The 57,671-nt window shown below is 65.5% G+C and carries 49 protein-coding genes and 1 other RNA gene (2 of these 50 running past the window's edge); 40 read left to right on the forward strand and 10 right to left on the reverse strand.

The annotated features are described in order from the left end of the window. From H0S73_RS09165 to H0S73_RS09175, 3 genes are all read right to left on the reverse strand, one after another. A protein-coding gene (locus tag H0S73_RS09165) for an extracellular catalytic domain type 1 short-chain-length polyhydroxyalkanoate depolymerase (protein WP_181051867.1) crosses the window boundary here: on the reverse strand, window positions 1-1,148 show its 5' portion. 58 nt of this gene lie to the left of the window's left edge; only the first 1,148 of its 1,206 coding nucleotides appear in the window; its start codon is at window positions 1,146-1,148; its stop codon lies beyond the left edge, outside the window. A gap of 225 nt (window positions 1,149-1,373) precedes the next feature. After that, on the reverse strand, window positions 1,374-3,209 hold the full coding sequence (locus tag H0S73_RS09170; protein WP_181051868.1) for a DEAD/DEAH box helicase: 1,836 nt from the start codon (window positions 3,207-3,209) through the stop codon (window positions 1,374-1,376). 54 nt (window positions 3,210-3,263) lie between these two features. Further along, a complete protein-coding gene (locus H0S73_RS09175; RefSeq protein WP_181051869.1) occupies window positions 3,264-3,581 on the reverse strand; it encodes a hypothetical protein in 318 nt (105 codons plus the stop codon). A 158-nt stretch (window positions 3,582-3,739) separates the two neighbouring features. Between H0S73_RS09175 and H0S73_RS09180 the strand changes: the two genes are divergently transcribed. The 23 genes from H0S73_RS09180 (at window position 3,740) to metH (ending at window position 33,563) form a co-directional block, all read left to right on the forward strand. Further along, window positions 3,740-4,615, forward strand: a complete 876-nt coding sequence (locus tag H0S73_RS09180; RefSeq protein ID WP_181051870.1) for a hypothetical protein — start codon at window positions 3,740-3,742, stop codon at window positions 4,613-4,615. 78 nt (window positions 4,616-4,693) lie between these two features. Continuing rightward, entirely contained in the window at window positions 4,694-5,941 is a 1,248-nt protein-coding gene (locus tag H0S73_RS09185; protein WP_181051871.1) for an extracellular solute-binding protein, read from the forward strand. Window positions 5,942-6,208: 267 nt separating this feature from the next. Beyond that, window positions 6,209-7,093, forward strand: coding sequence for a carbohydrate ABC transporter permease (locus tag H0S73_RS09190; protein ID WP_343058288.1), 885 nt, complete (start codon window positions 6,209-6,211; stop codon window positions 7,091-7,093). Continuing rightward, window positions 7,090-7,944, forward strand: a complete 855-nt coding sequence (locus H0S73_RS09195; protein ID WP_181051873.1) for a carbohydrate ABC transporter permease — start codon at window positions 7,090-7,092, stop codon at window positions 7,942-7,944. Before H0S73_RS09190 ends, H0S73_RS09195 begins: the two co-directional genes overlap by 4 nt. Before the next feature lie 10 nt (window positions 7,945-7,954). Beyond that, on the forward strand, window positions 7,955-8,626 hold the full coding sequence (locus tag H0S73_RS09200; protein WP_181051874.1) for an N-acetylmannosamine-6-phosphate 2-epimerase: 672 nt from the start codon (window positions 7,955-7,957) through the stop codon (window positions 8,624-8,626). Window positions 8,627-8,687: 61 nt separating this feature from the next. Continuing rightward, the gene (gene msrP, locus H0S73_RS09205; RefSeq protein ID WP_181051875.1) at window positions 8,688-9,656 is read left to right on the forward strand and encodes a protein-methionine-sulfoxide reductase catalytic subunit MsrP; all 969 of its coding nucleotides are present in this window, start codon (window positions 8,688-8,690) and stop codon (window positions 9,654-9,656) included. Continuing rightward, window positions 9,656-10,300: a protein-methionine-sulfoxide reductase heme-binding subunit MsrQ gene (gene msrQ, locus H0S73_RS09210; RefSeq protein WP_181051876.1), complete on the forward strand. Its 645-nt coding sequence runs from the start codon at window positions 9,656-9,658 to the stop codon at window positions 10,298-10,300. Before msrP ends, msrQ begins: the two co-directional genes overlap by 1 nt. Window positions 10,301-10,361: 61 nt before the next feature. Next, window positions 10,362-11,177 (forward strand): molybdate ABC transporter substrate-binding protein, encoded by an 816-nt coding sequence (modA, locus tag H0S73_RS09215; RefSeq protein ID WP_181051877.1) that lies wholly within the window; start codon window positions 10,362-10,364, stop codon window positions 11,175-11,177. Next, the gene (modB, locus tag H0S73_RS09220) at window positions 11,174-11,872 is read left to right on the forward strand and encodes a molybdate ABC transporter permease subunit (protein ID WP_181051878.1); all 699 of its coding nucleotides are present in this window, start codon (window positions 11,174-11,176) and stop codon (window positions 11,870-11,872) included. Before modA ends, modB begins: the two co-directional genes overlap by 4 nt. Beyond that, the gene (gene modC, locus H0S73_RS09225) at window positions 11,869-12,975 is read left to right on the forward strand and encodes a molybdenum ABC transporter ATP-binding protein (RefSeq protein ID WP_181054290.1); all 1,107 of its coding nucleotides are present in this window, start codon (window positions 11,869-11,871) and stop codon (window positions 12,973-12,975) included. The genes modB and modC overlap by 4 nt, the downstream gene beginning before the upstream one ends. Before the next feature lie 83 nt (window positions 12,976-13,058). After that, the gene (locus H0S73_RS09230; RefSeq protein ID WP_181051879.1) at window positions 13,059-14,324 is read left to right on the forward strand and encodes an aminopeptidase; all 1,266 of its coding nucleotides are present in this window, start codon (window positions 13,059-13,061) and stop codon (window positions 14,322-14,324) included. Between the two features lie 171 nt (window positions 14,325-14,495). Beyond that, window positions 14,496-16,376, forward strand: coding sequence for an ABC transporter ATP-binding protein (locus tag H0S73_RS09235; RefSeq protein ID WP_181051880.1), 1,881 nt, complete (start codon window positions 14,496-14,498; stop codon window positions 16,374-16,376). Window positions 16,377-16,403: 27 nt separating this feature from the next. Then, the gene (locus H0S73_RS09240) at window positions 16,404-17,930 is read left to right on the forward strand and encodes an ABC transporter substrate-binding protein (RefSeq protein ID WP_181051882.1); all 1,527 of its coding nucleotides are present in this window, start codon (window positions 16,404-16,406) and stop codon (window positions 17,928-17,930) included. Window positions 17,931-18,038: 108 nt separating this feature from the next. Beyond that, window positions 18,039-18,959 carry an ABC transporter permease gene (locus H0S73_RS09245; protein ID WP_181051883.1) on the forward strand — a complete coding sequence of 307 codons (921 nt, stop codon included), beginning with the start codon at window positions 18,039-18,041 and terminating at the stop codon, window positions 18,957-18,959. A 5-nt stretch (window positions 18,960-18,964) separates the two neighbouring features. Next, a complete protein-coding gene (locus H0S73_RS09250; protein ID WP_181051885.1) occupies window positions 18,965-19,822 on the forward strand; it encodes an ABC transporter permease in 858 nt (285 codons plus the stop codon). Next, the gene (locus tag H0S73_RS09255) at window positions 19,819-21,567 is read left to right on the forward strand and encodes a M14 family zinc carboxypeptidase (RefSeq protein ID WP_181051886.1); all 1,749 of its coding nucleotides are present in this window, start codon (window positions 19,819-19,821) and stop codon (window positions 21,565-21,567) included. The genes H0S73_RS09250 and H0S73_RS09255 overlap by 4 nt, the downstream gene beginning before the upstream one ends. A gap of 141 nt (window positions 21,568-21,708) precedes the next feature. Beyond that, the gene (locus tag H0S73_RS09260; RefSeq protein WP_181051888.1) at window positions 21,709-23,052 is read left to right on the forward strand and encodes an erythromycin esterase family protein; all 1,344 of its coding nucleotides are present in this window, start codon (window positions 21,709-21,711) and stop codon (window positions 23,050-23,052) included. A gap of 583 nt (window positions 23,053-23,635) precedes the next feature. After that, a complete protein-coding gene (gene ettA, locus H0S73_RS09265; RefSeq protein ID WP_181051890.1) occupies window positions 23,636-25,288 on the forward strand; it encodes an energy-dependent translational throttle protein EttA in 1,653 nt (550 codons plus the stop codon). A gap of 217 nt (window positions 25,289-25,505) precedes the next feature. After that, a complete protein-coding gene (locus tag H0S73_RS09270) occupies window positions 25,506-25,916 on the forward strand; it encodes a hypothetical protein (protein WP_181051891.1) in 411 nt (136 codons plus the stop codon). Between the two features lie 198 nt (window positions 25,917-26,114). Then, on the forward strand, window positions 26,115-27,593 hold the full coding sequence (locus H0S73_RS09275) for an AMP nucleosidase (RefSeq protein ID WP_181051892.1): 1,479 nt from the start codon (window positions 26,115-26,117) through the stop codon (window positions 27,591-27,593). A 194-nt stretch (window positions 27,594-27,787) separates the two neighbouring features. After that, on the forward strand, window positions 27,788-28,801 hold the full coding sequence (locus tag H0S73_RS09280; protein WP_181051893.1) for a metalloregulator ArsR/SmtB family transcription factor: 1,014 nt from the start codon (window positions 27,788-27,790) through the stop codon (window positions 28,799-28,801). Continuing rightward, window positions 28,801-29,706 carry a methylenetetrahydrofolate reductase [NAD(P)H] gene (gene metF, locus H0S73_RS09285; RefSeq protein WP_181051894.1) on the forward strand — a complete coding sequence of 302 codons (906 nt, stop codon included), beginning with the start codon at window positions 28,801-28,803 and terminating at the stop codon, window positions 29,704-29,706. The genes H0S73_RS09280 and metF overlap by 1 nt, the downstream gene beginning before the upstream one ends. Window positions 29,707-29,807: 101 nt before the next feature. Beyond that, window positions 29,808-33,563, forward strand: a complete 3,756-nt coding sequence (metH, locus tag H0S73_RS09290) for a methionine synthase (RefSeq protein ID WP_181051895.1) — start codon at window positions 29,808-29,810, stop codon at window positions 33,561-33,563. 157 nt (window positions 33,564-33,720) lie between these two features. Here metH and H0S73_RS09295 read toward each other — a convergent pair whose 3' ends face one another. From H0S73_RS09295 to H0S73_RS25720, 7 genes are all read right to left on the reverse strand, one after another. Beyond that, the gene (locus H0S73_RS09295; protein WP_181051897.1) at window positions 33,721-34,953 is read right to left on the reverse strand and encodes an ABC transporter permease; all 1,233 of its coding nucleotides are present in this window, start codon (window positions 34,951-34,953) and stop codon (window positions 33,721-33,723) included. Then, window positions 34,950-35,672: an ABC transporter ATP-binding protein gene (locus H0S73_RS09300; RefSeq protein WP_343058291.1), complete on the reverse strand. Its 723-nt coding sequence runs from the start codon at window positions 35,670-35,672 to the stop codon at window positions 34,950-34,952. The genes H0S73_RS09295 and H0S73_RS09300 overlap by 4 nt, the downstream gene beginning before the upstream one ends. Window positions 35,673-35,682: 10 nt before the next feature. Then, window positions 35,683-37,110 (reverse strand): efflux RND transporter periplasmic adaptor subunit, encoded by a 1,428-nt coding sequence (locus tag H0S73_RS09305; protein WP_181051899.1) that lies wholly within the window; start codon window positions 37,108-37,110, stop codon window positions 35,683-35,685. 81 nt (window positions 37,111-37,191) lie between these two features. After that, window positions 37,192-37,959, reverse strand: a complete 768-nt coding sequence (locus H0S73_RS09310; protein ID WP_181051901.1) for an N-acetylmuramoyl-L-alanine amidase — start codon at window positions 37,957-37,959, stop codon at window positions 37,192-37,194. A 4-nt stretch (window positions 37,960-37,963) separates the two neighbouring features. After that, window positions 37,964-38,689 (reverse strand): TerB family tellurite resistance protein, encoded by a 726-nt coding sequence (locus H0S73_RS09315; protein WP_181051903.1) that lies wholly within the window; start codon window positions 38,687-38,689, stop codon window positions 37,964-37,966. An 86-nt stretch (window positions 38,690-38,775) separates the two neighbouring features. Continuing rightward, the gene (locus H0S73_RS09320) at window positions 38,776-39,054 is read right to left on the reverse strand and encodes a hypothetical protein (RefSeq protein WP_009763998.1); all 279 of its coding nucleotides are present in this window, start codon (window positions 39,052-39,054) and stop codon (window positions 38,776-38,778) included. 102 nt (window positions 39,055-39,156) lie between these two features. Then, complete coding sequence (locus H0S73_RS25720; RefSeq protein WP_246388784.1) at window positions 39,157-39,531, reverse strand: hypothetical protein; 375 nt, start codon at window positions 39,529-39,531, stop codon at window positions 39,157-39,159. 381 nt (window positions 39,532-39,912) lie between these two features. Here H0S73_RS25720 and H0S73_RS09330 point away from each other — a divergent pair, with 381 nt between their 5' ends. From H0S73_RS09330 to ftsA, 17 genes are all read left to right on the forward strand, one after another. Beyond that, entirely contained in the window at window positions 39,913-40,614 is a 702-nt protein-coding gene (locus H0S73_RS09330; protein ID WP_181051905.1) for a lytic transglycosylase domain-containing protein, read from the forward strand. 46 nt (window positions 40,615-40,660) lie between these two features. After that, window positions 40,661-41,055: RNase P RNA component class A (gene rnpB, locus H0S73_RS09335), an RNA gene on the forward strand. A 311-nt stretch (window positions 41,056-41,366) separates the two neighbouring features. Further along, window positions 41,367-41,864: a division/cell wall cluster transcriptional repressor MraZ gene (gene mraZ / locus H0S73_RS09340; RefSeq protein ID WP_114943002.1), complete on the forward strand. Its 498-nt coding sequence runs from the start codon at window positions 41,367-41,369 to the stop codon at window positions 41,862-41,864. Continuing rightward, window positions 41,861-42,910, forward strand: coding sequence for a 16S rRNA (cytosine(1402)-N(4))-methyltransferase RsmH (rsmH, locus tag H0S73_RS09345; protein WP_181051907.1), 1,050 nt, complete (start codon window positions 41,861-41,863; stop codon window positions 42,908-42,910). The genes mraZ and rsmH overlap by 4 nt, the downstream gene beginning before the upstream one ends. Continuing rightward, a complete protein-coding gene (ftsL, locus tag H0S73_RS09350; protein ID WP_114943000.1) occupies window positions 42,907-43,302 on the forward strand; it encodes a cell division protein FtsL in 396 nt (131 codons plus the stop codon). The genes rsmH and ftsL overlap by 4 nt, the downstream gene beginning before the upstream one ends. A 5-nt stretch (window positions 43,303-43,307) precedes the next feature. After that, complete coding sequence (locus H0S73_RS09355; RefSeq protein WP_343058293.1) at window positions 43,308-45,110, forward strand: peptidoglycan D,D-transpeptidase FtsI family protein; 1,803 nt, start codon at window positions 43,308-43,310, stop codon at window positions 45,108-45,110. Between the two features lie 5 nt (window positions 45,111-45,115). Beyond that, window positions 45,116-46,576 carry a UDP-N-acetylmuramoyl-L-alanyl-D-glutamate--2,6-diaminopimelate ligase gene (locus H0S73_RS09360; RefSeq protein ID WP_425488184.1) on the forward strand — a complete coding sequence of 487 codons (1,461 nt, stop codon included), beginning with the start codon at window positions 45,116-45,118 and terminating at the stop codon, window positions 46,574-46,576. Then, on the forward strand, window positions 46,573-48,006 hold the full coding sequence (locus tag H0S73_RS09365; protein WP_181051913.1) for a UDP-N-acetylmuramoylalanyl-D-glutamyl-2,6-diaminopimelate--D-alanyl-D-alanine ligase: 1,434 nt from the start codon (window positions 46,573-46,575) through the stop codon (window positions 48,004-48,006). The genes H0S73_RS09360 and H0S73_RS09365 overlap by 4 nt, the downstream gene beginning before the upstream one ends. A 3-nt stretch (window positions 48,007-48,009) precedes the next feature. Continuing rightward, window positions 48,010-49,095, forward strand: a complete 1,086-nt coding sequence (mraY, locus tag H0S73_RS09370; protein WP_181051914.1) for a phospho-N-acetylmuramoyl-pentapeptide-transferase — start codon at window positions 48,010-48,012, stop codon at window positions 49,093-49,095. A gap of 5 nt (window positions 49,096-49,100) precedes the next feature. Next, complete coding sequence (murD, locus tag H0S73_RS09375) at window positions 49,101-50,492, forward strand: UDP-N-acetylmuramoyl-L-alanine--D-glutamate ligase (RefSeq protein ID WP_181051915.1); 1,392 nt, start codon at window positions 49,101-49,103, stop codon at window positions 50,490-50,492. 2 nt (window positions 50,493-50,494) lie between these two features. Further along, window positions 50,495-51,640, forward strand: coding sequence for a putative lipid II flippase FtsW (ftsW, locus tag H0S73_RS09380; protein ID WP_181051916.1), 1,146 nt, complete (start codon window positions 50,495-50,497; stop codon window positions 51,638-51,640). Next, a complete protein-coding gene (murG, locus tag H0S73_RS09385; RefSeq protein ID WP_181051917.1) occupies window positions 51,637-52,755 on the forward strand; it encodes an undecaprenyldiphospho-muramoylpentapeptide beta-N-acetylglucosaminyltransferase in 1,119 nt (372 codons plus the stop codon). The genes ftsW and murG overlap by 4 nt, the downstream gene beginning before the upstream one ends. Continuing rightward, a complete protein-coding gene (gene murC / locus H0S73_RS09390; RefSeq protein ID WP_181051918.1) occupies window positions 52,752-54,170 on the forward strand; it encodes a UDP-N-acetylmuramate--L-alanine ligase in 1,419 nt (472 codons plus the stop codon). Before murG ends, murC begins: the two co-directional genes overlap by 4 nt. Next, window positions 54,170-55,090, forward strand: coding sequence for a UDP-N-acetylmuramate dehydrogenase (gene murB / locus H0S73_RS09395; protein ID WP_202049788.1), 921 nt, complete (start codon window positions 54,170-54,172; stop codon window positions 55,088-55,090). The genes murC and murB overlap by 1 nt, the downstream gene beginning before the upstream one ends. 55 nt (window positions 55,091-55,145) lie before the next feature. Then, window positions 55,146-56,069 (forward strand): D-alanine--D-alanine ligase, encoded by a 924-nt coding sequence (locus H0S73_RS09400; protein ID WP_181051920.1) that lies wholly within the window; start codon window positions 55,146-55,148, stop codon window positions 56,067-56,069. After that, window positions 56,036-57,025: a cell division protein FtsQ/DivIB gene (locus tag H0S73_RS09405; RefSeq protein WP_181051921.1), complete on the forward strand. Its 990-nt coding sequence runs from the start codon at window positions 56,036-56,038 to the stop codon at window positions 57,023-57,025. The genes H0S73_RS09400 and H0S73_RS09405 overlap by 34 nt, the downstream gene beginning before the upstream one ends. Next, window positions 57,022-57,671, forward strand: the beginning of a protein-coding gene (gene ftsA, locus H0S73_RS09410) for a cell division protein FtsA (protein WP_181051922.1). The gene runs 673 nt beyond the window's last position; only the first 650 of its 1,323 coding nucleotides appear in the window; the start codon lies at window positions 57,022-57,024; its stop codon lies off the right edge, out of view. Before H0S73_RS09405 ends, ftsA begins: the two co-directional genes overlap by 4 nt.

Here is a 57,671-nt window from a genome sequence, read left to right on the forward strand (position 1 = left end):
TGAGACGGCGGCGGCGTGCTCCGCTGCGCATTGCGCGCAGCATCCTCCCTATCCGGCACTTCCGTCTTGGCGGGGAGCGCGTGAACAATCGCTGGCGTGTTGCGGGCGACAACCTCATCGGCGATCTGGCGTGATACTCGCCCTTCGAAGGATTCCGTCAATCCCCAGAACTTCGCGATCCGGTAGCTCGACGAGATGCCGACATCGAGCAGGAAGGGGCCGGCCGTACCGTAATTGTGCTCATCGTTGCCGACGGCCAGGGGCGTGCCATGGGCCATGCCGGTGATGACGTATTCCTCGATGATCTCGTTGCCCGCCTCATCGGCCCATGCGCGCCTCGGATAACCGTCCACGATGTCGCTGCGGCTCGCCTCGGCAGGCAGGCCATGGACATTCGTCCATTGCTTGATGATCTCTCCCGCATTCATCGGCTTGACCGTCGCGTCGGCGCTGCCATGCCATACGGAGACCTTGGGCCATGGTCCCTTGTGGGATGAGGCTTCACGCACGAGAGCGCCCCATTCCTCGGCGGAGCGCGTTTGCCCCTGGAACATGCACTCGAAGGCTTCGGGAATGCTGGTGGCGGAGCGATAGGGCAGGCCGGCGATGATGGCGCCGCCGGCGAAGACCTCCGGATAGGCTGCGAGCATGGTCGAGGTCATGGCGCCGCCGGCCGAGAGTCCGGTCACGAAGATCCGGCCGCGATCCAGGCCGTGTTTCTCGACCGCATGCGCGACCATTTGACGGATCGAATGAGCCTCGCCGCGATCACGCTCGATGTCGGCAAGCTGGAACCAGTTGAAGCAGCGCTTCGGGTTGTTGGCTTCCTGCTGCTCGGCATAGAGGAGAACGAAGCCGTAGCGGTCCGCAAGCGCCGACCAGCCCGAGCCGTGATCGTAGCCGGCGGCCGTCTGCGTGCATCCATGCAGGACGACCACGAGGGCGGGAGAGGGCGGCAGACTTTCCGGAACGTAAGTCAACATTCTCAGATTGCCGGGATTGGAGCCGAAACCGGAGACTTCATTCAGTCGTGTCGGCACCGGCGGACGTGCCGCTGCCGGGGAGGCCGCGCTCGACGCGTTCATCACGGTTTCCCACTGGCGGCGGTAATGGGCCAATTGGCGAAGCATCTGCCCTAAGCGTTGCATAATGACTGGGCCCTTTCGGGTAAGGAGTTATCTCAAACGTAACGCCTCATATGGGGTCTATGTTGCAATGCACAACATCTTTGCTGCATTGCGCCATGACAAACGATCATGAGCCGGCGCCTTAGGACAGCTGGGCCTTTGGGCTTGCGGACCCCTAACGGGCAGCCCTGCCTCTCTCCACAAAATTCAGGCCGGGACATGGGAATGTCCCGGCCTGTTTCTTCATCAGGGGCGCTTGTCGGAAGACCGCTTCTTGTCCTTCGGGCGCTTATGGTCTTTCGGCCCCTTGCTGTCCTTTGCCGCCCGGTAGGGAGCTGGGCCGCCTCGCTCCTGGGGGCCCTTGCCCTTCGGCTTGTCCCACGGCTTGCCTTCGCGGGGGCGCCTATCGGGGGACTTGCCCGGTCCGGCATCGGCGGGCTCGATGCGAATGTCCTCGTCATTGGACTTGCGTGCGGCCGAGGCGAATTTCGGCGCGTGAGACTTGGCGATCTCGAACTTCGTCTCGCGATCGAAGATCTTGATCGAGCCGATTTCCTTCTTCGTCACATGACCCAGGCGGCAGATGATCGGCAGAAGCCACCGGGGATCGGCGTTGTTGCGGCGACCGACGCTCATACGGAACCACACCATGTCCTCGGACGAGCGCTCGAAACCGCCCTCGGACGAATCCCGGCCTCTGTCCTTGAAGCCGCGCTGGCGCTCATCCTGGCGCTCGCGTTTGTCCTTGCGCTGGCGCGGCTCGCGGTCCCCGCCCGCATCGACGATCTCTTCCGGCGCGGGAAGGCGCGCGCGGAAAAACCGCGCCAGGGCGTTGGCGATGTCCTCGGCGGAGCGTTCGGCGAGGAGAGCCCGCGCCATGGCGAGATCCTCTTCCGTGACTTCCTCGGAGAAGATCGGATCCTGCATCATCCGCTCGCGGTCGCGCTGGCGGATTTCGTCGGCGGAGGGTGGGCCGGCCCAGGTCACGTCGACGCCGGCCATGTCGATCAGCCTCTCGGCCTTGCGGCGGCGCGTATAGGGCACGAGCATCACGCAGACGCCCTTGCGGCCCGCGCGGCCCGTGCGGCCGCTGCGGTGCAGGAGCGTCTCGTGGTCGTTCGGCAGGTCGAAATGGATCACGAGACCGAGATCGGGCAGGTCGATGCCGCGGGCGGCCACGTCGGTTGCCACGCAGACACGGGCGCGGCCGTCGCGCAGAGACTGCAGGGCGTTGCTGCGCTCGTTCTGGGTCAGCTCGCCCGAGATGGCGACCGCCGCGAAGCCGCGCTCGATCAGGCTGGCATGCAGGTGCCGTACCGCCTCGCGGGTGTGACAGAACACCATGGCGCCGCGGCTCTCGTAGAAGCGCAGCACGTTGACGACCGCGTGCTCGACTTCGTTGGGAGCGATCCTGAGCGCGCGATACTCGATATCGCCATGCGGCTCGTTCTCGACCAGGGTGTCGATGCGATGCGCCTCGCGCTGATAGCGCCGGGCCAGGGCAATGATGTTCTTCGGCAGGGTTGCGGAGAACAGGAGGGTGCGCCGATCTTCGGGGGTGGCATCGAGGATGAATTCCAGATCCTCGCGGAAGCCGAGATCGAGCATCTCGTCGGCCTCGTCGAGAACCACGACGCGCATCTTCGAGGTATCGAGGCGGCCGCGCTCCAGATGGTCCCGCAGGCGGCCCGGCGTCCCGACGACGATGTGGCAGCCATCGGCCAGGGCCCGCTGCTCGCGGCGCACGTCCATGCCGCCGACGCAGGAGGCGACGCGCGCGCCTGCCGGGCCATAGAGCCAGATGAGCTCCCGGTTGACCTGCAGGGCAAGCTCGCGGGTCGGAGCGATGATCAGGGCCAGGGGCTCGCGCGGAGCGTCGAAGCGCTCGGCATCGCCCAGGAGGGTGGACGCCATGGCGAGGCCATAGGCAACGGTCTTGCCCGAGCCGGTCTGGGCGGAGACGAGAAGGTCGCGGTCGCGGGCATCCGCCTCCAGCACGGCGGCCTGGACGGGCGTCGGGTCGTTGTAGCCTCGGTCGGCAAGGGCGCGTTCGAGGCTGGGATTGGTCTTGGGAAAAGGCATGTGAATAGGGCTGAACCGTGTTTGGGAGCCTCCTAAGGGCTCCGGTAAGGATGATCAGCCGGAGGCAGCGGCGTCGTCAATTTCGTCGATGGACACCAGGAACACGACATCGATATCGAGATCGCCGTCATAGTCTTCGTCGTCTTCGTCGACCTCGTCCTCTTCGTCCAGGGCTTCATAGAAGGCATCGATCTCGTGTTCCGATGCGGGCCGTGTCGTCAAGGCAGCTGAGCCGTCCCAGAGGGACCGGCCCTCGCTCTTAAACGACTTTAAGTCATCTTTAAAGCTCTCACTGAAAAAGAGTTCGCGGGCCTGCCCCTCGTCCGCGTTCGTCACGGCAACGGCCTTGCCGTCGATTTCCAATGTGACCATGGCTCTTCCTTCGGCAACAGGTTTATCAAAGCACTAACGCCCAGGTGCGGGATTCGATCAAACCGAACGTTCCGAAGGCTTTTCCGCCTCTCGAAGCATGTGAAAAGCGCTTAAGACCAGTATAGACACGAAGCGACCAATATGAGACCAGTTAAGCCGTGAACCCGACTGGCCCCATTTCCCGTTTCCGGTCTCTGGACCGGCTCTCCCTGCCAGGCTCCCGTATCAACGAGGACGGGATCGGCCTGCATGGACCTTTTGCCTGGGTCATCGACGGGGCGACGGGCCTGTCCGACGAGCAGCTCACCTCAGGGGGAAGCGATGCCGCCTGGCTTGCCGGCACGGTCGGCGACCGTTTGAGCGACCTTGCCCGGGAAGGGGATGCCGATGCGGTGCTGCTCCGGCTCGAAGCTGCCGTCGAGGCAGGCTTCCGCGAGGCGACGGCCCATGTCCTCGACATCGACGACCATCAGGCACCCTCCGCCTGCCTCGGCCTGATCGAGGCCCGGACGGGGGAGGGCGGGCGCATCGGCGTCCAGGGGCGCTTCCTCGGCGACGTGATCGCCCTGGTGCCCACGGAGGGGGGGATCGTCCGCTGGAGCGACGAACGGGCCAAACCCTTCGAGAAGAAGACCCTGGCGGCCCTGGGGGCACGGGAGCATGAGCCGGGCACCATCCCGGAGGCAGTCAGGCGCCAGATCCTCGAGAACCGCGGCAGGCTCAACCGGCCGGATGGCTACTGGGTCGTGAACCCGCGCCGGCCATGGGCCGGGCGAGAGCTGCGCTTCGACGCGCAGGTGGAAGCAGGAGCCCCGATCGCGCTGGCGACGGACGGATTCATGCGTCTCGTGGATGTGTTCGGAGCCTATTCGGACAGCACCCTCCATGCCCGGCTCGCGGCCGGCGAGGGCGCTGACCTGATGCAGGAATTGCGGGAAAGGGAGCGAGGCGACCTCATGGCGGGCGCCTATCCTCGTGTTAAAACCCACGACGACGCGACGTTTCTCGTGATCTCAGCCGAGCCACATGGCTGAAGAAAATTCCCTCCGGCACGATCGAGGATCAGGCTGGAGGGTGGGAGGACAAGGACTTCAACGATGAGGGAACCCACAATGAAACTGACCCGACGCATCCTGATGGGCGCTGCTGCTGCAGGCTTCCTGCTCTCAGGCACGGCCGCCATGGCCCAGACCGAGCTGACCTTCTGGAGCTGGCGCCAGGAGGACAAGGCGTTCTACCAGGACATCATCAAGAAGTTCCAGGCCGCCGAGCCGGGCATCACGGTGAAGTTCGAGACCTACGCGCCGGAGAACTACCAGACCATCCTGTCCACGGCGCTCGCCGCGGGTCGCGGTCCGGACGTGATCCAGGTGCGTGCCTACGGCAACCTGGAGACGATCGCAACCCCCGGCTACCTTCTCGCCCTCGACAAGCAGAACGTGCCGGAGCTGGCGAACTTCCCGGAAGCGGCGCTCGCGGCCGAGACCCTGCGCTCGGACGGGAAGGTCTACGCGGTTCCCTTCGCCATGCAGGCGCAGCTCGTCGTCTACAACAAGAAGATCTTCAAGGATAACGGCCTGAACCCGCCGAAGACTTGGGACGAGATGATGTCCCTGGCCCAGGCCCTGAAGGCCAAGAACATCAATCCGTTCTCCAACGGCACGGCGACGGCCTGGCAGAATGAGACCATCGTGGGCGGCCTGCTCTCGTCCATGCTCGGCAAGGACTTCGAGGCCGACATCGTGTCCGGCAAGGCGAACTTCACCGATCCGCGCTTCGTCAGCGCGCTCGCCAAGCTGAAGGACATCAGCCAGTACTTCGCTCCGAACTTCATCGGCGTGGATTATCCGTCCTCGCAGCAGCTCTTCGTGGCGGGCCGCGCGGCCATGTTCGCGGGCGGCTCCTACGAGGTGGCGAACTTCAAGACCCAGAACCCCACGCTCGATCTCGGCGTCTTCCCGGCCCCCGTCCTGAAGGCGGGCGATCAGGCGCTGATCGCCACCTATTACGATGGCGGTTATGCGGTGAACGCAAAGTCCGAGAAGAAGGACGCGGCGCTCAAATTCGTGCGCTTCCTCGCCACTCCGGAGTACGGCACGGCCTTCACCAACACCCTCAAGAACCTGTCGCCGATCAAGGGCATCAAGATCGAGGATCCGATCACGCAGGACGTGGCGAAGCTCGCCGAGAACTCCATGTCGTACCTGATGCTCGTGCGCTTCCGTTACCAGGAGCCGAGCGGCTCGGTGCTGCTGCAGTCGAACGTGCAGAAGATGCTCGCCGGCCAGCAGACGCCGGAGCAGGCCGCGGCCGAGATCAACAAGGGCATCGCGACCTACTACAAGCCCTTCCAGAAGTAAGCGTTTGACACAAGCGGCGGCGAACGGATGAGTTCGCTGCCGCTCAAGCTCCAGAAGATTGCCACGAGAGCCCTCATCCTGAGGAGGTCACGTCAGTGACCGTCTCGAAGGATCAGGGCGCCTCCAGTGCTCTCTAGATCCTCCTTCGAGACGCAGCTGCGCTGCTCCTCAGGATGAGGTCGGTGTTTTGTCGGGCGTTCACCCCGTAAGGTTTCACTCATGCACGCCTCGCGCCGGCAGCCACGCACATTGAAGCATCGTTTATGGGTGGCGTTTCTCGTCGTCCCGCCCATCGTCTTCATGTCGCTGTTCGTGGTCTATCCGATCATGTCGGCTTTCGCCTATGCCTTCTACGACTGGCAGGGATTGGCGCGCGGGCCGTTCGTGGGCCTGAAGAACTTCAAGGAAGTGCTGTTCGGCGCCACAATGGCGCCGGTGGTGTGGAACGCCTTCCTGCACAACGTCTATGCGCTGATCGCGCTGATGATCATCCAGAACGGCGGCGGGTTTCTTCTCGCCTGGCTTCTCTACAAGGAGCCCTTCGGCTTCCGCTTCCACCGCATTGCAATCTTCGTGCCGGTGGTGCTGTCGACGATCATCGTCGGCTTTCTCTGGAAGCTTTTCCTCAATCCGAATTTCGGCATCATCAATCAGGCGCTCTACTCCCTGGGGCTCGATTCATGGGCGAAGCCCTGGCTCGGCGATTCCTCGACGGCCCTGGGAGCGCTCATCCTCGCCAATGCCTGGCACTTCGTCGGCTTCCCGGCTCTCGTCTATCTCGCCGGCATGCAGCGTATCCCGCCGGAGGTCATCGAGGCCGCGCGGCTCGATGGCACCAATGAGTGGCAGCTTCTGAGGAACATCGTGTGGCCGCTGGTGGCGCCGAGCACCACGATCCTCTTTACCCTTCTCTTCATCGGCGCGTTCAACTGGTTCGAGATCCCCTACGTGATGGTCGGCCTCGACGGTTCGCCGTTCGGCTCCACGGACGTGCTCGGCCTCGTCTTCTACCGCACGGCCTTCGGCAACCAGAGCGCCAGCATCCAGAATTTTGGCCTGGGCTCTGCGTTGGCCACGCTCCTCTTCCTCTTCATCGTCGTGTTCGCGTCCATGCTGACCCTGTGGTTGCGTCGTCGGGAGATCCAGTTTTGACCGCCCTCACGTCCGATGCGCCGGCCACGCGCCAGGCCATTCCCTTCGTCCTGCTCGCTCAGGTTATCCTGATCGCGAATTCCTTCATCATGCTCTATCCGGTCGTGGTGATGGTGCTGTCCGCCTTCAAGACGACGGGCGAGATCTTCGAGCATCCCTTCGCGCTGCCCGATTTCACCCAGGTCGGCAACTTCGCCAAGGTGCTCGGCGAGACCGCGATGCCGACCTATTTCGTCAACTCGCTTCTCGTCACGGGCACCTCGATCATCCTGATCCTGGTGCTGGGCACCATGGCGGGCTACGCGGTGGCGCGCTACGAGTCGCGCACCAACACCTTCATCCTGCTGTTCTTCCTGGCGGGGCTGATGCTGCCCCTGAAGCTCGCGGTGATCCCGCTCTTCATCCTGCTGCGGGATCTCGGCCTTCTGGACAGCCGCTGGAGCCTGATCGTCACCTATACGGCCATCGGACTGCCCTCGACCGTGTTCATCATGGCCGGGTTCCTGCGCACCCTGCCGGCGGAACTCGAGGATGCGGCGCGCATCGACGGCGCGTCCGAGCCGCGCATCATGTGGTCGGTCATGCTGCCGCTGGCCCGCCCGCCCATGGCGATCGCGGCCATTCAGAACGCGGTGCCGATCTGGAACGACTTCTTCTTTCCGCTGGTCTTCATCCAGACCGATGCCCGCAAGACCCTGCCTCAGGGGCTGACCACCTTCATGGGCGAGTATACCACCGATTGGGGCATGCTGTTCGCGGGTCTCACCATCGCGGCGGCGCCGATCACGCTGCTCTATATCGCCCTGTCGCGCCAGTTCATCCAGGGCATGACCGCGGGCGCCGTGAAGTAGGAGACGACAGATGCTGATCCCGAAAGGCGCCCTCGTGGTCTCCTGCCAGGCCCGGGCCGACAACCCGCTGCACGGCCCCATCTACATGTCCGCCATGGCGCAGGCGGCGGAAGCAGGCGGCGCAGGGGGCATCCGCGCCAACGGCGAGGCGGACGTGGCGGCGATCCGGGCCGTGACGAGCCTCCCGATCGTCGGAATCTCCAAGGTGTGGGACGACCGCTTCCCGGTCTACATCACCCCCGGCTTCGCCCAGGCGGAGCAGATCGCGAAGGCGGGCGCGGACATCGTCGGCATCGACGCCACGCCCCGCCCGCGCAATGGCGATCCCGTGGAGCGCCTGATCGGCCGCATCAGGATGGAGCTGGACCGGGAGGTCTTCGCCGACATCTCCACCCTGGAGGAGGGGCGGGCCGCCCAGGCGGCGGGCGCGACCTATGTGGCGACCACGCTTGCCGGCTACACCGAGGAAACGGCCTCCCGCAAGGGTCCGGGCCCCGACCTGGAGCTTCTGTCGGCCCTCGTCGCGGAACTTCCGGTGCCGATTGTCGCGGAAGGGCGGTTCGATACGCCCGATCTCGTGGCCGAGGCTTTCCGGCGTGGCGCTCACGCCGTGGTGGTGGGAACCGCGATCACGAACCCGCGCGAGATCACGCGGCGGTTCGTCCAGGCCGTAAAGCCTTGAACGCAAACTTGTAACGGAATCGTGAGGCCACTTCTGGCGTTCTCGGGTGTACCCATTCACAATGGGTTCCAAACGAGGTTCTGCCGTGCTGATCCGCCGCCCTAACGACATCCTTCCTTCCGAAATCACCCCTCGGGAGGTCTATTTCAATCGCCGCCAATGGATGGCCGGCGCCGCTGGACTGGCCTTGGCCGCTTCCCTTCCCAAGAGCCTGGAAGCCGCGCCCCTGTCCGCCGCCAAGAGCCCCTTCTCGACGGACGAGAAGAAGACGAGCCGCGAGGACGTCACGAGCTACAACAACTACTACGAGTTCGGGACCGGCAAGGAGGATCCGGCGGCCAAGGCCGGCGGCCTCAAGACCTCGCCCTGGACGGTCAAGGTCGACGGCATGGTGGGCAAGCCCGCCGAATTCGCCGTCGAGGACCTCATCAAGTCGTCCGCCCTGGAGGAGCGCATCTACCGCATGCGCTGCGTCGAAGGCTGGTCCATGGTCATTCCCTGGGTCGGGTTCCCGCTGGCCGACCTGATCAAGCGGGTGGAGCCCCTGGGCAGCGCGAAATACGTCGCCTTCGAGACCGCCTTCCGGCCCGACGAGATGCCGGGCCTGGATTCGATCTTCCCGGTGCTCGAATGGCCCTATGTGGAGGGATTGCGCCTGGACGAGGCCATGAATCCCCTGACCCTTCTGGCCGTCGGGCTCTACGGTGAAACACTGCCGAACCAGAACGGCGCTCCGATCCGCCTCGTCGTTCCGTGGAAATACGGCTTCAAGGGCATCAAGTCGATCACGCGGATCAGCTTCGTCGACAAGCAGCCGGCCACCTCCTGGAACAAGCAGGCGCCGAACGAATACGGCTTCTATGCCAATGTGAACCCGAATGTGGACCATCCTCGCTGGAGCCAGGCGACCGAGCGGCGCATCGGGGAGGGCGGCCTGTTTGCGAAGCGCCGTCCGACGCTGATGTTCAACGGCTATGCCGAGCAGGTGGCGAGCCTCTATACCGGTATGGACCTGCGGAAGCTCTACTGATGGCGGGACGAGCCTCCGTTCAGGGCGAGAGGAAGGGTTTTGCCCTGCCTCAGGTGCCGAAGATCGCCGTCTATATCGTCGGCTTCATCCCCGCCGTCTGGCTGTTCTATGCGGGCATCGACGACCGGCTCGGGGCCGATCCGATGCGGTATCTGGAGCAGGCGCTGGGCCTCTGGGCCCTGCGCTTCCTGATCGCCACCCTGGCGATCACGCCGCTGCGCCAGCTGTTCAACATCAACCTGCTGCGCTACCGCCGGGCCCTGGGCCTTCTGGCGTTCTATTATGCCGCCCTGCATCTCACCACTTATCTGGTGCTCGACCAGGGCCTCGATATGGCAGCCATCGTGGCCGATATCGTGAAACGGCCCTACATCACCATCGGCATGGCGACCTTTGTCATCCTCATTCCCCTGGCGGTGACCTCCAACAACGCCGCGATCCGGCGCATGGGGGGGCAGGCCTGGGCAAAGCTGCACCGTCTGGTCTACCTCGCGGCCATCGGGGCGGCGCTGCATTTCCTGCTCGTGGTGAAATCCTGGCCGCCCGAACCGATCGTCTATGCGGCCATCGTGGCCGTCCTGCTCGGCTACCGGCTGGTCCGTCCGATGGTGAAGAAGCCGTCTCCACGGCGGCGCGCCGCTTGAAGGGCTCGACAGCTTCGCTAGGATGGCGAGAAGGCGGGACATGGCCGGCGGGAGACAGAGGATGCGTTCGACACGGGCTTCGATCGGGAAGGCTGCGAAGACTTTTCTCTTCGGCCTGCTTCTTTCAGGCTTCGCGCTGGTCGGAGGGGCTTCGGCCCAGACCAGGGACGTGGTGGTTTTCGCGGCCGCCAGCCTGAAGAATGCGCTCGATGATGCCGGCGCGGCCTGGATGCGGGAAACCGGCAAGCGGGTCACGGTCTCCTATGCGGCCAGCAATGCGCTTGCCAAGCAGATCGAGGCCGGGGCCCCGGCGGATCTCTTCTTCTCCGCCGACCTCGATTGGATGGATTCCCTGGCGTCTAAGGGGCTGATCAGGCCGGAGAGCCGCGTCAGCCTGCTCGGCAATGCGTTGGTTCTCGTGGCGGCCAAGGGCTCGACCATGCAGGTTGCGCTCCAGCCCGGAATCGACCTCGCCGCCATCCTCGGCAACGATCGCCTGGCCATGGGCCATGTGGATGCGGTGCCTGCGGGCAAATACGGCAAAGCCGCGCTCGAGCATCTCGGTGCCTGGGCCGGGGTGAAGGACAAGGTCGCGCAGGCCGACAACGTGCGCGCCGCTCTCCTGCTCGTGTCGCGCGGCGAGGCGCCGCTCGGCATCGTCTACAGGACCGATGCCGTGTCCGATCCGAATGTGAGCATCATCGCGACGTTCCCGAACGAGAGCCATCCGCCGATCGTCTATCCCGTGGCGCTCACGAAGGATTCGTCCAATCCTGACGCCGTGGCGTTCCTGGCCTTCCTGCGCTCCGACAAGTCCAGGCCATTCTTCGACAAGCAGGGCTTCACGTTCGTCGGCAAGGCGACCTCCGGTTCGTGACCGATTGGCTTTCTCCGGATGAATGGACGGCCGTCCGCCTTAGCCTGAAGGTCGCCTTCGTGGCGATGACGGCGAGCCTTGTCCCCGGCATCGCCGTCGCGCTGCTGCTGGAGCGCGGACGCTTCTGGGGGCGGCAGGCGCTCGACGTGATCGTGCATCTGCCGCTCGTGCTGCCCCCCGTGGTGGTCGGCTGGTTTCTCCTCATCGGGTTCGGGCGGCGCGGACCCATCGGATCCTTTCTCGCAGAGCAGTTCGGCATCGTCCTGTCGTTTCGATGGACAGGCGCCGCGCTCGCCTGCGCCATCATGGGCTTTCCGCTGCTGGTGCGTGCCATCCGCCTGTCGATCGCCTCGGTCGATCGCAAGCTCGAGGACGCGGCCGGCACTTTGGGCGCGAATCCGGTGTGGGTCTTTGCGGTCGTGACGCTGCCGCTGATCCTTCCCGGCATCATCGCCGGTATGGTGCTGTCCTTCGCGAAGGCGATGGGCGAGTTCGGCGCGACGATCACCTTCGTGTCCAACATTCCCGGCGAGACGCAGACCATCCCGAGCGCCATCTATGCCTATACGCAGGTGCCGGGAGGCGAGAGCGGGGCGATGCGGCTGACGCTCGTTTCCATCGTCATCTCCATCGCGGCGCTCTGGATGTCCGAGTGGCTCGCCCGCCGCGCGCGCTTTCGGGTTCATGCACGATGATCCTCGGAGTCGACATCCGGCATGAGCAGGGTGGGTTCGTCCTGCAGGCGCGCTTCCAATCAGGCGGTCGCCTGACGGCCCTGTTCGGCCCGTCCGGCTCCGGCAAGACGACCATCGTGAATGCCATCGGCGGCCTCGTCCGGCCGGAGCATGGCCGGATCGTCGTGCAGGATCGTGTGCTGATCGATACGGAAATGGACGTCTTCGTGCCGAAACACAGGCGGCGGATCGGCTATGTCTTCCAGGAAGGACGCCTCTTCCCGCATCTCGACGTGCGCCGGAACCTGCTCTTCGGGCGCTGGTTCACGCCCCGGCGGGAAAGGACGACGAATTTCGATCATGTGGTCGATCTTCTCGGCATAGGCCATCTGCTCGCACGGCGGCCGTCCACGTTGTCGGGCGGCGAGAAGCAGAGGGTCGCCATCGGGCGGGCGCTCCTGGCCGATCCGCAACTGCTGCTCATGGACGAGCCGCTGGCCTCTTTGGATGAAGCGCGGAAGGCCGAGATTTACCCCTATATCGAGCGGCTGCGCGACGAGGGCGGCGTGCCCATCGTTCTCGTCAGCCATTCCGTGGCCGAGATCGCAAGGCTTGCGACGTCCATCGTCGTTCTGTCCGAAGGCCGGGTGACGGCATCAGGCTCCGCGCCGGAAATCCTGCGGCATACGAATCTCTTCGCGCAGGCCGGTCCGGCGGAAGCCGGCGCTTTGGTCGAAGCTCGGGTCCTGAGACATGAGGACGGCTACGGGTTGACCATCCTTCAGGCCAAGGCCGGTCCCCTGACCGTCCCGCGGATCGACCGCCCCGCCGGCACTCCCTTGCGCGTGCGCCTGCGAGCCCGCGATATCATCCTCTCGTTGCATCGTCCCGAGGGCTTGAGCGCGCTCAACGTCCTGCCCGGACTTATTTCCTCCATCGACGATACCGGCGGGCCGAGCGTCGACGTGATGCTGGATTGCCACGGAGATGGGCTTGTCGCCCGCGTGACGCGCAAATCCGTGAGCGAACTCGGCCTTGTTCCAGGACTTTCCGTCCACGCCATCATCAAGAGCATCGCCTTCGATCCGGAAGCTCTCGGGACCGTGGCGCCGCAAGATATGTGATATTCCCGCCCGTCGAGGTTGCGTCGGCGGCAGAGCCGTGTAGCCTCTTCGGCCATCGTTTCCCGTTTCGAAAGCCTAAGACCATGAACGAACAATTCCGCAACCCGGCCGATGCCGCGCCCCATGCCAAGCTTCTCGACCGCTTGGGGGAAGTCGCCGTGCGCGTCGGGTTGGGGCTGAAGCCCGGGCAGGAATTGGTCGTGACCGCGCCGCTCGAAGCCGTCGCCCTCGTCCGGCGCATCACCGAGCATGCCTACAAGGCCGGAGCCTCCCTCGTCACCACGATCTTCTCCGACGAGGAGAGCGCGCTCATGCGCTTCCGGAATGCCCGTGACGAGAGCTTCGATACGGCTCCGGCCTGGCTCTACGAGGGCATGGCGGCGGCCTACAGGAACGGCGCTGCGCGGCTTGCCGTCGTCGGCGAGGACCCGTCCCTGCTCGCCAAGGAAGATCCGGAAAAGGTCTCCCGCGCCAACCGGGCCCGCTCGAAGGCTTATATGCCGGCCCTCAACATGATCGCCGGGTTCGACATCAACTGGACCATCGTGTCCGCCGCGACGCCCGCCTGGGCGAAGACCGTGTTTCCGGACGATCCGGAGGATGTGGCCGTGGCCAAGCTCTGGCAGGCGATCTTCTCGGCCTCGCGCGTCGATACGCCCGATCCCATCGCCGCATGGGAGGCGCACAACGCGAATCTCCAGACGCGCACGCGTATGCTCAACGGGAAAAACTATGCCGCGCTCCATTTCCGCGGCCCCGGCACCGACCTTCGCGTTGGCCTGGCGGATGGGCACGAATGGAACGGCGGATCCACGCGGGCGAAGAACGGCGTCGTCTGCAACGCCAATATCCCGACCGAGGAGGTCTTCACCACGCCGCACAAGGACCGGGTGGACGGGCATGTATCGAGCACGAAGCCGCTTTCCTACAATGGCACCCTGATCCAGGACATCCAGGTGCGGTTCGAGGCCGGGCGGATCGTGGAGAGCAAGGCCCGCACCGGGGAGGCCGTGCTGAACAAGGTTCTCGACACGGACGAGGGCGCGCGCCGCCTCGGCGAAGTGGCTCTCGTGCCCTATTCGTCGCCGATCTCGCAGAGCGGACTTCTCTTCTTCAACACCCTGTTCGACGAGAATGCCTCCAGCCACATCGCGCTCGGCCAGGCCTACAGCAAGTGCATCCGGGACGGCGGAACGATGAGCGAGGAGGAGCTCGCCTCGCGCGGCTCCAACAAGAGCCTGATCCATATCGATTGGATGATCGGATCCGACCAGATCGACGTGGACGGTGTGACGCAGGACGGCAAGGCCGAGCCTCTCATGCGCGGCGGCGAATGGGTTATGAAGTAACCATATTCCGGCCTATTCGCATGTTTCCGGCCCACATGACGCCTGAGATTGCCTGATCCGACGCAAACAGAGCTTGACGGACCGGCCCCGTCGCTGTGATGGAAGACAGGTATCAAAGAGGTACTGAGCTTATGCATTGTAAGCTCGGTGCCGTCTCGCGAGCATGGATGGATGTCGGATACTGCCAATCGTAGGTCTCAGGACCAAGCCCTCCTGTCGGTTCGCTCCCTGTCGGTGGAGTTCGGCAAGGGGGAGGGCGCCTTCAAAGCCGTCAAGGACGTCAGCTTCGATGTGCAGCCGGGCAAGACCCTGGCGGTCGTCGGCGAGTCCGGATCGGGCAAGTCCGTCACCTCTCTGGCCATCATGCGCCTGACCGATTACACGGGCGGCCGCATCACCGGTGGCCAGGTGCTGTTTCGCCCCGACGGGGGCGAGGCGCTTGACCTCGTCAAGGCATCGGATTCCAAGCTCAGGGAGATCCGCGGCAACGACATCGCGATGATCTTTCAGGAGCCGATGACCTCGCTCAATCCCGTCTTCACCATCGGCAACCAGATTTCCGAAACCCTGATCCTGCACCAGGGACTGGGCGGACGCGATGCGCGCCAGCGCGCGAAGGAGCTGCTGCAGAAGGTGCGTCTGCCTGACGCGGAGAAGCTGCTCGACCGCTACCCGCACCAGCTCTCCGGCGGCATGCGCCAGCGCGTGATGATCGCCATGGCGCTCGCCTGTAACCCGAAGCTCCTGATCGCCGACGAGCCGACCACCGCGCTCGACGTGACGATCCAGGCCCAGATCCTCAACATCATCCGCGACCTGCAGCAGGAGATGGGCACCGCCGTCATCTTCATCACGCACGACATGGGCGTGGTGGCCGAGATGGCCGACGACGTGGTGGTGATGTGGAAGGGTGAGAAGGTGGAGCAGGCGCCCGTGCGCGACATCTTCGCCGCGCCTCAGCACCCCTATACCCGGGCTCTCCTGTCAGCCGTGCCGCGCCTGGGCAGCCTGAAAGGGCAGCCTTTCCCCAAGCGCACACCCGTCATGGTGATGGACGGCGGCATCGCCAGGGCCGTCGGCGAGACCCATGAGCAGAACACCGCCGATTACACGAAGCCGATCCTCCAGGTGGACAAGCTCACCACGCGCTTCGATGTGGGCAAGACCTTCTTCGGTCGCGTAACCCACCGGGTCCATGCGGTCGAGGAGGTGAGCTTCGACATCTATCCCGGCGAGACGCTGGCTCTGGTGGGCGAATCCGGCAGCGGAAAGTCCACCATCGGGCGCACGCTGCAGCAGCTCGTCGAACCGACGGGCGGCACCGTGCGCTTCGACGGGCGCGACATGGCCGCCATGAGCCAGGGCGAAAGGCGTCGCCTGCGGCAGGAGATCCAGTACATCTTCCAGGATCCCTTCGCGTCGCTCGATCCGCGCCACACCGTGGGCTACAGCATCGCGGAGCCGATCATCGTCCATGGCCTAATCAACGACCGCAAAGAGCGGGACCGGCGGGTGCACGAGTTGCTGGAGCAGGTCGGCCTGCAGCCGCACCATGCCAAACGCTACCCCCATGAGTTCTCGGGCGGCCAGCGGCAGCGCGTCTGCATCGCCCGGGCGCTCGCGAGCAACCCGAAGCTCGTCATCGCGGACGAATCCGTGTCCGCGCTCGACGTGTCGATCCAGGCGCAGATCGTCAACCTGCTCATGGAGCTGCAGGAGCGGAAGCGGCTGTCCTACCTCTTCATCACCCATGACATGGCCGTGGTGGAGAAGATCAGCCACCGGGTCGCGGTGATGTATCTCGGACAGATCGTGGAGCTCGGCACCCGTCGGGCGATCTTCGAAAACCCGCAGCATTCCTATACCCGCAAGCTGCTCTCGGCGGTGCCGATCGCCGATCCTCAGCACGAGCGGGCCAAGACGCGGATCGAGGGCGAGATTCCGAGCCCCGTGCGTCCGGTGGGCCAGGAGCCCGCCATCCATCGCATGCGCGAGGTCGAGCCGGGCCATTGGGTGGCGATCGAGACCGATCAGCTCCGCGGGGCTGCTTGAGAAGCGACTTATAAGGGAGATAGAAAAATGAAGTTCTCTGCTACGTTGAAGGCGCTCGGCCTCACGGCCGCCGTCGCATTGGCGCCGCTGATGGCATCCGGCGCCCAGGCCGCCGGAACGCTGACCACCGCCGTCGCCATCGATCCCGGCAGCTGGGATCCCATCGACACGTTCCTTGTCGACTGGTCGTCCGCCGCCAACAACATCTTCGACGGACTGACGGCCCGCGGCGCGGACATGAAGCTGAAGCCCGGCCTCGCGACGTCGTGGGAGTTCCTCGACAACAACAACCGGATCCGCTTCAAGCTGCGCCAGAACGTGAAGTTCCACAACGGCGAGCCGTTCAATGCGGCAGCCGTGAAGTTCACGTTCGACCGCCTCCTCGGTGAGGAGGGCAGGAAGGGACCGCAGCAATCGAACTACAACTCCATCGACCATGTGGAAGTCGTCGACGACTCGACGGTCGATTTCGTCATGAAGCAGCCGGATCCGGTGCTGCTGACCAAGCTCGCCGGCTACGGCGGCATGATCGTGCCGCCCAAGTACATCCAGGAAAAGGGCGACGCCTATTTCAACATGAACCCGGTCGGCACCGGGCCGTTCAAGTTCGTCGAATACAATCCCAAAGTCAGCCTGACGCTCGAGGCCTTCCCCGAGCATTGGGGCGGCGCGCCGAAGCTCGACAAGGTGGTGACCCGCTTCATCTCCGAGGCGAACACCCAGGTGGCCGAGCTGCAGGCGGGCCGCATCGACGTCGCGACCCTCATCCCGTTCGGCCTCGCGCCGACGGTTGAAAAGAGCTCGAACCTGAGCCTCGTCAGCATCACCGGCCCGACCGTGGTGGCGCTGCGCCTCAATACCCGCGACGGCATCACGAAGGACGTGAATGTCCGCAAGGCGCTGATCATGGGCATCGACCGGGACGCGATCATCAAGGCCGTGCTCCTCGGCCACGCGAAGCCGATCGCGAGCTTCCAGTCCGACCTTTCCTTCGGCTACGATCCGAGCCTGAAGCCGCTGCCGTTCGATCTCGCCAAGGCGAAGCAGATGCTGCAGCAGGCCAAGGTTCCGGCCGGCGCTCCGGTGCGGATCGACTTCCGCGGCAACGACGCGACCTTCCGCGAAGTGGCGCAGGCGGCGGCGGGCTTCCTCCAGGCAATGGGCCTCAAGCCCTCGCTCCAGCCGCACGAGCCTCCGGTGCTGCTCAACGACATCATTCCGAACGGCAAGACCGGCGAAGCCTGGCACAATGCCTGGGGTGGATGGACCTTCGACTACGACAACACCGCTTACCTGATGTATCACTCGGGCGAGAAGTGGAACCCGTACGACAACGATCCCAAGCTGAACGCCCTGCTCGAGAAGCAGCGCACGATGTACGACGTGAAGGAGCGTGAGAAGGTCCTCCAGGAAATCGCCCGCTACGTGGCCGATCAGGCGCTCGAGATCCCGCTCTACAACCAGAACACGCTCTACGGCGTGAACAAGCGGGTGAAGAACTTCGACGCCCCGGCCGACCGCCGCTTCCGCTTCACGGAAACGACCGTGGAGTAAGAACCTGCCTCGGATATCGCCCCTCGCGGGGAATGCCCGAGGCATTGATGTTGAAGACAAGGCCCCGCATTTGCGGGGCCGTTTTCCGAGAGCAAGAAGGACCACCCGATGGCGGGCTTCATCCTCAAACGATTGTTGCAGGCTGTTTTCGTGGTCCTCGCAGTGACCCTGATCGTCTCCTTCGCGATCAGGCTGTCGGGCGATCCTGCGATCATGCTGATGGGCGGCGGCAACGTCACCGAGCAGGACCTGCAGAACATCCGGCAGGCGCTCGGGCTCGAGCGGCCGTTCTTCGTTCAGTACCTGAGCTTCCTCGAAGGCATGACCGTAGGCGATTTCGGCAAGAGCTTCATGGGCGGCACGCCCGTTTCCATGCTCATCGCCAATGCCCTGCCGGCCACCCTCCTGCTGGCGTTCACGTCGCTGATCGTCTCCATCGTCCTGTCGGTGCCGCTCGGCGTCTATGCGGCGGTCAATCGCGGGCGTTGGCCGGATCAGATGATCCGCATCCTGTCGCTGGTCGGCCTGTCCTTCCCGAATTTCTGGCTCGCGATCATGATGGTGCTGCTGTTCTCCATCGTGCTCGGCCTGCTGCCGCCGAGCGGCATGGAGGGGCCGGAGAGCTTCGTCATGCCGGCGCTGACCATGGCGATCATCCTCACCGCCACGAATGTGCGCCTCGTGCGCACCTCCATGCTGGAGACGCTCTCGCAGCAATACGTCATGGTAGCCCGGTCCAAGGGCCTGCGCGACCGGGTCGTTCTCTACAAGCACGCCCTGCGCAACTCGGCCATTCCGCTCGTCACCTATATCGGCCTTCAGTTCGGCGGCCTCATCGGCGGCATCGTCATCATCGAGCGGGTGTTCAACTGGCCCGGCATGGGCACGCTCGCCTTCGACGCCATCTCGAACCGCGATTACCCGGTGCTGCAGGGCACCATCACGGTGCTCGCGCTTTTCATCGTTCTCATCAATCTTCTGGTCGATATCGCCTATGGGCTGATCGATCCGCGCATCCGGACGGAGTAGGGTCCATGGCTGCCGCTCAGGCTGTATCGTCGGCGCGCCGGCACTTCCGCTCGCTCGAACTCGTTCTCGGCCTCCTGCTGACGGCAGGCATGGGTCTCGCCGTTCTATTCTCGGGCTTCCTGTTCCCGGATGGCGGCGAGAGCATGGACCTCATGGCGCGCCTCACACCGCCGTTCCAGAGCCTCGCCCATCCTCTCGGCACCGACCCGCTCGGCCGCGACGTGCTGGCGCGCGTGATCGTCGGAGGCCAGATCTCACTGACGGTGGGCATTCTGTCGGTGGCAGGAGCGGTCGTCGTCGGAACGATCGTCGGCCTGATCGCCGGCTACTATCGCGGCATCGCCGAGGTGCTGCTGATGCGTTTCGCCGACATCCAGCTGGCGCTGCCCTTCATCCTGCTCGCCATCATGTTCCTCGCCATTCTCGGCACCGGCGTCGACAAGATCATCTTCTTCATGATCGTCGCCCAATGGGTGCAATATGCGCGGCTGGTACGCGGCTCCGTACTGGCCCTGCGGGACCGGGAGTTCATCCTCTCGGCCCGCGCCATCGGTGTCGGCAACGGACGCATCATCTTCACCCATATCCTGCCCAACGTGCTCGGTCCCATCGTCATTCTCATGACGCTCAACGTGGCCAACAACATCCTTCTCGAAAGCAGCCTCACCTTCCTGGGCCTCGGCGTCGACCCGCTCATCCCGAGCTGGGGCGGCATGCTGGCCGACGGCCGCACCTATCTGCAGACGGCCTGGTGGGTCAGCGTGTTCCCGGGACTTGCCATCATGTTCACCGTGCTCGGCCTGAACCTTCTGGGCGATTGGCTGCGCGATCTTCTCGATCCGACAGGACAGACATCACGATGACGATTTTGCTCGACGAGCGTATCTCGCGCAGTCTCGATATTCTCCTGCGTGAATGGGCCAGGACCGATCATCGCGGCGCGGTGATCGAAGCCTGGCTTTTCGAGGACGAGGCGGAGCGGCGCGCGGCGGAGGCCGTTCTGGCGGAAGCGGGAGTCCGGGCGCGGCTGCGGAGCGCCTATAAGCCGCTCGTCCATGCCTTCCTCGAAGAGTTCGAGACCGGCAGCCTGAAGCGCGTCACCGTGCGCTATCCGGTGCACGGGGAGGCGGACCGGCTCCGTTTCCTCTCGGAGGCCTATCCTCTGGCGGCCCTGCTCGACGGCATCGAGACCGTCTTCGAACCCGGCGCCGCCGACATAACCTATCATGTCACGCTCGAAGACAATGACGGTCATGTGACGGAGCATGCGGTGTTCGCGCCGAACCGCCTGCGCACCAATCATCTCGACCAGATCGATCTCGCACCGACCGGATGGTTGAAGGTCACCGGGCGGCCCGATGGCTTGCCGGATCTCGACGAGCCGCTCGAGACCGATATCGAACAGGTCTTTCATGCTGTCATGGCGGCCGTGGCAGCCCATGAGTGGCCCGACACGGAGCCTTATGCGGAGACCATCGCCATCGACGTGACGATCCCCGGCATCGAGCGCCCGCTCGATTACGGCGACGAGGTCATGAGCACCCGCGAGGCGCTGCACGAGGACTTCTATTTTTCCCTGCTCGAATTCTTCAAGCGCAAGTCGGGCCGTCCGCCTGAGGATCGCAGCGTGCAGCCAGGCCAGATCGTGCCCGATATCCGCGCCGGAGAAGGCGATGCGCATGTGCGTGTGGAGCTGCGCTCCTTCGGGCCGCCGGAGAACCCGGCCAGGCCCGAGCAGGACATCGAGACGGCCGATGCGGCGCCCGGACTCGAGCAGATCCATCAGGAACTCGCGGCGCTTCCCGGCGAAACTTTTGAGGGGATCTCCCGCGAGGGACGTCCGGTGCGGGGCATTTACCGGGCCGGTTCCCGTCCGGCCGTCCTCGTCACCAGCGGGCAGCATGCCAACGAGACTTCGGCCCCGGTGGGAACGCTGAGAGCCGTGCGCCGTCTGCTGGCCAATCCCGAGACCAACATCGCCTATGTTCCGGTCGAGAATCCCGACGGCTACGCCCTTCACGGACGGCTGTGCGAGAGCAATCCGCGCCACATGCACCATGCGGCGCGCTACACCTCGCTCGGCTGCGACCTGGAATACGGACGCAAGGAGCCGCTCTACGAAATCGGCGCGCGCAACCAGGCCCTGGAGATGTCCGGCGCCCAGCTGCACCTCAACTTCCACGGCTACCCGGCCCATGAATGGACCAGGCCCTTCACCGGCTATCTCCCGCGCGGCTTCGAACTATGGTCGATCCCGAAGGGCTTCTTCCTGGTCATGAGGCATCACCCCTCCTGGGGCGAGACGGCGCGAACCCTGGTAGAGGCCGTGACGACCGGCCTCTCGGCCGTGCCGGGCTTAGCGGAGTTCAACCGCCGCCAGGTCGAGATCTGCTCGATCCATTCCGGCGGAACGCCCTACGAGATCATCAACGACATTCCGTGTCTGATCACGGCGGACGAGCGTCATCCGTCGCCGCTGACCCTGATCACGGAATTCCCGGATGAGACGATCTACGGCGACGCCTACCGCTTCTCCCATACGGTCCAGATGGCGACCGTCATCGCCGCCGAGGAGGCCTTCGCGTCGATCATGGCGGCGCAGGTTTAGCCTCCGGTTTGCCGTAAAGCGCCAAAACGAAAGCGGCCGGAGACAATCTCCGGCCGTTTCTCTTTCTGGAACAAGCCGAGTCTCGCCATCGTTCTTCGGCTGAGCCGGCAGGCAGGATGCCGGCCTTGCGGAGGGATCATCATGGCCCGGCTGTCCTGGAAGCGGAACGAGAACGAGGCATCGGTCAGGGAAGCCGTCGGTCTCGTGCGCGAGCACGGGGAAACCCTGCCGCCGATTGCCGATGGGAAAGCCTTCGGCGCCATGTTCGACCGCTTTGCCGACGCCAAGGTCGTGCTCCTGGGCGAGGCGACCCATGGCACCTCCGAGTTCTACCGGGCCCGCGCCGCGATCACGAAGCGCCTGATCGAGCAGCACGGCTTTTCCATTGTCGCGGTCGAAGCCGACTGGCCGGATGCGGCGCGCATCGATGCCTATGTGCGCCACCGCCAAGCTGCCGACGAGGATGATAGCGCCTTCCAACGCTTTCCAACATGGATGTGGCGCAACGAGGAGGTCTACGATTTCATCAACTGGATGCGCGATTTCAACAAGGAACGGGCGGAGGATGAACGGGCCGAATTCCGTGGGCTCGACGTCTACAGCCTGAACACGTCGATCCGCTCCGTTCTCGATTATCTCGACAAGATCGATCCCGAGGAAGCCAGGAAGGCGAGGGGACGCTACGGCTGTCTCAGTCCCTGGCAATCGGACCCGGCCCGTTACGGCCGCGCCGTCATGACCGGGCAGAAGAAGCCCTGCGACGAGGCGCTGCTGCGCCAGCTTCAGGATCTCCTCGACCGGCGGATGGATTATCTTCAGGCCGATGGTGGCGAGGAGTTTTTCGACGCGGTACAGAACGCCAAGATCGTTCATGCGGCCGAGCACTACTACCGGATCATGTACGAGGGCGCGACGGAATCCTGGAACCTGCGCGACCGGCACATGTTCGAGACCCTGCAGAGCCTGCTTGCACGCCGCGACGACGCCAAGGCGGTGGTCTGGGCCCACAATTCCCATATCGGCAATGCGGCCGCTACGGCCATGGGCTGGCAGGGCGAGTTCAATATCGGCGAGCTTTGCCGCAAGGCCTATCGCGACGAAGCCGTCCTCGTCGGTTTCGGGACCGACCGGGGCACCGTGGCGGCGGCCGACGACTGGGACGAGCCCATGCAGGTCAAGACCGTCCTGCCCGCGCGGCCCGACAGCCACGAGCGCATCTTCCGGGATACGGGCCTCGGGTGCTTCCTGACCGACTGGCGGGAGAACGGCCAGGCCGAGCTGACGGAAATCCTGTCGCGGCCCCGCCTGGAGCGGGCCATCGGCGTGGTCTACCGTCCGGAGACGGAACTCTACAGCCATTACTTCGAGGCGGTCCTGGCCGAGCAGTTCGACGCCTTTGTCTGGTTCGAGGAAACCAGGGCCGTGACGCCGCTCACCCATGCCCATGGGCGGGGAATGCCGGAGACCTACCCGTTCGGGCTCTGATCAGGACAACCCTCTCCGTAACGTGGAACAGCGATGTCTGCAGGCTACCCACAGCCCTCATCCTCAGACTCTGCCCCGTGAGCCGCGGGAAACTCTCCTCCCCACAAGGGGGAAGGAAACACCGGCATCGCTGGATGAGCCCGCCTCTCAGGACGGTGCGAGTGTTGTGTTCTCACTTTGTTCTTGACAGGGTGGATAACCTTGGCTATATCGTTGCCCTAGATCTGCTCTGACGAGGGGCGCGCTCGCGAGGCGTCGCAAGAGTGAGAGCAGGCACGGTCCCGCCGCAGGCCTCGCACGCCTGTGGTCGCGGGAGGTCGACCTTGGGGGCTCCCCAGCTGGTCCACCTGAAAAGAACCGTGCGCGAAGCGGCCGTCCGGCTCTTCCATCAACACACACGAGCGAGCCGGGCTGCCCGACGCGCCACCCTCGAACCCGAAAGGCTCGCAGCGCAAGCTGCGGGCCCAAAGGTGCTGGCTTTCCGGAATTCTGCCGGCGTCACTCCCCCGCCTTGCCCCGGCAGGCTGCCCCTGATAACTGACAGCCAATCCCATTCAACCGACCATCAAGCAGGGCTTTTTCCGTGTCCCGACAGTTCATCTACCACATGCGTGGCCTCTCCAAGACCTATTCGGGCGGCAAGAAGGTCTTGGACAACGTTCATCTCTCATTCTACCCGGATGCCAAGATCGGCGTGCTCGGCGTCAACGGCGCCGGTAAGTCGACCCTGCTGCGCATCATGGCCGGAACCGACACCGACTGGTCCGGCGAGGCTTGGGTCGCCGAAGGCGCCCGGGTCGGCTACCTGCCGCAGGAGCCCCAGCTCGACCCGTCCAAGAACGTCCGCGAGAACGTCATGGAGGGCGTGGCCGCCAAGAAGGCGATCCTCGACCGCTACAACGAGCTCGCCATGAATTATTCGGAGGAGACGGCGGACGAGATGACCCGTCTCCAGGACGAGATCGAGGCCAAGGGCCTGTGGGATCTCGATTCCCAGGTCGACCAGGCCATGGACGCCCTGCGCTGCCCGCCGGACGATTGGTCCGTGGACAAGCTCTCGGGCGGCGAGCGCCGCCGCGTGGCCCTGTGCAAGCTGCTCCTGGAGCAGCCGGAACTGCTCTTGCTCGACGAACCGACCAACCACCTGGACGCCGAGACGACGGCCTGGCTCGAAGGTCACCTGCGCAGTTACCCGGGCGCGATCCTGATCGTCACCCACGACCGCTACTTCCTCGACAACGTGACGGGCTGGATTCTCGAGCTCGACCGCGGCCGGGGCATTCCCTATGAGGGCAATTACTCCTCCTGGCTGGAGCAGAAGCAGAAGCGCCTCGCGCAGGAGGGCCGCGAGGAAGCGGCTCACCAGCGCACCATCGAGCGCGAGCGTGAATGGGTCGCCGCCTCGCCGAAGGCCCGTCAGGCCAAGTCGAAGGCCCGTATCCAGCGCTATGAGGAACTCGTAGCCAAGGCCAACGAGAAGGGCCCGACGACGGCTCAGATCATCATCCCGATCGCCGAGCGCCTGGGCAACAACGTCATCGAGTTCGACAACCTCAAGAAAGCCTTCGGCGACAAGCTTTTGATCGACGGCCTGTCCTTCAAGCTGCCCCCGGGTGGCATCGTGGGCGTCATCGGCCCCAACGGCGCCGGCAAGACCACGCTGTTCCGCATGATCACGGGCCAGGAGCAGCCGGACGAGGGCTCGATCAGCATCGGCGAGAGCGTCAAGCTCGGCTATGTCGACCAGAGCCGCGACTCGCTCGATGCCAACAAGACCCTCTACGAGGAGATCTCGGGCGGCAACGAGGTGCTCTATCTCGGCAAGCGCGAGATCAACGCCCGCGCCTATTGCGGCGCCTTCAACTTCAAGGGCTCCGACCAGCAGAAGAAGGTCGGCGTGCTCTCGGGCGGCGAGCGCAACCGCGTGCACCTCGCCAAGATCCTGAAGTCGGGCTCCAACGTGCTGCTCCTCGACGAGCCGACCAACGACCTCGACGTGGATACGCTCCGCGCGCTCGAGGAAGCGCTGGAGGATTACGCGGGCTGCGCCGTCATCATCTCGCACGATCGCTGGTTCCTCGACCGCATCGCCACCCACATCCTCGCCTTCGAAGGCGACAGCCACGTGGAATGGTTCGAGGGCAACTTCGCCGATTATGAGGAGGACAAGAAGCGCCGTCTCGGCACGGATTCCACCATCCCGCACCGGATCAAGTACAAGAAGTTCTCGCGGTAAGATCCGGCGACATTCCTTTGTAAGCATGTGGAACGCGGGACTGAGCATCTGCCCGCCCGCGTTCTCTTTGTATCGCGGTGCTTCTGGGCCACGAACTCCTTGCCCGAAACTTTCATCCTGAGTTCAGGCAGCGGCGTCTATTCTTGTTCCACAGGTTGGGAACGAAGCGAATGTTTCAGCTTTGGCGTTCAAAGCGCGTTCCCGCCAGGAGGCTCAGATGTCTCGGTTCAAGGTTGTTCTGGCTGCTGGCTGCGCCGCTCTGACGATGAGCGGTGCTTTGGCGGTCTTCGCTCCTGCCCAAGCAGGCGAAAGCACAGGCCGTTGGCGCGACGGATCCTATGCCACGCCCTATGGGATCGTTCGTCCGAACTACGGTTATGGTTACGGTTATCGTCCCTATCATCATCGCGACTACGACGCCGGTGGCGCTGTGGCTGCCGGTGTGGTCGGTGGCCTGGCGCTCGGCGCATTGGCTTCACGCCCCGCCTACGAATACCCCGCTCGTCCGGCCTATCCTGCCTATTACGGCGCGCCGGCCTACGAGGCGCCGCCCTGCTACACGGTCCCCCGCCGCTTCGTGGATGATTGGGGCAGGGTCGTCATCCGCCGGGATCAGGTCTGCGAGTGATAACAATGAGGAGGGCTCTTTCGGCCCTCCTCATTGAAATGGGCGCAACGCAAATGCTTGGCTCCGGCTTCGCCTATTCCGTGAGCCTTCTCGTCGCAGGGCCACGGCGCTTCGAAGCGAACTTCTGCCGACCCGGTTGGGTTCTTCCCCGAAACGGTGTATGACCCTTGAGGCACGAGACATAAGAAGAGAGTCCACGTGCCTGCCGATCACATTTCCACCTTCCAATCCGTTGCCACGCCTGAAGAAGCCGTCGAGCGGCTCATCGCGCTCCACGACAGCGCCATTGAGGCGCAGCGCAAGGCGCTCGATCATTTCTTTTCCACCGGCACGCCGCCCACGCCCTTCGAGCGGTCCCGATTCCGCTACCCGGAGCTGCGGCTGGATTACCGGTCGACCTCCCTGCCGCCGGTCAAGCAGCGGGCCTATGCCAAGTTCCAGGGGCCGGGCGTCTATGCCACCACGATCACACAGCCGGCGTTCTTCCGGAACTACCTGCTGGAGCAGCTGAATTATTTGGTGCGCGATTACGGGGCCACCATCGAGGTTGGTGTCAGCGACCAGGAAATTCCCTATCCTTATGTCTTCGAGCGCGGCGACGAGCTGGGGCGCGGAGCCCATTCGGCGTCCGAGCTCGCCCAGCATTTCCCGACGCCGCTCCTCGCCAAGGTGGGCGACGAGATCGCTGACGGTACCTGGGTTTTCCACGAGAACGAACCCCGGCCTTTGGCACTCTTCGATGCCGCCCGGGTCGATTACTCGCTCCGCCGTCTCGTGCATTACACCGGCAGCGACTGGCGCTGCGTCCAGCCCTGGATCCTCCTCACCAACTACCATCGCTATGTGGACCAGTTCATCCGCTGGGCCGTGAAGGAGATGGTGGACGAGGAGGGGCCTTACACGAGGCTCGTTCTCCCCGGCGGCATCGTCATCGAGCGCGGGCTGGACGAGTCCGTGGTCGAGGAGCTGATCGGTTCCTCGCCCTGGCACCGGTTCCAGATGCCGGCCTATCACCTCATGCGCAAGGACGGGCACGGGGTCACGCTGGTCAATATCGGCGTCGGTCCTTCAAATGCGAAGAACATCACCGATCATCTGGCGGTTCTGCGGCCCCATTGCTGGCTCATGGTCGGGCATTGCGGAGGCCTGCGCCAGTCGCAATCCATCGGCGATTACGTGCTGGCCCACGGCTATCTCCGGCGCGACCATATTCTCGACAGCGCCGTGCCGCCGGAAATCCCGATCCCGGCTCTCGCGGAAATCCAGGTCGCCCTGCAGGATGCGGCGGTGCAGGGCACCGGCGCAAAAGGCGGGGGGCTGAAACGGCGCCTGCGCACCGGCACGGTCGTGACCTACGACGACCGGAACTGGGAGCTGCGCTGGAGCCAGGAGAGGCGCCAGATCAATCTCTCCCGCGCCATCGCGGTGGACATGGAGAGCGGCACCATCGCGGCCCAGGGCTACCGGCTGCGCGTTCCCTACGGCACGCTCCTGTGCGTCTCGGACAAGCCGCTGCACGGGGAGATCAAGCTGCCGGGTGCGGCCAATGCCTTCTACGAGCGGGCGGTGAGCGAGCACCTCATGATCGGCCTCTCGGCTCTCGACATCCTGAAAGGCCAGCGGTCGTCCTTGCATTCGCGCAAGCTTCGGAGCTTCGACGAGCCGCCGTTCCGGTAGGTCACGCAAGGTGGCAGCCGATTGGCAGCGGCTGCCACATCTCCTGGCAGATCCCCCTCTCACAACCACGCCGACCGGCCGTTTCGCCGATAGGGGAATGACACCTCCTATCAGACGGTTCGCGCAACCATTCGCTTGCTCTCCTGTCAAAATAGACATAAATATATCTTTATATGTAAGAGCGAGTTTTGGTCGTGCCGGACACCCCGTCCCCATCGCTGGACCTGACCTTGGATGTCCTTAGGGCAGCCGCCGAGGAGACGCGCCTGCGGATCCTCGCTCTGCTGACCGAAGGTGAGCTCTCCGTTTCCGACCTCACGGACATCCTCGGGCAGTCCCAGCCGCGCATCTCCCGTCACCTGAAGCTCCTGGTCGAGGCCGGCCTCGTGGAACGGCACCGGGAGGGGGCCTGGGCCTTCTTCCGTCTCACCGATCGGGGCACCGCCCTGCGGATCATCCGCCCGACCCTGGAGAGCCTCGACCGGTCCGATCCGCAGCTGCTGGAGGACCGCACCCGCCTCGACGGCGTGCGCGCGCAGCGCTCGCAGGCCGCCCAGGCCTTCTTCTCCCGCCTGGCGCCGGATTGGGATCGCATCCGCTCCCTCCATGCCCCCGAGACCGTGGTCGAGGCGGCGGTCCTGGAGGCTCTCGGCCCGGCCCGGATCCGCAATCTCGTCGATCTCGGCACCGGCACGGGCCGGATGCTGCAACTCTTGGCGCCGCGGGCGAACCGAACGGTCGGGCTCGATGCCAGCCACGCCATGCTCTCGGTGGCCAGGGCCAATCTCGAGAAGGTGGGCCTGCGGGGCATCGAGCTGCGCCAGGGCGACATCTATGCGCCGCCGTTCCCGCGCGACACCTTCGACCTCGTGGTGATCCATCAGGTGCTGCACTACCTGGACGACCCGGCGCGGGCGATCCGCGAGGCGGCGCGCTTGGTGGCGCCGGGCGGGCGGATCCTCGTGGTCGATTTCGCGCCGCACAATCTGGAATTCCTCCGCGAGGCCCAGGCGCATCGCCGCCTCGGCTTCGCCCCCGCCCAGGTCGCCGGATGGCTCGACGAGGCGGGCCTCGACTGCACCCTCAACCGGGAGATCGCTCCGCCGGCACAAGGCGACGAGCAATTGACCGTATCCCTTTGGCTCGGCCAGGACCGCCGCGTGGTGACGGATTGGCCTTTGAGTGAACCCGACAGAGAGGTCGCCTGATGTCCCCGCTCGCCCTGCGCCCCAGCCGGCAGAACGCCTCTCCCATCAAGGTCTCGTTCGAGTTCTTCCCGCCGAAGACGCCCGAGATGGAAACGACGCTCTGGTCGTCGATCCAGCGTCTGGCTCCCCTTCACCCGCATTTCGTTTCCGTGACTTATGGGGCAGGCGGCTCCACGCGCGAGCGCACCCATGCCACCGTGTCCCGCATCCTGAAGGAAACGCCTCTCAAGCCCGCCGCGCATCTGACCTGCGTGGCCGCGACCAAGGAGGAGGTGAACGATGTCGTTCGGTCCTACCGTGATGCCGGCGTGCGCCACATCGTGGCCCTGCGCGGCGATCCGGTCGGCGGCATCGGGACGGCCTATGAGCCGCATCCCGGCGGCTACCGGCAGGCCTGCGATCTCGTTGCCGGCATCAAGGCCATCGGCGATTTCGAAGTGTCCGTTTCCGCCTATCCGGAAAAGCATCCCGAGGCCGCTTCCCTCGATGCCGACATCGATGCGTTGAAGAGCAAGGTCGATTGCGGCGCGGACCGTGCGATTACCCAGTTCTTCTTCGACAATGACCTGTACTTCCGCTACCTCGACCGTGTCCGCGCGCGCGGCATCGACATCCCGATCGTTCCCGGCATCGTGCCGGTGCAGAACTTCAAGCAGACCGCCAATTTCGCGTCCAAGACCGGCGCCAGCGTTCCGGGCTGGCTCGCCGCGCGCTTCGAGGGCCTCGAGAACGACGTGGAGACGCGCAAGCTCATCGCCGCCGCGGTCGCTGCCGAGCAGGTGTTCGATCTGCTCGATCGCGGCGTGAACGAGTTCCACTTCTACACCATGAACCGCGCCGACCTCGTCTATGCCATCTGCCATCTGCTCGGCCTGCGCGAGCAGAGCGTGAGGGCGGCCGCCTGATTGTCCCGATGCCCGGCCTAGCCGGGCATTCACTTTTGTAACGTTGAAAGAATTTCATCGGCCGGCGCCCATCCGGCCGCGGTGAAAAGAGAACAGATCGAATGACCGCGTATCATCCCCGCCCGGCCGATGGGGCCGATGTGACCAAGGCGCTCCGCGAAGCCGCCTCCAAGCGGATCCTCGTGCTCGACGGCGCGATGGGAACGGAGCTGCAGCGCTCGCGCTTCTCGGAAGAGGATTTCCGGGGCGAGCGGTTCAAGGACTGGAAGCAGGACGTCAAGGGCAACAACGACCTGCTCATCCTCACGCAGCCCGACGCGGTGCGCAACGTGCATCTCGACTACTTCCGCGCGGGCGCGGACATCGTGGAGACGAACACCTTCTCCGGCACTTCCATCGCCCAGGCCGATTACGGCATGGAGGAGATCGTCTACGAGTTGAATGTCGAGGGCTCGCGGCTTGCCCGCGAGGCCGCGCTGATCGCCGAGAAGGAAGACGGCCGCCGCCGCTTCGTGGCCGGTGCCATCGGGCCGACGAACCGCACGCTCTCGATCTCGCCGGACGTGAACAATCCCGGCTACCGCGCTGTGACCTTCGACCAGGTCCGCGACGCTTACGCCGAGCAGGTGAGGGGCCTCGTCGACGGCGGCGCGGAGATCATCCTGATCGAGACGATCTTCGATACGCTCAACGCCAAGGCCGCCATCGTGGCGACGCATCAGGTCTTCGCCGAGAAGGGCGTGAAGCTCCCGGTCATGATCTCGGGAACCATTACGGATCTCTCCGGCCGCACGCTGTCGGGCCAGACGCCGACGGCGTTCTGGCATTCGGTGCGCCATGCGGAGCCGTTCTCCATCGGCCTCAACTGCGCGCTCGGCGCGCGCGAGATGCGCGCGCATGTCCAGGAGATCGGCAAGGTGGCCGACACCCTGGTCTGCGCCTATCCGAATGCGGGTTTGCCGAACGAGTTCGGCCTCTATGACGAGAGCCCGGCGGCCACGGCGCGTATGATCGCGGAATTCGCCGATGCCGGTCTCGTCAACGTGGTCGGTGGCTGCTGCGGCACGACGCCGGATCATATTCGCGCCATCGCGGAAGCGGTCGCCGGCAAGGCGCCGCGCACGGTTCCGAAGATGCAGCCGCTCATGCGCCTGTCGGGCCTTGAGCCCTTCGTCCTGACTTCCGACATTCCGTTCGTGAATGTGGGCGAGCGCACCAACGTCACGGGCTCGGCCAAGTTCCGCAAGCTCATCACCAACAACGATTACGCGGCAGCCCTCGATGTGGCGCGCGATCAGGTGGCGAACGGCGCGCAGATCATCGACGTCAACATGGATGAGGGCCTGCTCGATTCCGAGAAGGCCATGGTGGAGTTCCTCAACCTCGTCGCTGGAGAGCCCGACATCGCGCGCGTTCCGGTGATGGTCGACTCCTCCAAGTTCCACGTGATCGAGGCCGGCCTCAAGTGCATCCAGGGCAAGGCCATCGTGAACTCGATCTCCATGAAGGAGGGCGTGGAGGCCTTCGTCGAGCAGGCGAGGATCTGCCGTTCCTATGGTGCGGCCGTCGTCGTCATGGCCTTCGACGAGCAGGGCCAGGCGGATACGCTGGAGCGCAAGGTCGAGATCTGCACGCGCGCCTACAGGATCCTGACCGAAGAGGTCGGCTTCCCGCCGGAAGACATCATCTTCGATCCGAACGTGTTCGCGGTCGCCACCGGCATCGAGGAGCATAACGGCTACGGGGTCGCCTTCATCGAGGCGACGCGGATCATCCGCGAGACGCTGCCCCATGCCCATATCTCGGGCGGCGTGTCGAACCTGTCCTTCTCGTTCCGCGGCAACGAGCCGGTGCGCGAGGCCATGCATTCCGTGTTCCTGTTCCACGCCATCAAGGTCGGCATGGACATGGGCATCGTGAATGCCGGGCAGCTCGCCGTGTACGACGAGATCGATCCGGAGCTGCGCGAGCTGTGCGAGGACGTGGTCCTCAACCGCCGTCCCGACGCGACGGAGCGACTTTTGGAGGCGGCGCCGCGCTTCAAGGGCGACGGCGCGGGCGCCGTGAAGACGGCCGATCTCGAATGGCGCTCCTGGCCCGTGGGCAAGCGCATCGAGCACGCGCTCGTCAACGGCATCACCGAATTCATCGAGCAGGACACGGAAGAGGCGCGCCAAGCGGCCGAGCGCCCGCTGCACGTGATCGAAGGGCCGCTCATGGCCGGCATGAACGTGGTGGGCGATCTCTTCGGCGCCGGAAAGATGTTCCTGCCGCAGGTGGTGAAATCCGCCCGGGTCATGAAGCAGGCGGTCGCCTATCTCATGCCGTTCATGGAGGCCGAGAAGGAAGCCTCCGGCGACACCGGACGCTCCGCCGCCGGCAAGGTGCTCATGGCGACCGTGAAGGGCGACGTGCACGATATCGGCAAGAACATCGTCGGCGTTGTTCTCGCCTGCAACAACTACGAGGTGATCGACCTCGGCGTCATGGTGCCGGCCCAGAAGATCCTGGAGACGGCGCGCAAGGAGAACGTGGACGTGATCGGCCTTTCCGGCCTCATCACGCCGTCGCTGGACGAGATGGTGAACGTCGCGAGCGAGATGGAGCGCGAGGGCTTCGAGATTCCGCTCCTCATCGGCGGCGCCACCACGAGCCGCGTGCACACGGCTGTGAAGATCCACCCGAACTACCACAAGGGCCAGGCCGTCTACGTGACAGATGCCAGCCGCGCCGTCGGCATCGTGTCGTCGCTCCTGTCGCCCGACATGAAGGACGGCTATGTGGAGACGCTGCGCTCCGAGTACCGCAAGGTGGCCGACGCCCATGCCCGCTCGGAGGCCGACAAGCAGCGCCTGTCCATCGAGAAGGCGCGCGCCAACCGGTTCATGCCCGACTGGTCGTCCTACCAGCCGCCCAAGCCGACCTTCACCGGCGCGCGCGTGTTCCGCAGCTACGACGTGGGCGAGCTCGTGCCCTATATCGACTGGACGCCCTTCTTCCAGACCTGGGAGCTGAAGGGTCGCTTCCCGGCGATCCTCGACGACGAGAAGCAGGGCGAGGCCGCACGCCAGCTCTGGGAGGATGCGCAAGCCATGCTGAAGCAGCTCGTGGACGAGCGCTGGTTCAACCCGAAGGCGGTGATCGGATTCTGGCCCGCCAACACGGTCGGCGACGATATTCGCCTCTACACGGGCGAGAGCCGCGGCGAACCGCTTGCGACCTTCCACGGCCTGCGTCAGCAGCTCTCCAAGCGTGACGGCAAGCCCAATCTCTGCCTGAGCGATTTCATCGCTCCCGCCGACAGCGGAAAGCCCGATTGGATCGGCGCCTTCGTGGTCACTTCCGGCATCGAGGAGGTGCGCATCGCGGAACGTTTCGAGCGCGCCAACGACGATTACCGTTCGATCATGGTGAAGGCGCTCGCGGACCGCATCGCGGAGGCCTTCGCCGAGCGCATGCACGAGCGCGTGCGCCGGGAGTTCTGGGGCTATGCATCCGACGAGAACCTCAGCAACGAGGGACTGATCGGCGAGGAATACCAGGGCATCCGCCCGGCTCCCGGCTATCCCGCGCAGCCCGACCACACGGAGAAGGCGACGCTCTTCAGCCTGCTCAACGCCGAGCGCAGCATCGGCGTGACGCTCACGGAGTCCTACGCTATGTGGCCGGGCTCCTCCGTGTCGGGCCTCTACCTGTCGCATCCGGATGCCTATTATTTCGGCGTCGCCAAGGTCGAGCGCGATCAGGTGGAGGATTACGCGGCCCGCAAAGACATGAGCATCGCCGAGGTCGAACGCTGGCTTGCTCCGATCCTCAACTACGATCCGGCGAGCTATCGCGTGATGGCGGCGGAGTAGGGAAGAGCCCTCCTACGTCATCACCGGCCTTGTGCCGGTGATTCCGAGCACTTCAAGCACCAAGCTTCACAGCATCGGGATGGCCGGGACAAGCCCGGCCATGACGTGGTGGGTGTCATCTCACGCCGCGCTGAACCCTGCGCTCATCCAGTCGCAACTACTCCCGCCGCAGCGCCTCGATCGGATCGAGCTTCGCGGCCCGCCGCGCCGGGTAGAACCCGAAGAAGATACCCACCAGCGCCGAGAAGCCGACGGCGATCATGATGGCGTTCGTCGACACCAGCGAGGGCCAGCCGGCGAGCTGCGCCACGAGATAGGCGGCGCCCGCGCCGAGGCCGATGCCGAGGGCTCCGCCGATGGTGGACAGCGTCGTCGCCTCGATCAGGAACTGGCTCAGGATGTCGCGCGGGCGTGCGCCCACCGCCAGGCGCAGGCCGATCTCGCGGGTGCGCTCCGTCACCGAGACCAGCATGATGTTCATGATGCCGATCCCGCCGACGAGCAGCGACACGGCCGCGACGGCGGCGAGCAGCATGGACAGGGTGTTGGCCGAGGCGGAGGCCGTGTTGGCGATCTCCGTCAGGTTGCGGATGGAGAAATCATCCTCCTGGTCGCCCGTGACGCGATGGCGCTGGCGCAGCAGCTCCGTCATAGTGGCGATGCCCGGTTCGATGTCGCTCTCGTCGGAGAATTTCACGAAGATCGAGCCCACCGACCCGTCCTTGGCGTAGTTGCGTCCGATCACGCGGCGACGGCCCGCATCGAGCGGCACGAACACGACATCGTCCTGATCCTGCCCGAAGGCCGACTGGCCCTTCGACGCCATGACGCCGATCACGCGGAAGGGCACGTTGCGCACGCGCACGGTCTGGCCGATGGGATCGTCCTCGCCGAAGAGGTTGCGCGCGACCGTCTGGCCGAGAAGAATGACGATGTCGCCGCGCCGGACCTCCTCCGGGTCGAAGGTGCGGCCGGTTGCGACATCCCATTCGCGGGCCGAGAACCAGTCGTTGTCGATGCCGTAGATGCGCGTGCCCCAGTTGCTGCCGCCGGCCACGACCTGCGTGCCGCCCTGCACGAAGGGCGCGGCCGCCACCACGCCGTCGACCTCGCGCCGGATGGCGTGGGCGTCCTCGTCCGGGAGCGAGGAGGCGGCGCCGGCGCCGAGACGTGCGCCGCCCTGGGTCACGTTGCCGGGCGTCACGATGGCGAGGTTCGCGCCGAGGGAGCGGATCTGGCTGTCGACGAGATTGCGCGCGCCGGACCCGATCGCCACCATGGCGATGACGGCCGCGACGCCGATGACGATGCCGAGCATCGTCAGAAGACTGCGCAGGGCGTTGGCCATGATGGCCGAGAGCGCCGAGCGAACGGCCTCGATCAGCCTCATTCCGCGGCCTCCCGGGCAAGGGCGCGCGCATCGACCGGAACCTGACGCCGGTCCTCGGTCACGTGGCCGTCGCGGAAGCGGACGAGGCGGTGCGCGTGGCGGCCCACCTCCGCATCGTGGGTGACGAGCACGATGGTGGCGCCCTCGCGGTTGAGTTCCTGGAACAGGGCCATGATCTCGTTCGCCGTGCGGCTGTCGAGCGCCCCGGTGGGCTCGTCGGCGAGGAGCAGGCTTGGGCTGTTGACGAGCGCACGCGCGATGGCGACGCGCTGCTGCTGCCCGCCCGACAATTGCATCGGCCGGTGATGGGCGCGCTCCGCGAGGCCGACACGGTCGAGCGCGTGCAGGGCCCGCTCGCGGCGCGTTCTGCGGTCGAAACCCGCATAGACCATGGGCAGCTCCACGTTGCCGAGCGCGTCCACGCGCGGCAGCAGGTTGAACTGCTGGAACACGAAGCCGATCTCCCGGTTGCGCAGCCGCGCGAGGCCGTCCGCGTCGAGGCTTTCGACGGCCGTGCCCGCGAGCCGATACTGGCCGCTCGTCGGCCTGTCGAGGCAGCCGACGAGGTTCATGAACGTGGACTTGCCGGAACCGGACGGTCCCATCACGGCGACGAAATCGCCCTTCTCGATGGCGAGCGAAACCGCGTCGAGGGCCACGACGCGGCCTGCGTCGAGATCGTAGATCCGCCTGAGTTCGTGCGTCTCGATGAGAGCCACGGCGCGCTCCTTAGAACATGCGCGGCGGACGCGCGCGGCGGCCGGTGGGCGAGGCGCCCGCATCGTCCGAAGCGCCTGCACGCTGGGCCCCGACGATGACCGCCGCACCTTCCTGCACGTCGCCGCGCAGGATCTCCGTATAGGACCCGTCGGTCGCGCCGAGGCGCACATGCACGGCCTGCGGAGCGCCGTCCTGCCCGACACGGTAGATGCGCCCGCTCATGCCCTCGTCGGGCTGCATCTGCGCGTCCTGAGCACGCTCGCGCCGCCGCGGCTGGCCGTCCTGGGCGCCGCCGCTCGATGCAACGGACACGGGCGGCCGGTAGCGCAGGGCCGCGTTGGGCACGCGCAGCACGTCCTCGCGTTCGTCCGTGACGATCTGGAGGTTCGCCGTCATGCCGGGGAGAAGCGCCTGGTCCTGGTTCTCCACGCCGATGACCGCCGTGTAGGTCACCACGTTCTGCACCGTCTGGGCCGAGAGGCGCACCATGCGCACGACGCCCTCGAAGGCGCGGTTCGGATAGGCGTTGACCGTGAAGGTCACCTTCTGGCCGTCCTTCAGGCGTCCCACATCCGCCTCGTCGATATTGGCGTAGATGTCGATCTCCCTCAGGTCTTGCGCGATGGTGAACAGGGTGGGGGCGGAGAGCGACGCCGCGACGGTCTGGCCGAGTTCGATGTCACGCTGGATCACGACGCCGTCGACGGGCGACTTGATGTCGGTGCGGGCGAGATCGATCTCGATGTCCTTCAGCTTCGCCTGCCGCTGCAGGATCATCGCCTCGGCCGATTTCAGGTTCGCTTGCGCCAGGGCAAGATCGGCCTTGAGCCCTTCGGTCTCGGCCTGGTTGGATGCGATCTGCGCCTCGGCGGAGGTGAGGTTCGCCTTCTGAACGTCGAGCTGCGTCCCGGCCTGCTCGAGCGCCGTCTGGGTTCCCACCGCACGGGTGGTCAGTTCCCGCTGCCGGTCGAGGTTGCGCTGGGCCTCGGTGAGCTGCGCTCGGGCGCGGTCGCGCTGCGCGGCAAGATCGTTCGCCTGCGCCTCCGACCGTTGCAGCGCCGATTGCGCCTTGTCGATCTGGGCGCGCTTGGTGTCGAGATCCGCTCGGGCCTGGGCGAGATCCGCCAGGGCCGCGTCGCGGCGCGACTTGATCTGCTCCGCATAGAGGCGGGCGACCACCTGGCCTTCCTTCACGGGCGTGTTGTAGTCGGCCAGGATCTCGACCACCTGGCCCGAGAGTTGGGAGCCGACGAGCACGGTGGTGACGGGATTGAGCGTGCCGGTCGCGCGGACGCTCGCCGTGATGGAGCCGCGGTCCACCACGCCCAGGCGATAGGCCTGATCGGACGCGCTGCTACCTGTCGGTTTCCACAGCACGAAACCGAGCGCTCCAGCCACGAGCACGATGCCGATCAACCACACCCAGACGCGACGCACCGAAAAACCCTCTCCGCCATACGAAATATCATGATGGCGGATTGTGGCCGATTTCCCGGGGCGTGACGAGTTAACTCTTTGTCATGCGGCAGCCTGCGGCCGGGTGGCGATCAGGTTGCGCAGGGTCATGATGGTGGAGGCGTCCGCGACGCCGTCGACGCGCTCGGGGCGGAAGTGGCGCTGGAAGGCGGCGACGACCTTCTCCGTGTCCTCGTCGAAGACGCCGTTGATCCTCACGCTGTAGCCGTACATGGCGAGCATGGCCTGCAGGGCTTCGATGGGCATGCCCTGGTCGCCGCGCGCGAAGAAGCGGCCGTCGTTCGTGGCCGAGGGGGCGACCCAATGGCCGACGCCCGCTTCGTGCAGGCGCTGCCAGGGGAAAAGCTCGCCCGGATCGACCTTGCGGCCGGGCGCGACGTCCGAATGACCGAGCACGCGGGTCTGGGGAATGCGCCAGCGGGTGACGATGTCCTTCGTCAGGGCCGCGACGCTGTCGATCTGCGCATCGGGGAAGGGAGGCAGGCCGCCCGGATGTCCGGGATTGGCGATCTCGATGCCGATGGAGCAGGAATTGATGTCGGTCACGCCGTCCCAGGAGGAGAGGCCCGCATGCCAGGCCCGGCGCATCTCCGGCACGAGCTGGAGCACGCGGCCGTCGCCGAACACGAAGTAATGGGCGGAGACCTGGGACATGGGATTGCACAGCCATTGCAGGGCCTCGCCCTCGTCCGGCATGCCCGTGTAATGGAGAATGACCATACTGGGGCGCTGCGCGTCCTTGCGCTCCCCGTGGTTGGGCGACGGAAACACCTTGCCGGCGACCGGGCTTTCCGGGGAAAGAGCGCTCATGCGGTCACCTGATGTTCCGCTCGGCCGCAACGGTTTCCCAGGCGGCGTTGATGGCAGCCACGCGCTCGGTGGCGATTTTCACGGCTTCGGGCGGCAGGCCGCGGGCGATCTCCCGGTCGGGATGGTTCTCGGCCACGAGGCGGCGATAATGCCGCTTCAGCTCCTCGTCGCTCATGCTCCGGTCCACTTGGAGAATGAGATAGGGATCGTCGGCGCGCTGCACGTGCCGGGCGGCGATGCGCGCGAAATCCTGATCCGAGAGGGCGAAGATCGTCGCTACGTCCTTGAGGTAGGCGTATTCGGCCTCATGGATGGCTTCGTCCGCCTTGGCGATGTGGAACAGGCCGTCGAGCACGTCCTCGAGCAGGGCCGGCTCATCCTTGAAGGCATCGCCGATCTGGCGGGCATAGGCCTCGAAGCCGTCCGTGGTCTGGATGGCGAGATTGAACAGGCGCTCCACCTTGTCGTGTTCGCTTTCCGGAACCTCGACGATCTGCTCGAAGGCTCTGACCTCCACGTCGACCACGACGCCGTCGGCCTTCGCCATCTTGGCCGCGAGGGCCACGAGGCCCATGGTGAAGAGCACGTCGCGGGGCGGCTTCCCGAAAGGAGCACCCTCGCGATCAATGAGAACGTGGCCGGCGACGCCACCCAGGAGGGCGCCGATCGGTCCGCCCAACGCGAGCCCGATGCCGGCGCCACCCAGCTTACCCCAAATCGACTGAATCATCTTATGATCAGTCGTAATCTCAAGTACGGGCAAAAGGAAAGGGGCCGGGAATGTCCCGACCCCTCAAATTCAATTTCGATGCGCGATCAGCGGCAGTAGACGTTGCCGTAGACGTCCTGATACGTGCCGTAGGGGCAGGCCGGGCGGCCCGGAGCCGTCGCCGCGCCCACGATGGCACCACCGGCAGCACCGATGGCCGCGCCCGCCAGGGCGCCGCTTCCACGGCCCGTGGCAGCACCGCCGATGGCCGCACCGGCAAGGCCGCCGACTGCGGCACCGCCGACTGCGCGCTCGCCCGGCGTGTTGCAGGCGGCGATCGAGAGGGTGAGAGCACCCGCGGCGACAGCGGTGATGATTTTCTTCATGGACGTGTCCTCTTGGTCAGCGACAGACAATTGGAGAAAGCTTGAGCAATTCAGCTTAGCCTTACTGCCAACTGTTTCCTAGCCGATCGGTTCCATGGGGTGTCAAGGGGAACAAACCACGGAACCGTGGTGCACCATGGTACCGTATTTGCAGTCTTTAGGCGACCAGGGGCGGCCGCCCTGGTCAACGCGGCCCTGGCCGGAGGGGCGCATGTCGCCGCGCATCGGGGCGGCGGGCATCGGCTGTTCGACAACCATGGGCTCGGGCGCCGTCGCGGCTCCGACCACGGCACCGCCGGCGGCGCCGACGGCCGCGCCCGCGAGAGCGCCGCTCGCATGGCCGGTCGCCAGGCCACCGATGGCCGCACCGGCAAGGCCGCCGATGGCGCCGCCGCCGAGAGCGCGCTCGCCCGGCGTGTTGCAGGCGGCCAAGGACAGCAGGAGCGTTCCTGCGGCCGCGACGAGTTTGGTCTTCATCGTATTCCCCTTTGAATGAGCGAAAGAGTATTACGATACGTAATTTTATATCTTTGATTCGTGAAGCCGCCTTGAGCCGGCGAATGCGTTTCCTACGCATGCGCGAGGTGAATAATTTTCTGTACCGGATTCAGGCTATTTCTGCCTTCTCCAGCCTCGGTTTCGCGGGTCCAAAGCGTCTAGCTTAAGCATTGCGTGAACATAATTGCGACTTGCCGGGCCACAACTTTGCCTTATTTCGCCACCACCCACCGCCGCTCTACGGCCTATGCCATCTGGAGTTACGATATGACTTGGCAGCGTGATCTGAGAACGGTGGCGGCCGTCATCATAAGCTTGACTACGCTTGGTCTTGCGCCGCAGGCGCAAGCGGAAAGCACGTTGATTTCGCCGCAGGACGCGGAGGAGCTCGTCCGCGCGCAGATGGCGGAGCAGAAGGCCGCCGAGGCCGCGCTCAAGGAAGAGCAGGCGGCCATCGAGGCGGAGGAGGCGGCGGAGGCCGCCAAAGCCGCGAAATCCGGCAGGACGACCAAAGGCGAGGCCAAGAAGACCAGGGAGGCCGCCAAGGTCACGAAGATTCCCGTGGAGCCTCCTGTTGCCGCAGCGGCAGCTGCGGCGGACGAGGAGGAGGCCGGTGTCGAAGAGACGTCCGCCCTTCCCGTCGACCTGTCGGGGCTCTCGCGCTCCGGACGGGCCGATGCGGCCAAAGCCGGCGCCCTCAAGCCGCTGATCGTGCGCTATGCGTCCGAGAACGGCCTGCCTTACGGACTGGCCGATGCCGTGGTGCGGCTCGAGAGCCGCTACAATGCGGGCGCGCGCAACGGCGCGCATATGGGCCTGACGCAGATCAATGTCCGCACCGCGCAATCCCTCGGCTACCAAGGTCCGGCCGCGGGTCTTCTCGATGCGGAAACCAACCTGCGTTACGGGTTGAAGTATCTCGCCAAAGCTTACAAGCTCGCCGGCGGCGACACCTGCGGCACGATCCTGCGCTATCAGTTCGGGCACCGGGCGACCACCATGACGAGCGCCTCGCGCGCCTATTGCGCGAAGGTGAAGGTGCTGACGGCCGCGGCCGAGTAACCTTTGGCCTTGACGCGGAGGCGTCTTTTGCACCACATCCCCATCGTCAGCCGGCCGGGCGGCCGCTTCGAGCTTGCGCTCGGGGAGGAAAGTCCGGGCTCCATGGAAGCAAGGTGCCGGATAACGTCCGGCGGGGGAAACCCTAGGGAAAGTGCCACAGAGAGCAGACCGCCCCGCAAAGGTCCTCGGACCTCGGGGTAAGGGTGAAAGGGTGCGGTAAGAGCGCACCGCGGACGCAGCAATGCGGACGGCAAGGTAAACCCCACCAGGAGCAAAACCGAATAGGGACGACAGGCGTTCGCGCCAGGCCTGCTTCCAGGCTCGTCGTCCGGGTTGGTTGCTTGAGGCGTTCAGCAATGATCGTCCCAGAGGAATGGTCGCCACGCCCAAGGTCTTAGACTTTGGGCCCTACAGAACCCGGCTTACAGGCCGGCTGACCCCATCTATCCACAGGCCCGAAATTTGCATCAATGCGGCGCAAACCTTTGCGTCGCTTACGATTCATTAACCGTAAATGCGTCTCATGGAGAACGCATGCCGAGAGGCGCATCCACCACCCCCGTTCCGTTGACGCCCATACTGTCCCATGTTATCCCAAACCATCCCGTCGACGGTGTCTTCCGAAGGGGGCGTCAAGCACTCAAGAAATGCTGACGTTCGGCTTCGGGAAGTAGCGTCATCACCGGCTGCGGGTGGCGGATCCTCAAGATCTGCCTGGGGGCTGACAATCAGGAGCGTGCGAGCTGCGGCCAATGAACCGCTTCGTGTCCAATTTCACCAACAAGTTGGATTCGAAGGGTCGCGTCTCGATCCCCGCATCCTTCCGGGCCGTTCTGGCCAGGGATGGATTCGAGGGGCTCTACGTTCATCCGGCGCTCGACGCGCAGGCATTGGACGCGGGCGGCAATACGCTTCTGAACGAGATCGATGCGTTCTTGTCGACGCTGTCGCCCTATTCGGACGAGCGGGATCAGCTGTCGACGGCGTTGTTCGGGACCAGCGAAATTCTGAAGGTCGATCCGGAAGGGCGTGTCATCCTGACGGACACGGTAAAAGTGCATGCCGGGATCGGCGATACGGTGACGTTCGTCGGACTCGGTCACAAGTTCCAGATTTGGGAGCCCGAGCGCTTCCGTGCGCACTTGGAGGAGGCGCGCACGAAGGTCCGAGACCTGAAGAAAGCATTGGGAAGCCGAGTCATGGAGCCAAGGTTAGTGCAGAACACCTCACCAGGAGTACGGGAGCGATGATGGGACGCGGCGACGGCCCAGGAGCCGGAGCCGCTGGCGGACCGTCCCGTCACGTTCCTGTGCTCCTGGAAGAGGTGTGCACGGCTCTCGATGTCAAGCGCGGCGGCACTTTCATCGACGGCACGTTCGGCGCAGGCGGTTATACGCGCGCCATTCTCGACGGACATCCCCAGAACAAGGTTGTTGCCATCGACCGCGATCCCGATGCGATCGCGGGCGGCGCTTCCCTCGCGGCCAAATTCAAGAAGCGCCTGATGCTCGTCTCCGGACGCTTCGGGGATCTCGACGAGCTCGCGCATGCGCAGGGTTTCGAGAGCGTCGACGGCGTCGTTCTCGACATCGGCGTGTCGTCCATGCAGCTCGACCAGGCCGAGCGCGGCTTCTCGTTCCGCAACGAGGGGCCGCTCGACATGCGCATGGAGCAGAGCGGTCCGAGCGCGGCCGATCTCGTAAACGAATCCTCCGAGGCCGAGCTTGCGGACATTTTCTACCATTACGGCGAAGAGCGGCGCGCCCGCGCGGTGGCCCGCGCCATCATCGAGATGCGCCGCCGCCAGCCGTTCGAGACCACGCGTCAGCTGGCCGATCTCGTCGCATCGCTGATCCGCCAGGAGCCCGGCGGCATCCATCCGGCCACGCGCGTGTTCCAGGGCCTGCGCATCGCGGTCAACGACGAGCTCGGCGAATTGGTGCGCGCCCTGCACGCGGCGGAGCGCATCCTGAAGCCCGGCGGCCGTCTCGTGGTCGTCACGTTCCATTCGCTGGAAGACCGCATCGTGAAGCAGTTCTTCGCGGCCCGCACCGGCCGCGCGGCCACCGGCTCGCGCCACCTGCCGACAGCCGCCGCGCCGGAGCCCACTTTCGATGCAGTCACCAGAGGTCCGGTCGGTCCTAGCGAGCAGGAAATGGCGCGCAATCCGCGGGCGCGCTCGGCGAAATTGCGGGCGGGCGAGCGCACGAGCACGCCGCCGCAGGAGCCTTTGAGCGCCATCGCCATGCTGGCCGAACTGCCGCAGACAGCCGAAAAACGGGGAGGGCGCCGATGATCCGGCTGCTCCATATCATCGCGATTTCCGCCCTCATCGCATCGGCGGGTTATGCCTATTCGATCAAGTACGACACGCTCTACTACGCGGAGCAGGTGGCGAAGCTGAAGACCAAGGTGCAGCGCGAGCGCGAGGCCATCGCGGTGCTGCAGGCCGAGTGGCAATATCTCGACCGCCCCGACCGCCTCCAGGAGGCCGCCGACAAGCATCTCGACCTGCAGCCGCTGAAGATTCAGCAGCTCGCGCGCCTGTCCGAGCTGCCGAACCGTCCGTCTCGCGAGGACGAGATCGGCCGCAAGCTCGAAGCGCTCGGCCTCCTCGGTCCGACGTCGACGCCGAAGGACAAGAATTCGGACGCCCGCACCCCGACGACCCAAACCCCTAGACGGTGAGCCTCGTGTTGCAAGAGCCCCAAACCGAATGGCAGGGTGAGAACCTTTCCGAAGAAGCGTATCCGGAGCACGCTTCGGCGCGGCGCGCGAAGCGCGGCATCCTCGGTCACGCCCGGGAGCTGTTCCGCCTGCGCCACGACAAGAGCACCTCGCGCGTGGGCCTCGCGGCCGCGTGCTTCGTCGGGCTGTTCAGCCTCATCGGCGGACGTCTCGTCTATCTCGCCGTCACGAGCGAGAACACGAGCGAAGTGCGCCGCGCGGCGTCGTCGGAAATTTCCGCCGCCCGTCCCGACATCGTCGACCGCAACGGCGAGATCCTGGCGACCGACGTGAAGATGGTGTCGGTCTTCGCGGAGCCGCGCAACATCATCGACAAGGACGAGGCGGTCGAGTTGCTCACCGCCGTCCTGCCCGATCTCGACGCTACGGACCTGCGCAACAAGCTCGGCACCAAGAAGGGCTTCGTCTGGGTCAAGCGCGAGATCACGCCGCGCCAGCAGGCGGAAGTGCATCGCCTCGGCATTCCCGGCATCGGATTCCTGCCCGAGAACAAGCGCATCTATCCCAATGCGGAAGCCGCCGCCCACGTGCTCGGCTTCGCCAACGTGGACAACGTCGGCATCGCCGGGATGGAGAAATACATCGACAGCATGGGCCTGCAGGATCTCAACGGCGCGGGCTTCAACATCTCCGCCGCGGACCTGAAGCCCGTCCAGCTCTCCCTCGATCTGCGCGTGCAGCATGCGTTGCGCGACGAGCTTGCGAAGGGCATGGCGAAGTTCAAGGCCAAGGCGACGGCGGGCGCGATCCTGGACGTGAACACCGGCGAGATCATCGCCCTCGTGTCGCTGCCGGACTACGATCCCAACAACCCGGTGGACGCGCTCGACAAGGACCGGATCAACCGCATCAATGTCGGCGTGTTCGAGATGGGCTCGACCTTCAAAGCGCTCACCGTCGCGATGGCGCTCGATTCCGGCAAGTACAACATCAACTCGACCTTCGATGCGCGCTCCGGCCTGCGCTACGGCAAGTTCACCATCGGCGATTACCATGCCACGCGCCGGGTGCTCACCACGCCGGAGGTCTTTGTGCACTCGTCCAACATCGGCACCGCGCGCATGGCGCTCGGCATCGGCGTGGAAGGGCACAAGGCCTTCCTGCGCAAGATGGGCCAGCTCTCGCGTCTCGAGACCGAGCTGCCGGAAAGCGCCCTGCCGATCATTCCGCCGCGCTGGGGCGAGCTCAACACCATGACCATCGCGTTCGGCCACGGCCTCGCGGTCGCGCCGCTCCAGGCGCTCATGGCCGTCGGCGCTCTGGTCAATGGCGGCGTGCTGATCAAGCCGACCTTCCTGAAGCGCACCGAGGCCGAGGCAAGGCAGAGCGCCCTTCAGGTGATCCGGCCCGAGACGAGCGAGGCCATGCGCTATGTGATGCGCCTCAACGCCTCCGTGCCGGAAGGCTCGGCGAGCTCCGCGGCCATCGCGGGCTTCTTCGTGGGCGGGAAAACCGGCACGGCCGAGAAAGTGATCAACGGCCGCTATTCCAAGAACAAGAACCTCACCACCTTCACGGCGGTGGTGCCGGCCGACAAACCGAAATACGTGTTCCTCACGATCATGGACGAGCCTCAGGCCGTGGAGGGAACCTACGGCTTCTCGACCGCAGGCTGGAACGCCGGTCCCGTGACCGGAAATATCGTCGAACGCGTGGCGCCGCTGCTCAGCGTGCCGCCGCGCTTCGAGGCGCCCTCGCAGCCATTCCCGTTGATGTCGCGCCTCGGCGCCTGGGGCAGCAACCGATGAGCGAAATGACGAAGAAACTCGGCGATCTGGTCGTTGAAGCGCAGGGGCATGAACATGCCCCTCTCGCCGTTTCGGGGATCGCCTCCGACAGCCGCAAGGTGGGGCAGGGCACCCTGTTCTTCGCCGTGCCCGGCACGAAGGTGGACGGCATGAGTTTCGTGCCGCAGGCGGTGGCGGCCGGCGCGGTCGCCATCGTCGGCGAGGCGGCGCGCCCGTCCGATCTGCCGGGCCATGTCGCTTATGTTCAGGTCGGCGACGTGCGCCGCACGCTGGCTCTCGCGGCGGCGCGTTTCCATCCGATGCAGCCGGAGAAGGTCGTCGCCGTCACGGGGACGAGCGGCAAGAGCTCGGTGGCCGATTTCGTGCGCCAGCTCTTCGCGCATCTCGGCTACAAGTCCGCGAGCGTCGGCACGCTCGGCATCATCACGTCCGACGGCGCCGCCTACGGCTCGCTCACCACGCCGGATCCGATCTCGCTGCACGAGAACTTCGACCGCCTCGCCCGTGACGGCGTTACGCGGCTCGCCATGGAAGCGTCCTCGCACGGCATCGACCAGCGCCGCCTCGACGGCGTGCGCCTGCAGGTTGCGGGCTTCACCAATCTCGGGCGCGATCATCTCGATTACCACGCCACGACGGAAGCCTATGCGCAGGCGAAGATGCGCCTGTTCGACACGCTTCTGCCCATTGATGCGCCTGCCATCATCAATGCGGACGGACCCTATGCGGACATCTTCCTGCAGGGAGTGCGCGACCGCGGGCTGAAGCTCATCACCACGGGCCGGGCGGGCGAGACGCTCCGTCTCGTCGAAGCCCGTGCTGAAGGTTTCACGCAGGCGCTCACCGTCGAAGCATATGGAAAGACCATCCGGACGACGCTGCCGCTGCTCGGAGCCTTCCAGGTCGAGAACGCTCTCGTGGCGGCGGGCCTCGTCCTCGCCGTCGAAGGCGAGGGCAGGGCCGAGGACGTGCTGAAGGGATTCGAGACCCTCAAGGGCGTGTCGGGCCGCCTGGAGCAGGTGGGCGAGGTCGACGGCGCGATCTGCATCGTCGATTACGCGCACAAGCCCGATGCGCTCGCCCACGTGCTCGATGCCCTGCGCCCCTTCGTGAAGGGACGTCTGTTCTGCGTCGTCGGCTGCGGCGGCGACCGGGACCGGGGAAAACGTCCGCTCATGGGACGCATCGCCTCCGACAAGGCGGATGTGGTCATCGTCACGGACGATAATCCTCGCTCCGAGGATCCGGCCGCCATCCGCGCCGAGGTCATGAAGGCCGCGCCCGGCGCGCGGGAAATCGGCGACCGGGCCGAGGCCATCCGCACGGCCGTGAAGGAGCTTCGGGAAGGCGATATTCTGGTCGTGGCCGGCAAAGGTCATGAAACGGGCCAAATCATCGGCGACCGGACCCTGCCGTTCTCGGACCACGACGAAGTCCGGGCGGCCATTGCGGAGAGGCAGGGATGAATTCGCCCCTATGGACCTTGGATGAAATCCTAGCCGCCACCGGCGCCCGCGTCGGTGGTGGCTTCGCACAGGCGACAGGGGCGTCCATCGACACGCGCACCCTCGAGCCCGGCGATCTCTACTTCGCCATCAAGGGCGATGTGCATGACGGGCACGATTTCGTGGCGGCGGCCCTGGAGAAGGGCGCGGCGGCGGCTGTCGTGGCGGAGGAAAAGGCTTCCGCCTTCAGGGATTCCGACAGGCCCGTCATCGTGCCGGACGTGCTCGAATCCATGCGCAGGCTCGGGCGCGCCGCGCGAGAGCGCACGGACGCGAAGATCGTCGCCATCACGGGTTCCGTCGGCAAGACCGGCACGAAGGAGGCCATGCGCCTCGCGCTCGCCCGGCAGGGCGCGACCCATGCGTCGGTCGCGTCCTACAACAATCATTGGGGCGTGCCGCTGACTCTCGCCCGCATGCCGCGCGAGAGCGCCTTCGGCGTGTTCGAGATCGGCATGAACCATGCGTACGAGATCCTGCCGCTGACCGGCATGGTGCGTCCGCACGTGGCGGTGATCACCACGGTCGAGCCGGTCCATATCGAGTTCTTCCCCTCGCTCTGGGGCATCGCCGATGCCAAGGGCGAGATCTTCGCGGGGCTGGAGCCCGGCGGCACGGCGGTCATCAGCCGCGACAACGCCTATTTCGAGCGGATGCGCGCCCATGCCACTGCGTCCCCGGCCGGCCGCGTGATCACCTTCGGCGAGCATGAGGCGGCGGATATCCGGGCGCACCGCATCATCGTGAAGCCCGATCATTCGGTCGTGGACGCGACGATCTTCGGCCAGCCCCTGACCTACCGGATCGGCACGGCGGGCCGGCACATCGCGCTCAATTCCCTGAGCGTGCTCGCGGCCTCCCATGCGCTCGGCGCCGACCTCGCGCTCGTGGCGCTCTCCTTCGCGGAGCTGAAGCCGCCGGTCGGGCGCGGCGAGCGGACCATGCTTGCCCTCGGCGACGATGAGGCGTTGCTGATCGACGAGAGCTACAATGCCAATCCCGCGTCCATGCGGGCGGCCTTCGCCAATCTGGGGGCGGTGGAACTCGGGCGCGGCGCACGACGCATCGCCGTCCTGGGCGACATGAAGGAACTCGGCGAAACGGGGCCCCGCCTGCACGCGGAGCTCGCGGAGGCCATCGAGGCGAACAGGATCGACCTTTTGTTCGCGGCCGGTCCCCTGATGCGGAACCTCGTCGATGCGCTGCCGAAGGCCAAAGTCGCCGCCCATGTGGACACATCGGCCGAACTGGTCGATGCCGTCTGCGCGGCGGTGCGTCCCGGCGATGCAGTCACCGTCAAGGGCTCGCTCAGCATGAAGATGGCCCTGGTTGTCAAAGCTTTGAAAGAACGTTACGGCGCGAGCCCGACGGCAAACGCGCTGAAAGGATAATCGATGTTGACCTGGTTGGCTGAGCTCAGCCCCTATTTCAGTCCGCTCAATATTTTCCGCTACATCACGTTCCGGACCGGCGGCGCGACGGCGACCGCCCTGCTGATCGTCTTCCTCTTCGGCCCGTGGATGATCTCGCTCCTGCGCCTGCGCCAGGGCAAGGGACAGCCGATTCGCGAGGATGGGCCGCAATCGCACCTTCTGACGAAGCGCGGCACGCCGACCATGGGCGGCCTGATGATCCTGGCGGGCGTACTGATCTCGACGCTCTTGTGGGCGAACCTAGCCAACCACTATGTCTGGGTCGTGCTGTTCGTCACCGTGGGCTTCGGCGCCATCGGGTTCTACGACGATTACCTGAAGGTGACGAAGCAGTCGCACAAGGGCTTCTCCGGGAAGTCGCGGCTCGCCATCGAGGCCCTGATCGCGGCGGTTGCCTGCCTGGCGATCTCCTACATGGCGACGCCCGGGCTTGCGAACAAGCTGGCGCTGCCCTTCTCGAAGGACCTGATCTTCAATCTCGGCTGGTTCTACATCGTCTTCGCCGGCTTCGTGATCGTCGGCGCGGGCAACGCCGTCAACATCACCGACGGTCTCGACGGTCTCGCCATCGTGCCCGTGATGATCGCGGCCGGCACCTTCGGTTTCATCGCCTATCTGACCGGCAACGCGGTGTTCTCCAACTACCTGCAGATCCATTTCGTGCCCGGCACCGGCGAGCTTGCGGTCATCTGCGGCGCGCTCATCGGGGCGGGCCTCGGCTTCCTCTGGTTCAACGCGCCTCCGGCCCAGATCTTCATGGGCGACACCGGATCTCTCGCTCTCGGCGGCCTTCTCGGCACCATTGCGGTGGCGGCCAAGCACGAATTCGTGCTCGCCATCGTGGGCGGCCTCTTCGTGCTGGAGATCATGTCCGTGATCATCCAGGTCGCGTCGTTCAAGCTCACAGGCAAGCGCGTCTTCAAGATGGCGCCGATCCACCATCATTTCGAGCAGCTGGGCTGGACCGAGCCGCAGGTGGTGATCCGCTTCTGGATCATCTCCGTCGTGCTGGCGCTCACCGGCCTCGCTACCCTCAAGCTGCGGTAAGGCGCATGATCCCCGTCACCACCTTCGCGGGCAAAACGGTTGCGCTCTTCGGCCTCGGCGGATCGGGTCTGGCGACGGCTCTCGCCCTGAAGGCGGGTGGCGCGCATGTGGTCGCCTGCGACGACAATCCGGCCAAGATGGCGGAAGCCGGCGCGAAGGGCATCGAAACCGCCGATCTGCGCGAGGCGGATTGGTCGCGCTTCTCGTCCTTCATCCTCTCGCCCGGCGTGCCGCTGACGCATCCCGAGCCTCACTGGTCGGCGCGGCTCGCGAGGCAAGCGGGCGTCGAGATCATCGGCGACATCGAGCTGTTCTGCCGCGAACGGGCCAAGATCGCGCCGAATGCGCCGTTCGTCGCGATTACCGGCACCAACGGCAAGTCCACCACGACGGCTTTGATCGCGCATATCCTGCGCGAGGCCGGTCGCGACGTGCAGATGGGCGGCAATATCGGCACGGCCATCCTGTCGCTCGAGCCGCCGTCCGATACCCGCATCCACGTGATCGAGTGCTCGTCGTTCCAGATCGACCTCACGCCCTCGCTCGCCCCCACAATCGGTGTTCACCTCAACCTTTCGCCCGATCACATCGACCGGCACGGGACGATGGAGCTTTATGCGGCCATCAAGGAGCGTCTGGTGGCGAAGGCGGGGCTTGCCGTCATCGGCATCGATGATGCGATGAGCCGCGCCATCGCCGAGGCCTGCGAGGGCAGGGGCGTGAACGTGGCGCGTGTTTCCGTCGAGCCCATCGGGGCGAAGGGTGTCTTCGCCGATGGGGAAACGCTCGTCGGCGTGACGGATTCCGACACGGCTCCCTTGGCCGATCTGGCAGGCATCGGTGCCCTGCGCGGCGCGCACAATGCGCAGAACGCCGCCGCGGCAGTCGCGGTCGCCCTGGCCCTCGACGTTTCGCTGGAAAAAATCCGGTCCGGCCTCGGCACCTTCCCCGGCCTGCCGCATCGCATGGAGGAGGTTGGGCGCATTGGCCATGCCCTCTTCATCAACGACTCGAAGGCCACCAATGCGGATTCCACCGAGAAGGCGCTGAAGTCCTTCGACGACATTTTCTGGATCCTCGGCGGCAAGGCTAAGGAAGGCGGCATCGAGCCGCTGGAATCCTACTTCCCGAAGATCCGCAAGGCCTATCTCATCGGCGCAGCCGCGGACGAATTTTCCAGGACGCTCGGCAGCGACGTGGCGCATGTCCTGTCCGGCACGCTCGACAGGGCCGTCGAACAGGCGGCCGCGGACGCGCTGGCGATGGGCGGACCCGCCGTCGTCCTGCTGTCGCCGGCCTGCGCGTCCTACGATCAATTTCCCAATTACGAAGTGCGCGGAAACCACTTCCGCGATCTGGTCCGGGCATTGCCCGGCATCGAAGCCAAGGGGGCTTAGACATGGTGTCACGCGCGGAACGCTCGGCTTTCGGCGATTGGTGGTGGACGGTCGACCGCCTGCTCCTCGCAGGCCTCGCCATCCTCATGCTGGCCGGCCTCGTCTTTCTCATGGCGGGCGGTCCGCCGGTCGCGGAGCGCCTCGGGCTCTCCACGTTCCACTTCGTGAACCGGCAGGTGATGTTCCTCATCCCGGCCTTGTTCATCATGATCCCGGTCTCATTCCTGTCGCTGCGCCACATTCGGCGTCTCGCGCTGCTGGTCTATGCGATCGGCATGGTGCTGATCCTGCTGGCGTTCCAGTACGGTCCCGAGATCAAGGGCGCGCATCGCTGGATCATGATCGGCCCGCTCGGCCTGCAGCCGTCGGAATTCGTGAAGCCCGCCTTTGTGGTTCTCTCCGCCTGGGCGTTCTCGGAAGGCGCGCGGCGCAAGGACGTGCCGGGCACGCTGCTGGCGCTTCTTCTCCTGCCGGCCACCATCGTGCCGCTCATTCTCCAGCCGGATTTCGGCCAGACCATGCTCATCACTATCGTGTGGTGCGGCCTGTTCTTCATCGCCGGGCTGCACTGGTTCTGGGTGATGGGCCTCGGCGGCGCAGGGCTTGTCGGCATCGTGGCGGCCTATGAGTTCCTGCCGCACGTGCGCGCCCGCATCGAGCGCTTCCTCGACAAGGATTCCGGCGACACCTTCCAGGTGGATACGGCGATGGAATCCTTCTCCCGCGGCGGCTGGCTCGGACGCGGGCCGGGCGAGGGCACGGTCAAGCGCATCCTGCCGGACGCCCATACGGACTTCATCTTCGCCGTCACGGCGGAAGAGTTCGGCCTCATCGTGTGCATCGCGCTGCTTCTCATCTTCGCCTTCATCGTGCTGCGCGGCCTGACGCTCGCGCGCCGTAACGAGGATACGTTCTGCCGACTCGCGGCCACGGGCCTGATCTTCATGTTCGGCCTCCAAGCCTGCATCAACATGATGGTGAACGTGCATCTCATGCCCGCCAAGGGCATGACGCTGCCGTTCATCTCCTATGGCGGATCTTCGCTGCTCTCGCTCGCGCTCGGCATGGGCTTCCTGATCGCCCTCACGCGACGGCGCCCGCGGGCCGAGATGATGGACACCTACAATCAGGATTGGCCGCGCGGATGAAGTCACCTCTCATCCTCCTGACCGCCGGCGGCACCGGCGGTCATCTTTTTCCGGCCGAAGCATTGGCGAATGCCTTGAAGGCCTCCGGCGCCAGGGTGGCGCTCGCCACCGACAAGCGCGCCAACGCCTATGCGGGCTCCTTCCCGACCGACGAGATCGTCGAGATCCCGTCCGCGACGCCTTCCGGCCGCTCGCTGCCGCAGATGGCGAAGGCCGCGCTGCTGCTGGGGCAGGGGACCTTGAAGGCCGCGTCTCTCATTCGCAAGATGAAGCCGGCCGTGGTCGTGGGCTTCGGCGGTTATCCCACCGTGCCGCCCGTGCTCGCCGCATCGTTCCTCAAGGTGCCGACGGTGATCCATGAGGCGAACGGCGTGATGGGGCGGGCCAACCGGCTCCTCGCCCGCCGCGCCACGGTGATCGCCACGGGCTTTTCCGGCATCAAGGGCGTTCCGGCGAACGTGCCGGGCAAGAGCATCCACACCGGCAATCCGATCCGTCCGGCGGTGCTGGACGCCGCGCGGCAGGCCTATGCGGGCCTGGAGAACGACGGCAAGCTTCGTCTCCTCGTCGTCGGCGGCAGCCAGGGCGCCCGGGTGATGAGCGACGTGGTCCCCCCGGCCATCGAGCGCCTGCCGGCGGACCTGCGGGCCCGCCTTTCCATCACCCAGCAGGCCCGGGGCGAGGACCTTGAGCGGGTCCGCGAGCATTACCGGACGCTCGGGGTGGAGTTCGAGGCCGAGCCCTTCTTCAAGGACCTGCCGCACCGGCTGGCCCAGGCCCACCTCGTCGTCTCCCGATCCGGCGCGTCGACCGTGGCGGAACTCGCGGTGATTGGTCGCCCGTCGATCCTCGTGCCCCTGCCGGGCTCCCTCGACCAGGACCAGGCGGCCAATGCCAAAACCCTGGGAGATCTGGGCGCTGCCATCGTTTGTCCGCAATCGGACTTCACCCCTGAGAGGCTGGCTCAGGAAATTAAGCTCTTTTTTCAAGAGCCTGACCGCTTGACCAGGGCCGCCGCCGCCGCACATAGCGCCAGCATCACGGATGCGGCCGAGCGTCTTGCGCAGGCCGTCCTCACCCTTGTCCCTTCGAACAATAACGGAAAAAACCCATGAAACTGCCGCCGAAGCTTGGTCCCATTCACTTCATCGGCATCGGCGGCATCGGCATGTCGGGCATCGCCGAGGTCATGCACAACCTGGGTTACACGGTTCAGGGCTCCGACGCGGCCGACAACTACAACGTCAAGCGCCTCAACGATAAGGGCATCAGGACCTTCATCGGCCACAAGGCCGAGAACGTGGAGGATGCCGAGATCGTCGTGGTCTCGACCGCGATCAAGCGCGACAACCCGGAGCTGGTCGTCGCCCGCGAGAAGCGCCTGCCGGTCGTGCGCCGGGCCGAGATGCTGGCCGAGCTGATGCGCTTCAAGTCCTGCGTGGCGGTGGCGGGCACCCACGGCAAGACGACCACGACCTCCCTCGTGGCGACGCTGCTCGATGCGGGCGGACTCGACCCCACGGTCATCAACGGCGGCATCATCAACGCCTACGGGACCAATGCCCGCATGGGTGACGGCCAGTGGATGGTCGTGGAGGCGGACGAATCCGACGGCACCTTCCTGAAGCTCCCGGCGGACGTGGCCATCGTGACCAATATCGACGCCGAGCACCTCGATCATTTCGGGACCTACGACGCCATCAAGGACGCCTTCCACTCCTTCATCAACTCGATCCCGTTCTACGGTTTCGCCGTGATGTGCATCGACCATCCGACCGTGCAGGACCTCGTGGGCCGCATCGAGGACCGGCGCATCATCACCTACGGTGAGAACCCGCAGGCCGACGTGCGCATCATGGATGTCGATCCGCGGGGCGGCCAGACCAAGTTCCGCGTGATGATCCGCGACCGCCGCCCGGGCTTCCGTCTCGAGCTTGAAGACCTCGTGCTGCCGATGCCGGGCGCGCACAACGCGCTCAACGCCACGGCGGCGATCGCGGTCGCGCATGAGCTCGGCGTCACGCCCGATGCGATCCGCAAGGCGCTCGCGGGCTTCGGCGGCGTGAAGCGCCGCTTCACCCGCACGGGCGAGTGGAACGGCGTCACGGTGTTCGACGATTACGGCCACCACCCCATCGAGATCGCCGCCGTGCTGAAGGCCGCGCGCGCCTCGACGGAGGGGCAGGTCATCGCCGTGGTGCAGCCACACCGCTATTCACGTCTGTCGTCGCTCTTCGACCAGTTCTGCACCTGCTTCAACGATGCGGATGCGGTCGTCGTCGCGCCGGTCTATGCGGCGGGCGAGCAGCCCATTCCCGGCGCCGACCGCGACGGTCTCGTGTCGGGCCTCAAGGCCCGCGGCCACCGCAACGTGATGTCGCTCGAAAAGTCCGAGGATCTCGCCGGGCTCATCAAGGGTGTGGCGAAACCGGGCGATTACGTGATCTGCCTCGGCGCCGGCAACATCACCCAATGGGCTTATGCCCTGCCGGGCGAACTCGAGGCTTTGGGCGGCGAGAAGGCGGCGTGATGTTCGCCGATATCCTTCCCGACCTGAAGGCCGCCATGCCCGAACTGCGCGGCAAGCTGGAGGCCAATGCGCCGACGGCGCCGCTGTCGTGGTTCCGCACGGGCGGACCGGCGCAGGTTCTGTTCACCCCGGCCGATGCGGACGATCTCGCTTACTTTCTGCAGCGTCTCGACCGCGCCATGCCGGTCCTCGTCGTGGGCCTCGGCTCCAACCTTCTCATCCGCGACGGCGGATGGGAGGGCGTGATCGTCCGGCTGGGCAAGGGCTTCGCCGACGTGTCGGTCGAGCCGGGCTTGCGCGTGCGCGCCGGTGCCGGTGCGCCCGACGTGAAGGTGGCGCGGGCGGCGGCGGAGGCGGGCATCGCCGGCCTGTCATTCCTGCGCGGCATTCCCGGCGCCATCGGCGGGGCCCTGCGCATGAACGGCGGCGCCTATGGCGGCGAGACGAAGGACGTGCTCGTCGAAGCCAGGGGCGTCACGCGCACCGGCGAGGCGGTGAGCTTCACCAACGCGCAGATGGGCTTCACCTATCGCCATTCGAGCGTGCCGGACGACGTGATCTTCACCGAAGCTCTGTTCGAGGGACGTCCCGGCAATCCGGACGAGATTCTCGCCGAGATGAACGCCATCACAGAGGCGCGCTCCTCCACCCAGCCGGTCAATACGAGAACGGGCGGCTCCACCTTCAAGAACCCGCCTGGCCGGAAGGCCTGGGAACTGGTCGATGCCGCGGGCTGCCGTGGGCTACGCATCGGCGATGCCCAGGTGTCGGAGATGCATTGCAACTTCCTGATCAACCATGGCTCCGCCTCGGCGGCCGACATCGAAGGTCTGGGAGAAGAGGTGCGCCGCCGCGTCCGCGAGATGTCGGGCGTGGAGCTCGAATGGGAAATCAAGCGGGTCGGAAAGCCGAAAGCCTGATTCGCATCATTCTTTGATAATCCCGGAACGCCGGGTACATGAAGGGGAGAGACCCATGGCGAAGCACGTTGCCATCCTCTATGGCGGCTGGTCGGCGGAGCGCGAGGTGAGCCTCAATTCCGGCCGGGCCTGCTGCAAGGCTCTCGAAGGGCTGGGATACAAGGTCACTCCCATCGACGTGCAGCCGGACATTGCCACCGTGCTCCAGGCGGTCGCGCCGGACGTGGTGTTCAACGCGCTCCATGGCCGTGTCGGAGAGGATGGAACCATCCAGGGTCTGCTGGAAGTCTTAAGAATCCCCTATACCCATTCCGGAGTTCTCGCCTCTGCGCTCGCCATGCAGAAGGACAAGGCCAAAATGGTCATGGAAGCGGCCGGCGTGCCCGTGCCCCAGGGAAAGGTCGTTAACCGTTTGGAGGCGGCCAAAAGCCACGTCCTTCCGGCTCCCTATGTGATCAAACCGGTCAACGAGGGCTCGTCCGTCGGCGTCATCATCGTCCGCGAGGACCGCTCCCATCCGCCCCAGGAACTGATGCGTGAGGATTGGGCCTTCGGCGAGAAAGTCCTTGTAGAATCATATGTTGCGGGCCGGGAACTCACCTGCGCGGTGATGGGCGACAGGGCGCTCGGGGTCATCGACATCCAGCCCGCCACCGGGGTCTTCTACGATTACGATGCGAAATATGTGAAGGGCGGCTCCATTCACGTCCTCCCGGCAGAAATTAAACCGAATATTTACCAAAAGGTCCAAGAGTTGGCGTTAACGGCGCATCAAGCGCTCGGCTGTCGGGGAATCAGCCGTGCCGACTTGCGGTACGACGATACTCCCGGGGGGACCGGGGAACTCGTTGTTCTCGAGGTCAACACCCAACCCGGCATGACCGAGACGAGCTTGGTGCCAGAACTGGCAGCCCACGCGGGCTATTCGTTTGGCGAGCTTGTGCAATGGATGGTGGAGGACGCTACCTGCAACCGATGACGGCCTACCCGGCCGGCTTCGCCGTTGCGCGCTCTTCCTCCGGTCACCGGGGGGCGGGCGCCGCCCCCTTCAAAAAGCCCTCGCGAATCAAGAAACTCTTCGGATCCTCGCGCAGCGTGCGCCGGCGTTCGGCCAGCGTTCCGCTCGAGCGGCGCCTTCCGCGTTTCCTCGGAACGGGCCTAGCCCTCGGCTTCTTCGGCGCGGTCGTCGGCTTCGGCCTCTGGCAGGGCGGCCATATCGACGGCTTCATCCGCGAATACGGCGAGCCGCATCATGCCCTGGCGCGATCGGTCGGCCTCGGGCTCGATCAGGTGACGATCTCCGGCATCTCGCAGATGACCGAGAAGGAAGTGCTCGCCGCAGCGGGCATCAATTCCAAGCTGTCGCTCGCCTTCCTCGACGTGAACGACCTGCGCGAGCGCCTCGAGCGCGTGCCGATGGTCAAGACGGCGACCGTGCGCAAGCTCTATCCGAACGAGCTCGTCATCACGCTCACGGAACGCGAGGCGCATGGGATCTGGCAGAACAACGGCGAGTTGTTCGTGATCGCGGCGGACGGCACGGTGATCGACCTGATGCAGGACGAGCGCTATCTCAACCTGCCGTTCGTGGTGGGCGAGGGCGCCAACACCCGCAGCAAGGACTATCTCGCGCTGCTCGAGGCTGCGGGTCCGCTCAAGAGCCGCATCCGTGCTGGCACCCTCGTGGCCGGGCGGCGCTGGACGCTCAAGATGGACAACGGCATGGACGTGCGCCTGCCGGAACTCGGGGCGGCCGATGCGCTGTCCCGTCTCGTGAAGCTCGAGAACGAGCAGAAGATTCTGGAAAAGGACGTGCTGGCGGTCGATCTGCGCATGGCGGATCGCGTCGTCGTCCGGTTGACGGAAGAGGCAGCCCTGGCCCGCGCCGAGGCGCTCAAGAAGAAACCAATGCGCGGCAAGGGGGTCGACACATGAGTCTCTCGGGTCACGGTTTGACGCCACGCCTGAAGCCGCTGTCCGCGCGCAAGAGCGCGATCCTGTCGGTCCTCGACGTGGGAACGAGCAAGATCGTCTGCGTCGTGGCGGAGCTGAAGCCGGCCGACGAGGTCGAGGCCCTGCGCAGCCGCACCCACGTGGCACGCATCCTCGGCATCGGCCATCAGCGTTCCATGGGCCTCAAGGGCGGCGTGGTGGTCGATCTGGAAGCGGCCGAAACGGCGATCCGCCAGGCGGTTCACGCCGCCGAGCGGATGGCGAAGGTCGAGATCCAGTCGGTGATCGTCAACCTCACCGGCGGGCGCCTCGCGTCCGAGCATTTCGAGGCGCATATCCCGGTGCGCGGCGCGGTGAGCTCCGGCGACATCCATCGCGTGCTCGATGCCGCGTCGAGCTACGATCTGCGGCGCGGCCGCACGGTTCTTCATGCTCTGCCCACGGGCTTCTCGCTCGACCGGCAGCAGCACATCGTCGATCCGGCCGGCATGATCGGCGAGCGTCTCGGCGCGGACCTGCATGTGGTCACGTCCGAGGCGGCGGCGGCGCGCAACCTGATGCTCGCGGTCGAGCGCTGCCATCTCGGCGTCGAGGCCGTGATCGCCACGCCCTACGCGGCGGGCCTGTC

The sequence above is a fragment of the Microvirga mediterraneensis genome, from assembly GCF_013520865.1.
Classification (GTDB): domain Bacteria; phylum Pseudomonadota; class Alphaproteobacteria; order Rhizobiales; family Beijerinckiaceae; genus Microvirga; species Microvirga mediterraneensis.

Excerpts from the sequence above, each read along its gene's own strand:
- msrQ (WP_181051876.1), top strand. The coding sequence starts at position 9,656 with ATGGCGGGACGAGCCTCCGTTCAGGGCGAGAGGAAGGGTTTTGCCCTG.
- H0S73_RS09320 (WP_009763998.1), bottom strand. The coding sequence starts at position 39,054 with ATGAAGAAAATCATCACCGCTGTCGCCGCGGGTGCTCTCACCCTCTCG.
- H0S73_RS09230 (WP_181051879.1), top strand. The coding sequence starts at position 13,059 with ATGAACGAACAATTCCGCAACCCGGCCGATGCCGCGCCCCATGCCAAG.
- ftsW (WP_181051916.1), top strand. The coding sequence starts at position 50,495 with ATGGTGTCACGCGCGGAACGCTCGGCTTTCGGCGATTGGTGGTGGACG.
- mraZ (WP_114943002.1), top strand. The coding sequence starts at position 41,367 with ATGAACCGCTTCGTGTCCAATTTCACCAACAAGTTGGATTCGAAGGGT.
- H0S73_RS09245 (WP_181051883.1), top strand. The coding sequence starts at position 18,039 with ATGGCGGGCTTCATCCTCAAACGATTGTTGCAGGCTGTTTTCGTGGTC.
- H0S73_RS09250 (WP_181051885.1), top strand. The coding sequence starts at position 18,965 with ATGGCTGCCGCTCAGGCTGTATCGTCGGCGCGCCGGCACTTCCGCTCG.
- H0S73_RS09405 (WP_181051921.1), top strand. The coding sequence starts at position 56,036 with ATGGATGGTGGAGGACGCTACCTGCAACCGATGACGGCCTACCCGGCC.
- H0S73_RS09175 (WP_181051869.1), bottom strand. The coding sequence starts at position 3,581 with ATGGTCACATTGGAAATCGACGGCAAGGCCGTTGCCGTGACGAACGCG.
- H0S73_RS09270 (WP_181051891.1), top strand. The coding sequence starts at position 25,506 with ATGTCTCGGTTCAAGGTTGTTCTGGCTGCTGGCTGCGCCGCTCTGACG.
- rsmH (WP_181051907.1), top strand. The coding sequence starts at position 41,861 with ATGATGGGACGCGGCGACGGCCCAGGAGCCGGAGCCGCTGGCGGACCG.
- mraY (WP_181051914.1), top strand. The coding sequence starts at position 48,010 with ATGTTGACCTGGTTGGCTGAGCTCAGCCCCTATTTCAGTCCGCTCAAT.
- H0S73_RS09295 (WP_181051897.1), bottom strand. The coding sequence starts at position 34,953 with ATGAGGCTGATCGAGGCCGTTCGCTCGGCGCTCTCGGCCATCATGGCC.
- murG (WP_181051917.1), top strand. The coding sequence starts at position 51,637 with ATGAAGTCACCTCTCATCCTCCTGACCGCCGGCGGCACCGGCGGTCAT.
- murB (WP_202049788.1), top strand. The coding sequence starts at position 54,170 with ATGTTCGCCGATATCCTTCCCGACCTGAAGGCCGCCATGCCCGAACTG.
- H0S73_RS25720 (WP_246388784.1), bottom strand. The coding sequence starts at position 39,531 with ATGAAGACCAAACTCGTCGCGGCCGCAGGAACGCTCCTGCTGTCCTTG.
- H0S73_RS09255 (WP_181051886.1), top strand. The coding sequence starts at position 19,819 with ATGACGATTTTGCTCGACGAGCGTATCTCGCGCAGTCTCGATATTCTC.
- H0S73_RS09310 (WP_181051901.1), bottom strand. The coding sequence starts at position 37,959 with ATGAGCGCTCTTTCCCCGGAAAGCCCGGTCGCCGGCAAGGTGTTTCCG.
- H0S73_RS09235 (WP_181051880.1), top strand. The coding sequence starts at position 14,496 with ATGTCGGATACTGCCAATCGTAGGTCTCAGGACCAAGCCCTCCTGTCG.
- H0S73_RS09260 (WP_181051888.1), top strand. The coding sequence starts at position 21,709 with ATGGCCCGGCTGTCCTGGAAGCGGAACGAGAACGAGGCATCGGTCAGG.
- H0S73_RS09240 (WP_181051882.1), top strand. The coding sequence starts at position 16,404 with ATGAAGTTCTCTGCTACGTTGAAGGCGCTCGGCCTCACGGCCGCCGTC.
- H0S73_RS09315 (WP_181051903.1), bottom strand. The coding sequence starts at position 38,689 with ATGATTCAGTCGATTTGGGGTAAGCTGGGTGGCGCCGGCATCGGGCTC.
- metF (WP_181051894.1), top strand. The coding sequence starts at position 28,801 with ATGTCCCCGCTCGCCCTGCGCCCCAGCCGGCAGAACGCCTCTCCCATC.
- H0S73_RS09360 (WP_425488184.1), top strand. The coding sequence starts at position 45,116 with ATGACGAAGAAACTCGGCGATCTGGTCGTTGAAGCGCAGGGGCATGAA.
- murD (WP_181051915.1), top strand. The coding sequence starts at position 49,101 with ATGATCCCCGTCACCACCTTCGCGGGCAAAACGGTTGCGCTCTTCGGC.
- H0S73_RS09170 (WP_181051868.1), bottom strand. The coding sequence starts at position 3,209 with ATGCCTTTTCCCAAGACCAATCCCAGCCTCGAACGCGCCCTTGCCGAC.
- H0S73_RS09365 (WP_181051913.1), top strand. The coding sequence starts at position 46,573 with ATGAATTCGCCCCTATGGACCTTGGATGAAATCCTAGCCGCCACCGGC.
- ftsL (WP_114943000.1), top strand. The coding sequence starts at position 42,907 with ATGATCCGGCTGCTCCATATCATCGCGATTTCCGCCCTCATCGCATCG.
- H0S73_RS09185 (WP_181051871.1), top strand. The coding sequence starts at position 4,694 with ATGAAACTGACCCGACGCATCCTGATGGGCGCTGCTGCTGCAGGCTTC.
- H0S73_RS09400 (WP_181051920.1), top strand. The coding sequence starts at position 55,146 with ATGGCGAAGCACGTTGCCATCCTCTATGGCGGCTGGTCGGCGGAGCGC.
- H0S73_RS09200 (WP_181051874.1), top strand. The coding sequence starts at position 7,955 with ATGCTGATCCCGAAAGGCGCCCTCGTGGTCTCCTGCCAGGCCCGGGCC.
- murC (WP_181051918.1), top strand. The coding sequence starts at position 52,752 with ATGAAACTGCCGCCGAAGCTTGGTCCCATTCACTTCATCGGCATCGGC.
- msrP (WP_181051875.1), top strand. The coding sequence starts at position 8,688 with ATGGGTTCCAAACGAGGTTCTGCCGTGCTGATCCGCCGCCCTAACGAC.
- metH (WP_181051895.1), top strand. The coding sequence starts at position 29,808 with ATGACCGCGTATCATCCCCGCCCGGCCGATGGGGCCGATGTGACCAAG.
- modA (WP_181051877.1), top strand. The coding sequence starts at position 10,362 with ATGCGTTCGACACGGGCTTCGATCGGGAAGGCTGCGAAGACTTTTCTC.
- modC (WP_181054290.1), top strand. The coding sequence starts at position 11,869 with ATGATCCTCGGAGTCGACATCCGGCATGAGCAGGGTGGGTTCGTCCTG.